The sequence below is a fragment of the Streptomyces sp. NPDC020747 genome (assembly GCF_044334695.1).
Classification (GTDB): domain Bacteria; phylum Actinomycetota; class Actinomycetes; order Streptomycetales; family Streptomycetaceae; genus Streptomyces.
Genome location: NZ_JBIRTJ010000001.1, coordinates 311,452 through 369,122, shown reverse-complemented (window position 1 = coordinate 369,122; position 57,671 = coordinate 311,452). Strand labels below are relative to the sequence as shown.

At 68.3% G+C, this 57,671-nt stretch carries 33 protein-coding genes and 3 pseudogenes (2 of these 36 only partly in view); 22 read left to right on the top strand and 14 right to left on the bottom strand.

Annotation, left to right across the window (positions count from 1 at the left end; translation table 11 throughout):
• Positions 1–119, bottom strand: partial view of a hypothetical protein gene (locus ACH4YP_RS01510; RefSeq protein WP_398488824.1) — the 5' portion only. Its footprint begins 421 nt before the window's first position; only the first 119 of its 540 coding nucleotides appear in the window; it begins with the start codon at positions 117–119; its stop codon lies off the left edge, out of view.
• 361 nt (positions 120–480) lie between these two features.
• On the opposite strand from ACH4YP_RS01510, the pseudogene ACH4YP_RS01505 reads away from it, so the two are divergent.
• Positions 481–768 (top strand): annotated as a pseudogene (locus ACH4YP_RS01505) (MEKHLA domain-containing protein); the annotation flags it as partial.
• Between the two features lie 68 nt (positions 769–836).
• Here the strand turns inward: ACH4YP_RS01505 and ACH4YP_RS01500 are convergent.
• Genes ACH4YP_RS01500 through ACH4YP_RS01490 form a run of 3 tightly spaced genes read right to left on the bottom strand, consistent with a single transcriptional unit; the run spans position 837 to position 4,446 of the window.
• Complete coding sequence (locus ACH4YP_RS01500; protein WP_398488822.1) at positions 837–3,242, bottom strand: FtsX-like permease family protein; 2,406 nt, start codon at positions 3,240–3,242, stop codon at positions 837–839.
• Positions 3,239–3,925, bottom strand: coding sequence for an ABC transporter ATP-binding protein (locus ACH4YP_RS01495; RefSeq protein ID WP_398488821.1), 687 nt, complete (start codon positions 3,923–3,925; stop codon positions 3,239–3,241). The genes ACH4YP_RS01500 and ACH4YP_RS01495 overlap by 4 nt, the downstream gene beginning before the upstream one ends.
• On the bottom strand, positions 3,922–4,446 hold the full coding sequence (locus ACH4YP_RS01490; protein WP_398488820.1) for a PadR family transcriptional regulator: 525 nt from the start codon (positions 4,444–4,446) through the stop codon (positions 3,922–3,924). Before ACH4YP_RS01490 ends, ACH4YP_RS01495 begins: the two co-directional genes overlap by 4 nt.
• Positions 4,447–4,912: 466 nt before the next feature.
• On the opposite strand from ACH4YP_RS01490, the gene ACH4YP_RS01485 reads away from it, so the two are divergent.
• The 4 genes from ACH4YP_RS01485 to ACH4YP_RS01470 all read left to right on the top strand — a co-directional run bounded on the left by ACH4YP_RS01485 (position 4,913) and on the right by ACH4YP_RS01470 (position 10,519).
• Entirely contained in the window at positions 4,913–5,179 is a 267-nt protein-coding gene (locus tag ACH4YP_RS01485) for a WhiB family transcriptional regulator (protein WP_361067939.1), read from the top strand.
• Positions 5,180–5,257: 78 nt separating this feature from the next.
• Positions 5,258–5,920, top strand: coding sequence for an RraA family protein (locus ACH4YP_RS01480; RefSeq protein WP_361067931.1), 663 nt, complete (start codon positions 5,258–5,260; stop codon positions 5,918–5,920).
• 100 nt (positions 5,921–6,020) lie between these two features.
• A complete protein-coding gene (locus tag ACH4YP_RS01475) occupies positions 6,021–7,646 on the top strand; it encodes a cytochrome bc complex cytochrome b subunit (protein WP_398489437.1) in 1,626 nt (541 codons plus the stop codon).
• Positions 7,647–7,753: 107 nt separating this feature from the next.
• A complete protein-coding gene (locus ACH4YP_RS01470) occupies positions 7,754–10,519 on the top strand; it encodes an AAA family ATPase (protein ID WP_398489436.1) in 2,766 nt (921 codons plus the stop codon).
• Here the strand turns inward: ACH4YP_RS01470 and ACH4YP_RS01465 are convergent.
• On the bottom strand, positions 10,516–13,287 hold the full coding sequence (locus tag ACH4YP_RS01465; RefSeq protein WP_398488819.1) for an AAA family ATPase: 2,772 nt from the start codon (positions 13,285–13,287) through the stop codon (positions 10,516–10,518). The two genes, ACH4YP_RS01470 and ACH4YP_RS01465, sit on opposite strands and share 4 nt — an antisense overlap.
• A 494-nt stretch (positions 13,288–13,781) precedes the next feature.
• Between ACH4YP_RS01465 and ACH4YP_RS01460 the strand changes: the two genes are divergently transcribed.
• Complete coding sequence (locus tag ACH4YP_RS01460; protein WP_361067923.1) at positions 13,782–14,495, top strand: sigma-70 family RNA polymerase sigma factor; 714 nt, start codon at positions 13,782–13,784, stop codon at positions 14,493–14,495.
• Between the two features lie 540 nt (positions 14,496–15,035).
• Here the strand turns inward: ACH4YP_RS01460 and ACH4YP_RS01455 are convergent.
• From ACH4YP_RS01455 to aceE, 5 genes and pseudogenes are all read right to left on the bottom strand, one after another.
• Positions 15,036–15,428, bottom strand: coding sequence for a hypothetical protein (locus ACH4YP_RS01455; RefSeq protein WP_398488818.1), 393 nt, complete (start codon positions 15,426–15,428; stop codon positions 15,036–15,038).
• A 273-nt stretch (positions 15,429–15,701) separates the two neighbouring features.
• Complete coding sequence (locus tag ACH4YP_RS01450) at positions 15,702–16,448, bottom strand: SDR family oxidoreductase (RefSeq protein WP_398488817.1); 747 nt, start codon at positions 16,446–16,448, stop codon at positions 15,702–15,704.
• 162 nt (positions 16,449–16,610) lie between these two features.
• Positions 16,611–16,927, bottom strand: a pseudogene (locus ACH4YP_RS01445) (FAD-binding protein); the annotation flags it as partial.
• 284 nt (positions 16,928–17,211) lie between these two features.
• On the bottom strand, positions 17,212–17,982 hold the full coding sequence (locus ACH4YP_RS01440) for a class I SAM-dependent methyltransferase (protein ID WP_361067915.1): 771 nt from the start codon (positions 17,980–17,982) through the stop codon (positions 17,212–17,214).
• 227 nt (positions 17,983–18,209) lie between these two features.
• On the bottom strand, positions 18,210–20,936 hold the full coding sequence (gene aceE, locus ACH4YP_RS01435; protein ID WP_398488815.1) for a pyruvate dehydrogenase (acetyl-transferring), homodimeric type: 2,727 nt from the start codon (positions 20,934–20,936) through the stop codon (positions 18,210–18,212).
• Between the two features lie 405 nt (positions 20,937–21,341).
• On the opposite strand from aceE, the gene ACH4YP_RS01430 reads away from it, so the two are divergent.
• Positions 21,342–21,713, top strand: coding sequence for a cupin domain-containing protein (locus tag ACH4YP_RS01430; RefSeq protein WP_361067934.1), 372 nt, complete (start codon positions 21,342–21,344; stop codon positions 21,711–21,713).
• Between the two features lie 675 nt (positions 21,714–22,388).
• Here the strand turns inward: ACH4YP_RS01430 and ACH4YP_RS01425 are convergent.
• Positions 22,389–22,856, bottom strand: a complete 468-nt coding sequence (locus tag ACH4YP_RS01425) for an RrF2 family transcriptional regulator (RefSeq protein WP_398488814.1) — start codon at positions 22,854–22,856, stop codon at positions 22,389–22,391.
• A gap of 251 nt (positions 22,857–23,107) precedes the next feature.
• Here ACH4YP_RS01425 and ACH4YP_RS01420 point away from each other — a divergent pair, with 251 nt between their 5' ends.
• From ACH4YP_RS01420 to ACH4YP_RS01400, 5 genes are all read left to right on the top strand, one after another.
• On the top strand, positions 23,108–24,313 hold the full coding sequence (locus ACH4YP_RS01420; protein WP_361067906.1) for an FAD-dependent oxidoreductase: 1,206 nt from the start codon (positions 23,108–23,110) through the stop codon (positions 24,311–24,313).
• A gap of 455 nt (positions 24,314–24,768) precedes the next feature.
• A complete protein-coding gene (locus ACH4YP_RS01415; protein WP_398488813.1) occupies positions 24,769–25,647 on the top strand; it encodes a patatin-like phospholipase family protein in 879 nt (292 codons plus the stop codon).
• Positions 25,644–26,867, top strand: coding sequence for a macrolide family glycosyltransferase (locus ACH4YP_RS01410; RefSeq protein WP_361067900.1), 1,224 nt, complete (start codon positions 25,644–25,646; stop codon positions 26,865–26,867). Before ACH4YP_RS01415 ends, ACH4YP_RS01410 begins: the two co-directional genes overlap by 4 nt.
• Positions 26,868–26,870: 3 nt before the next feature.
• Positions 26,871–27,359, top strand: coding sequence for a hypothetical protein (locus ACH4YP_RS01405; RefSeq protein ID WP_361067897.1), 489 nt, complete (start codon positions 26,871–26,873; stop codon positions 27,357–27,359).
• The gene (locus ACH4YP_RS01400; protein WP_361067894.1) at positions 27,356–28,294 is read left to right on the top strand and encodes a hypothetical protein; all 939 of its coding nucleotides are present in this window, start codon (positions 27,356–27,358) and stop codon (positions 28,292–28,294) included. Before ACH4YP_RS01405 ends, ACH4YP_RS01400 begins: the two co-directional genes overlap by 4 nt.
• A 28-nt stretch (positions 28,295–28,322) precedes the next feature.
• Here the strand turns inward: ACH4YP_RS01400 and ACH4YP_RS01395 are convergent, their stop codons facing one another.
• The gene (locus ACH4YP_RS01395) at positions 28,323–29,252 is read right to left on the bottom strand and encodes a UTP--glucose-1-phosphate uridylyltransferase (RefSeq protein ID WP_361067891.1); all 930 of its coding nucleotides are present in this window, start codon (positions 29,250–29,252) and stop codon (positions 28,323–28,325) included.
• Positions 29,253–29,844: 592 nt separating this feature from the next.
• Here ACH4YP_RS01395 and ACH4YP_RS01390 point away from each other — a divergent pair.
• The 5 genes and pseudogenes from ACH4YP_RS01390 to ACH4YP_RS01370 all read left to right on the top strand — a co-directional run bounded on the left by ACH4YP_RS01390 (position 29,845) and on the right by ACH4YP_RS01370 (position 48,664).
• Positions 29,845–46,737, top strand: coding sequence for an amino acid adenylation domain-containing protein (locus tag ACH4YP_RS01390; RefSeq protein ID WP_398488812.1), 16,893 nt, complete (start codon positions 29,845–29,847; stop codon positions 46,735–46,737).
• A gap of 83 nt (positions 46,738–46,820) precedes the next feature.
• Entirely contained in the window at positions 46,821–47,033 is a 213-nt protein-coding gene (locus tag ACH4YP_RS01385) for an MbtH family protein (protein WP_361060061.1), read from the top strand.
• A gap of 155 nt (positions 47,034–47,188) precedes the next feature.
• Positions 47,189–47,608 (top strand): aspartate 1-decarboxylase, encoded by a 420-nt coding sequence (gene panD / locus ACH4YP_RS01380; RefSeq protein ID WP_361060057.1) that lies wholly within the window; start codon positions 47,189–47,191, stop codon positions 47,606–47,608.
• A gap of 1 nt (position 47,609) precedes the next feature.
• Positions 47,610–47,999 (top strand): annotated as a pseudogene (locus ACH4YP_RS01375) (GNAT family N-acetyltransferase); the annotation flags it as partial.
• Positions 47,969–48,664 (top strand): aspartate/glutamate racemase family protein, encoded by a 696-nt coding sequence (locus ACH4YP_RS01370; protein ID WP_398488811.1) that lies wholly within the window; start codon positions 47,969–47,971, stop codon positions 48,662–48,664. The pseudogene ACH4YP_RS01375 and the gene ACH4YP_RS01370, both read left to right, overlap by 31 nt.
• Positions 48,665–49,115: 451 nt before the next feature.
• Here ACH4YP_RS01370 and gndA read toward each other — a convergent pair whose 3' ends face one another.
• A complete protein-coding gene (gndA, locus tag ACH4YP_RS01365; RefSeq protein WP_361060052.1) occupies positions 49,116–50,555 on the bottom strand; it encodes an NADP-dependent phosphogluconate dehydrogenase in 1,440 nt (479 codons plus the stop codon).
• Between the two features lie 316 nt (positions 50,556–50,871).
• Between gndA and ACH4YP_RS01360 the strand changes: the two genes are divergently transcribed.
• Positions 50,872–52,056: a transglycosylase family protein gene (locus tag ACH4YP_RS01360; RefSeq protein ID WP_398488810.1), complete on the top strand. Its 1,185-nt coding sequence runs from the start codon at positions 50,872–50,874 to the stop codon at positions 52,054–52,056.
• On the opposite strand, the gene ACH4YP_RS01355 is transcribed toward ACH4YP_RS01360, so the two are convergent.
• Positions 52,046–53,374: a DMT family transporter gene (locus ACH4YP_RS01355; protein ID WP_398488808.1), complete on the bottom strand. Its 1,329-nt coding sequence runs from the start codon at positions 53,372–53,374 to the stop codon at positions 52,046–52,048. The genes ACH4YP_RS01360 and ACH4YP_RS01355 overlap by 11 nt on opposite strands.
• 243 nt (positions 53,375–53,617) lie before the next feature.
• Here ACH4YP_RS01355 and ACH4YP_RS01350 point away from each other — a divergent pair, with 243 nt between their 5' ends.
• From ACH4YP_RS01350 to ACH4YP_RS01335, 4 genes are all read left to right on the top strand, one after another.
• On the top strand, positions 53,618–54,328 hold the full coding sequence (locus ACH4YP_RS01350) for a (2Fe-2S)-binding protein (protein WP_361060043.1): 711 nt from the start codon (positions 53,618–53,620) through the stop codon (positions 54,326–54,328).
• A 129-nt stretch (positions 54,329–54,457) separates the two neighbouring features.
• Complete coding sequence (gene glgA / locus ACH4YP_RS01345) at positions 54,458–55,609, top strand: glycogen synthase (protein ID WP_361060041.1); 1,152 nt, start codon at positions 54,458–54,460, stop codon at positions 55,607–55,609.
• 93 nt (positions 55,610–55,702) lie between these two features.
• On the top strand, positions 55,703–56,923 hold the full coding sequence (gene glgC, locus ACH4YP_RS01340; RefSeq protein ID WP_361060038.1) for a glucose-1-phosphate adenylyltransferase: 1,221 nt from the start codon (positions 55,703–55,705) through the stop codon (positions 56,921–56,923).
• A 130-nt stretch (positions 56,924–57,053) separates the two neighbouring features.
• Positions 57,054–57,671: the start of a GH92 family glycosyl hydrolase gene (locus ACH4YP_RS01335; RefSeq protein ID WP_398489435.1), read on the top strand. It continues 1,731 nt past the right edge of the window; only the first 618 of its 2,349 coding nucleotides appear in the window; its start codon is at positions 57,054–57,056; its stop codon lies off the right edge, out of view.

Below are 57,671 nucleotides of genomic sequence, written 5' to 3'. Positions count from 1 at the left end.
GCGACCGCGGCCAGTTCCCTTTCCAGCGCCTGCTTCTGGACCTCCAGGCGGGCCAGTTCCTCCTGAAGGCTCTCAGCGGTGTTCTCAACGTTGCGCGTCGTCCGGGTTACAGAGACCATGTGTTCCTCTCATCCTCAACCCTTGTGCCGCGCCCCGGCTCAGGTGTGGTGCTGCTCCGTGTGAACGCGTGAATGGTTCCCGCAACATCATATGCAGCTTGGGCCTTGATCTGAGGCGGGGGAAGTGCGGTGCAGCAGGCGCAGTGTGTCGGACACGGCCTCGATACGTGTGTCGACAGTGTCAATTGCCTCCTGAAGCAGGCGGAGGCGGCCCTCCAGCAAGGCGGCCTCGGCCGCCAGAGAAACACTGGCGGCGGCATGGGCGGAGTGCTGGTCGGGATCTTGTGGCATCAGACGTCTTTCTACGGCTCAAGCTGACGGTCGTATGGAACTGACCGGACAGCCGGGGTAGATGTGACAGCTGGGGGACCGATGCGCACGTCGGTCCCATGGTCTGCTGGAGACCACGGGCAAGGATCTGCGCGAGTTCGTGTCGTGGGTTGACGAGGCGGCACACTGGCTCCGCACCGACGCGCCTTTCGGACTGCTGGCCCACGGCACGGCCCACGACCCGGCGTTCGTCTACGCCAATCGCACGGTCAGCGGTGCTTCGGGCTACTCGTGGGACGAGGTCACCCGCATGCCGTCCCGCTTGTCTGCCGCCTCCCACCGCCAGAAGAACCGGGACGCCTTCGTGCGCTCCGTGCACAGCCGTGGCCGGCGGAGACCGCGAGCGGGATCCGTCGTTCTGCCCAGGAGAACGGCGGGGACTCGGTGTCACTCCGTGCGTAGTCCCTCCGGCCGCATCATTCTCCACAGTGGCGGCAGGCTCAGCAGTGTGACGAGCAGAACCAGCATCCCGGCCACTCCGGCGTACGGCAGGAACACCCACCAGTCCTTGGCCGGCTTCTGCACCATGCGGAGCATCACATGGCCCAGGGCCAGTCCTCCGGCCGCAGCGAGCAGCGTGCCGACGAAGACCGGGACGGCCGTCTGCCACAGCACCGACCAGGCCAGCGTGGAACGTCGGGTGCCGAACGCCACCAGGACCGACAACAGGCGTCTGCGCTCCCGCAGTTGCTCGATCTGGGACACCAGCATGCTCGCGGCGATCAGCACCATCATCAGCGTGCCCCCGACGAGCAGGCCGGTCTGGACCGTGTCGTACTCCTTGTCGCGCTGCTCGTTCTGGCGTACCCACACGTGTATCGCCGGGTCCAGCCTGTCCGCCGCGTTGCGGATCTCGTCCACCGCATCGCTCACGCGGGGGTCCGCGTGAACACTCGCCGAGTTGTGGGCTCCTGGCAGCGGACCGGTCGGCAACGCACCTGGAGTGGCCAGGATCCCACTGTGCCTCGCACCCATCGGATCGGGCACGGTCATGACCACCGGGCTGTCGGTCGGCAGCGTCCACCGGAGTTCCGGAGTCGAGCCGTCCGGATCGTAGTCGTCAAGGGTGACGGCCCTGCCGGGCCTGGCCGTCCGGTCCACATGGCGATTGCCCGCCGTATCACCTGGGTTGTGCGCGACGAAGGTGTCGCCGTCGCGGCACGAGGGCAGGCGGGCCATCTTCCGCAGATGGGCGCAGTCGCCGACGGTCAGGCCCGTCACCGATCCCTCGGGTCCGGACACGTACCCCTCGGTCAGGGCGAACGCCGATGCCACGCCCGGTGTCCGGCGCAGGCTGTCCTCCAGCAGTGCGGCGGTGACGGCTTTCCGGTCCTGTGACGTGAGCGTGAGGTCCGGTGTCCGAGTGATGCCGCCACCGCCGGCGGAGGAGGTGATGAAGCCCTGCTGCATCGCACCGAACATGAGCTGCAGCACGATCGCTCCCGCGGAGGCCACCATGATGCCGCTGACGGCGCGCGCAGCCGACCCGCTGGACAGCTGGAGGCGGCGAACGGCGAGCTGCCACGGCACGGGGCCGCCCCGCAGCCGGGCGACGGACCCTTCCACCAGCCAGGGCAGGAGCCCGGCCAGGCCGATCAGCACCAGCGTCACCCCTGCGGCGACAGGGACCGGGTCGACGTCCTGGGACCGAGGGGTGATCCGGTCGGAGAACAGGAGAATCGCCAGGCCCAGGGCCGGCAGAACCAGCCGCCACCACAGTCGCCTTCGGCGCAGGCGGCCACCGCGAACGACACCGAGCGGTTCGACGGCCACCGAGCGCATCGCGGACAGGGTCACCACGACCGAGGCCAGCGGGACCGCCACGGCGATGAGTACGGCCAGGGGAAGCCGAGGGACGATGTCGCCCGGGTAGGCACTGACGCCCCACAGCCGAACGTACTCCGCCGCCTGACGCCCCACCAGGAAGAACGCGGCTCCGAGGACGACACCGACGGCCGAGCCGAAGAGGGCCTCGCCGGCTGCGATCCGGGCGACCGTGCGACGGTCCGCGCCGACCAGCCGCAGCGCGGCCAGCCTGCGGTCCCTTCGGTCGCCGCCGAAGCGCACCGCGGTGGCGATGAAGATGCCGACAGGCACCAGGAGTACGACGCAGATCATCACCACCAGCAGGTACAACAGCGCGTTGAGGGGTTCGTGCCGGGGGGAGTACCCGTAGTGCGCCGCGCGTACGGCCCCGCCGTCGAGCCCGATGCGATCGCTGCCCGCGTAGTAGTGAAGCTCGGTCGCGTCGAGCAGACCGGAAGGCGCGATGGTGCCCACGATCCGGTAGTTCAGACGCTCTTTCAGCAAGGCACCCGCGGGTGTGTCGAGCAGCTTCCTCAGGGCGGGGGAGACGACCATCTCGCCGGGTGCGGGGATCTTCGCGACGCCGGGCGGGGCAGATGCACGCGGACCGTCGGCACGCAGCAGCATCCCGCCCACGTGGTCGGACCGGAAGTCGGTGTCGCCCGCGAGCCACAGGAAGGAGGACTCCGACCGCGATACCGAGGACGACGACATGGCATTGGACGGCTTACGGGCGTCGCCGCGCTCGGTGCGGACGGACAGGATGTTCGGTGTGGACGCGGCGAGCAGGAGCAGTGCCACGCCGAGTGCCACCCCGGCGGCGGTGAGGAAGGTCCTTGCCCAGCCGCCACCACCCCCGGCCGCGGCGAAGCGTATGCCCAGGCCGAGTTCACGGATCCACGCTCCTGGCCCGCCGGGCCCCTCGGCGGAGTGGTTCGTGGCGAAGGTATGGGCATCGGTACTGCGCGCAGGGTCGTCGACGGTCATACGACGCGCTCCATGTCCCGGGACTTGCCGTCGCGTACGACGATCTCGCGGTCGGAGTAGGCGGCGACGCGGGCTTCGTGGGTGACGAGGACGACGGCGGCGTTGGCGGTGCGGGCTGCTTCGGTGAGCAGTTCCATGACGCGTTCGCCGTTGAGGGAGTCGAGGGCGCCGGTGGGCTCGTCGGCGAAGAGGACGCGGGGGTCGGTGACCAGGGCGCGGGCGACGGCGACGCGCTGGCCCTGGCCGCCGGAGACCTCGCCGGGCCGCTTGGCCTTGAGGTCGTCGACCTCCAGCTGCTCCATGCGGGCCAGGGCGGTGCGTTCGGCGTCCTTGCGGGAGGCGCCGTTCAGCCGCAGCGGCAGTGCCACGTTCTCGACGCAGGTCAGTTCGGGTACGAGCTGGCCGAACTGGAAGACGAAGCCGAACTGGGAGCGGCGCAGGGCGCTGCGCCGGGCGTCGTTCATGGTGGCCATTTCCTGGCCGCTGTACATGATCGAGCCGGAGTCGGGGGTGACGATGCCGGCGAGGCAGTGCAGGAGGGTCGACTTGCCGGAGCCCGAGGGGCCCATGACGGCGACGACCTCGCCGGGGTGGATGGAGAACTCGGCGCCGTCCAGGGCGTTGGTGGGGCCGTAGGTCTTGCGCAGGTCGTGGGCCACGAGCAGGGAGCCTGCGGGGGTCATCGGGTCACCGCCTCTGCGAGTTTGCCGAGGCGCGCGGCGGTGAGTTCCAGCCAGCGCAGGTCGGCTTCGAGATGGAAGAGTGCGTGGTCGCAGATCAGCTGGTCGGCGAGATCGCCCTTGCGTTTGCGGTCGGTGAGCATCCGCATCATGCGCAGGTGCTCCGCGCGCTGGGTGTCGAGGATCCCGGAGGCGTCGCGGTGGGTGAGGAGGGCGAGGACGACCTTCGTGTAGAGGGTCGACTGGAGGTAGGGCTCGGGCTTCTCGGGTGTGGCGAGCCACCGCCGGACGTCGGTGACGCCGGCCTCGGTGATCGCGTACCGCTTGCGCTCGGGGCCTTCGCCGGCCTCGATGCCGTCGACCTCCACGAGGCCGTTCTTCAGCAGCCGGGACATCGTGGAATAGACCTGGCCGTAGTGGAGCGGCCGGTCCTGACCGAACTTCTCGTCGAAGGCCCGCTTCAGGTCGTAACCGTGGCGGGGCCCGGACTCAAGGAGCCCTAGGAGCGTGTTGCCGATTGACATGGTGTGACTATACATGCGGTGTATACGTCGAGCGCGTGCAGCAGAAAGTGTGTTTTCCGACCGTCTACCGTGGGCCGGCCTCGGCGCCGCAAGCCTGACGCACTGTGCGGGGCCAGGGCGTCGTGTTCCTGGGGTGCGGCGCTCAAGGCCGGCGAGTTCGGCGGTCTCCGGCTCACTGCGTCCCACGGTGACGGCCGACCGCGCCGGGAGTGAGCCCGATCGCGTCCTCGCTGTGCCCGCCCGTGTCCGGGTTGGACCCGACATGCGTTCGCACTCCTGATCGGCGCCATGCGGGCGCCCGCATGTCACACATGCGCCCGTTGCGCGGTCTCAGGTAACAGCCCCAGAGAACTTTTCGCACAAATGAAAGGCCGTGATCGATTTCCGGGGCCTCCTGCGGAGTTGTAGATCACCCAGAACCCGGGAGGTTTCCCTTCCCATGCTTGCTGAACGAGGAGAGGACGCCATGTATTGGCGTGAACGGGCAGCCTGCCTGCATGAAGAAGACCCTGATCTCTTCTTCCCCATAGGAAACTCCGGTCTGACCCATAGGCAGATCGACGAGGCGAAGGCCGTGTGCGGCCGCTGCCCTGTCGTGGAGCAGTGCCTCGATTGGGCTGTTCACGTGGTGCAGGTGGAAGGCATCTGGGGCGGCACGACGGAGAGCGAACGCCGCGCGATGAAGCGACGCGAAGCCCGCCAGGCCAAGGACACGGTCACCCCGGCTGCGTGACGGCACCCGGCACCCCATCACGCCGACCTCGAAACGGGACAGCCCGCATCGGGCGCCCGCCGACTCAAGGGAGCAGACGTGACCGAGAACGATCTGGAGGGCGCGACCGGCGACAAGGATCTCGCAGCCAGGCTCTCCGAACTGGGCTGCGCAGCACTCGTGGACGCGATGGGGCGGATCCACGATCACCGTGCGCACATCTTGCCCATGGTCAGTCCCGACCCCGTTCGCCCTTTGTTCGGTCCGGCGGCCACGATTGCGTACATGCCCCGCCGTGACGACGTGAAGAAGTCATCAGAAGGTTTCGCTGATCTCTTCTACCAGGCAGTTGGGGAATTCCCGGCCGGACGGGTCCTCGTGCTGTCCAGCGGGGGCTACCCGGACGCATCACACGGAGGAGGTACGAAACTTTCTCGGGTTGCCCACCGCGGCCTTTCCGGGGTTCTCGCCGACGGACGTCTGAGAGATTTCGCGCAGCTTCGAGAGCAGGGCTTTTCCACCTGGTGCAGAGGGGAGTCGAACCGGTGGGGTGGCGATATTGTCATGCCCTATGCGGCGAATGTCGCAATCGAATTCGCTGGTGTCTGCATCACACCCGGGGACTACATGTACGCCGACTCTTCGGGTGCGGTGGTCATACCTTCCCAGAGCCTGCACCGGGTACTTGAGATCGCCCAAATGGTCGAAGACGAAGATTCCTACTTCCTCAAAGAGATCCAGGCAGAAGGAATGCCGTCCTGAACCGCGCCGGACGGACCGTGTCACATCCACGCCTCATCCCCGGTCGTATGGATGGAAGCAGTCCATGAGCCTGGAACGGTTTGAGAATGGTGGTTTGGGCATGGGTGACGGGAGCCAGGGAAACGAAGTGAAGCAAGGCGGCAGGGGAGAAAAGGTCGCCGAATGGGCCGATGGGCGCCTGGGTGCTTACAGTCTGGTCAGAGGGAAAGCACGAAAAGCCTTCCCCGACCACTGGTCGTTCATGCTGGGCGAGATCTGCCTGTACAGCTTCATCGTCATCATCGTCACGGGTGTTTATCTGACACTGTACTTCCATCCGTCGATGAACCAAGTGGAGTACAACGGCAGCTATGCACCGCTGCAGGGCCAGCTGGTGTCGGAGGCGTTCAATTCGACTATGGACATCTCCTTCGACGTCCGTGGCGGCCTGCTGATCCGGCAGGCCCATCATTGGGCGGCCCTGATCTTTGTCGCGGCCATCCTCGTCCACATGATGCGCGTATTCTTCACGGGCGCGTTCCGCAAGCCGCGCGAACTCAACTGGCTGTTCGGATTCCTACTGCTGGTCCTGGCGATGTTCGGAGGGCTGACGGGGTACGACCTTCCGGACGACCTTCTCTCCGGAACCGGACTCGCGGTCGTGAACGGGACAATTCTTTCCATCCCGATCGTCGGAACGTATCTCTCGATGTTCCTCTTCGGGGGCGAGTTCCCCGGAGACGAGCTGGTAGCGCGCTTCAACACGATCCACGTTCTGATCATCCCCGCCCTCATGGTGGGGCTGCTAGCCGCCCATCTGATTCTGGTCCTGTTCCACAAGCACACCCAGTATCCGGGGCCGGGACGCAGCGACACGAATATCGTGGGCCTGCCACTCAAGGTGCGCCTAGTGAAGTCCGCAGGATTCTTCTTCCTCGTCGCCGGCGGTATCTTCGTCATCGCGTCGGTCGCTCAGATCAATCCCATCTGGCTGTACGGCCCTTACCGTGCCGACCAGGTCTCGGCAGGCTCGCAGCCCGACTGGTACATGGGCGTGGCCGATGGACTGCTGCGCGTCATGCCCGGGTGGGAAATCAACTTCTGGGGCCACACCCTGGCTCTGGACAACCTGATACCGCTGTCGGTGGGCGTGGGTCTCTTCCTCGCGATGGCCGCATATCCGTTCATCGAGGCCTGGGTGACCGGCGACGACCGTGATCATCACCTCCTCGACAGACCGCGCAACCGGCCGGTGCGAACGGCGATCGGTGCCGCATGGATCAGTTTCTATCTGGTGGCCCTGATCGGTGCTGCGAACGACATTATCGCCATTCGCTTCCATATCTCTGTCGAATCCGTGACGTGGGCCGTTCGAATCGGTCTCTTCTTCGTTCCTTTCGCGATCTATTCCATAGCGAAGCGGTGGGCACTCGGCCTTCAGCGCCAAGATCGCGACAAGGTGCTGCACGGCCGTGAGACCGGCATCATCAAGCGTTTGCCGTACGGCGAGTTCATCGAGGTGCACGAGCAGCTCAGCCGAGAACAACTCCACCTTCTAACACAACATGAACAACACAAGGCGATCGGATCCGTCCCCGCAGAGAACGCGGAAGGCTCGAATTCCGGACTCCGTCTTGTGGAGCGCCTGCGCGTCAGGCTCAGCCGGAGCTTCTACGGCGAAGGCGCGCAAATCACCAAACCGACGGAGCAGGAGTACCAGGAGATCACCGCCAAACATCGCCGATGATCGCACCCAACGGAGGACACGTGGATCACAGTGCTTGCCGCGAGGAGAAGCGTACGTTCCTTCAGCGGCGTACGCTCGTCGCAGGCGGCGGAGACGGTGGTGTGGGGATGCTTGGCCGGAGCAGTGAGCGTCGTGCGCTTGATCAGCTCGCGCTGGGTGTACGAGCCGGCCAGAGCGCCGCTCTCGTGTTGCGCGGCGAGGCAGGCATCGGCAAGACCGCTCTGCTCGATCATCTCTCGGAAGGCGCGGTCGGTTGCCGGGTGGCCAGAGCCGGCGGAACCGAGGCTGAGATGGAGCTTCCGTTCGCCGGGTTGCACCAGCTCTGTGGACCTTTGATCGAGGACTTGGATCACCTTCCGGGCCCGCAACGCGACGCGCTCGGCGTCGCATTCGGTCTTTCCAGAGGCGGGCCGCCGAACAGGTTTCTGCTTGGCCTGGCGCTACTCAACCATTTGGCCGTCGTGGCCGAGGAACGGCCGTTGATCTGCCTGGTCGACGATGCGCAATGGCTCGATCGCGCGTCGGCGCAGGTTCTTGGTTTTGTGGCGCGACGTCTCATGGCGGAGTCGATCGGTTTTGTTTTCGCGGTGCGGGAATCGGCGGCGGGGGAGCGTGCGTTCGAAGGGCTTCCCGAACTGAGTGTGCGCGGCTTGAATGAGCATGACGCTCGTTCGCTGTTGGACTCGGTGGTCCCCGGGGGGATCGACGAACGCATCCGGAGCAGGGTGCTCGCCGAAGCGCGAGGGAACCCTCTCGCCCTTCTGGAGTTGCCGCGCGGGTCGACGGTGGCCGACCTGGCCGGTGGGTTCGCCCGGCCGGACGCGCAGCCACTGGCGAGCCAGATCGAGCAGAGCTTCCTCAGCCGGGTTCAGTCACTTCCGCCGGCGACGCAGCGGCTGCTGCTGATCGCCGCTGCCGAGCCGGTCGGGGACGTCACCTTGCTCAGACGTGCGGCGGAGAGACTCGGGATCGGAGCGGACGCGGCGTCCCCCGCCCTGGCAGCGGGACTGATCGAGCTGGGCACGCGCGTGCGTTTTCGCCATCCGCTGGTGCGCTCGGCGTCCTACCGCGCCGCGACCTCGTCCGCCCGGAAAGAGGTTCATGGCGCGCTGGCCGAGGTCACTGACGCGCACTCTGATCCTGATCGTCGAGCGTGGCACCGTGCCCACGCGACGGTGGTCTTTGATGAGGCGGTGGCCGTTGAGTTGGTGCGCTCGGCGGACCGGGCGCGGGCGCGCGGCGGCGTCGCGGCCGCGGCAGCCTTCCTGGAGCGTGCGATGGAGCTGACACCCGACCCTTCGCTCCGTTGCACACGATCGCTGGCGGCTGCCCAGGCGAAGTTCGAGGCAGCCGCCCCCGAGGCGGCCTATCAGCTTGCGATGGCTGCGGAGATGGGGCCGCTCGACGAGCTCGATCGCGCCCGGCTGGCGCGGCTGCACGCGCACATCGTCTTCACCCACAGCCGAAGCGGTGAGGCCACGCCCCTCTTCCTCGAAGCAGCCAAACACCTGGAGCCACATGACGCGGCGCTGGCACGTGAGACGTATCTCGAGGCGCTCGCCGCGGCGATCTTCGCCGGCCGACTCGACGACGGACAGACGATCTGGCATGCCGCTGAGGCTGCCCACTCGGCGCCCCGAGGACCCAGCCCGCCACGGGAGATGGATCTCCTGCTGGACGGGGTGTCGACCCGCTTCACGGCGGGCTACGCGGCGAGTGTGAAACCGCTCCGGAAGGCCCTCCGGGCATACCAGGCCGACACTTGGGACAATCCGAACGACGTCACGCGACGACTCTGGTTGGCGTGCCCGGTGGCACCGGCACTCGTCGCACCGGAGCTGTGGGACGACGGGGCATGGCACGAGCTGACAAGCCGGGCGGTCCAACTGGCCCGAAACACCGGCGCGCTCGCCGTCCTCCCCCTCGCGCTTTCCCACCGCGCGGCTGTACACCTGCTGGCCGGCGAGTTCGCTACGGCGTCGGCCCTGATCGATGAAGCGGAGGCGATCGCCAGGGCGACGGGCAACGCCCCGCAAGGCTGCACATCACTCATGCTCGTGGCCTGGCGTGACGATGAACGCCAGGCAACGAAGTTGATCGACGCCGGTATCCGGACCGCGACTGCCAAGGGCGAGGGACGGGCCCTGGGACAGGCCGGCTACTTCAGCGCTGTGCTTCACAACGGCCTGGCCCGGTATGACGTCGCCCTCGCCCATGCCCAACGGGCGTGCGAGTACGAAGACATGGGCTGTTTCGGCTGGTATCTCGCCGAGTCGGTGGAGGCGGGGGTTCGTAGTGACAACCGTGATGCGGCCGTCGCTGCGCTGGCCCGGCTGGTTGAGACAACCGACGCCGCCGGCACGGACTGGGCGCTGGGTATCCAGGCGCGCTCGCGGGCTCTGCTCAGCGAGGGCGATTCCGCGGAGCAGTTCTACCGCGAGGCGATCGAGCGGCTCGCCCGCACCCGAATCCGCGTGGAACTCGCCCGCGCGCACCTGCTGTACGGGGAATGGCTGCGCCGGGAGAACCGTCGCGTCGACGCGCGCGACCAACTGCGGACCGCCTACGAGATGTTCACCCGGTTCGGCGCCGGCGCGTTCACCGAACGCACAAGCCGAGAACTGCGGGCCACCGGCGAAACGGTGGCCAAGCGCACGACCGCCACGCCGACCGCGCTCACCGCCCAGGAAGCGCAGATCGGCCGCCTCGCCCGGGACGGACTGACGAACCCCGAGATCGGTGCGCAACTGTTCATCAGCCCTCACACCGTCGAGTGGCACCTGCGGAAAGTGTTCACCAAACTCGGCATCACCTCCCGCAAACAACTCCGCGGCGCACTCTCCGACCCACCATCCACCACAGCCCCGGCCTAGGCCGACGTCGCCTCGCCGCCCCCGAGTTGCATGGTGCGGATCTCCTTGCGGGAGGCAATGCCGAGCTTCGAGAACACCTTGCGGAGGTGCCACTCGACGGTGTGCCGGCTGATGAACAACTGGGCGCCGATCTCGGGGTTCGTAAGCCCTTCCCCGGCGAGACGAGCGATCTGCGCTTCCTGGGAGGTGAGGGCCGTGTGCGTCGCGACGGTGAGGCTGCGCACCTTTGCTCCCGTGGCCTCCAGCTCGCGTCGAGCGCGTTCCGCGAATGCCTCGGCCCCGATCTGGCTGAACATCTCGTGCGCGACGCCCAGTTGGGCACGGGCGTCGACGCGACGGTTCTCCCGGCGAAGCCATTCCCCGTACAGCAGGTGCGCGCGGGCGAGTTCCACGCGGACCCGGGTGCGGTCGAGCCGCTCGATCGCCTCGCGGTAGAACTGCTCCGCGGAATCGCCCTCGCTCAGGAGCGCCCGCGAGCGAGCTTCCACACCCAGTGCCCAGTCGGTGCCACTGGCTCGTGTCGTCTCCGAGAGCTGGTCGAGGGCGTCGGTCGCCGGCTCGGGTGCGCCGCTACGTGAGGCCGCCTCGATCAGTTCGACCAAGCCCCATCGAGGTGAGGCGAACTCCTGCCCGTGGGTGGCTGCCTCTTTGGCCGCGGCCAGCGCTTCCGCGTACTGGCCGAGGCCGTTGCAGAGCACAGCGTGGTAGCAGTGTGTGACGGTGATCGCGGCCCCCTGGCCGAGCCGCACGGCCTCGCTCATTATCCCGTCGATCAGCGTGCGGGCCTCGCGCTCGTGACCACGCCAGGCAGCCAGACCGAGGGGCTGGAGACGCGCCGGGTTGTTCCCGGTCGCGGCACACACCGTTCTAACCTCTTCGACCAGCGACGCGGCCGCCGTCAGCTCCCCGGCGAAGAGATGCATGGCTGCGCGGGAGTCGAGCGCATCGGGGAGCGCGCTGAGCATGCCGGCATCGCGGGTGATCGTGACCAGACGGGTTGCGACCAGGTGCCAGCGCTCGTCGTCCCACAGATCCGCGGCAACGACCGATGCGAGCCAGAGCCGGCGCAGCGCCTCCTGGACGGGGATCTCCTCGGCACAGATCGCTTCGACGACTCGCTTCATCAACGGCGCCGCGGCCGAGTAGCCGTCGGTGAGGCGCACGGCAAGGGCATCCAGCAGCATGTCGGGCACCCGCGGCAGCTGCGACGGCGGCGCGCCGCGGGCAGCCTCGCCCACCTCCCGCAGGCCTGGGCCGCGCGCCAGACGGCCGGCGAAGACTGCCGCCGCGATGGCGTCCAGGTAGGTCTCACGGGCGAGCGCAACGTCGAGCCGCCCGAACCGGCGAGCGGCGGCGAGCAGCAGTGAAGGAGCCTCACCGCCACGGTTCTGGGCGAACGCGATCTCGGCATGCAGCACATCGATCCGAGCGCGCCCGAGCTCGTCGAGGGGTCCGGCCTCCGCCGTGTCGAGAAGAGCTGCCGCCGGCTCGAACGCCCCGGCGTGGAGCTTCGCCTGTGCGGCATCCACAGCGCGCTGCGCACGTCGGGCAGGATCTTGCGTCAGCGCGGTCGCACGCTGGAGGAACGCGGCCGCCGCCGCGATGCCGCCGCGAGCCTGCGCCCGGTCCGCGGAGCGCTCCAGCTCGGCCGCCACCGTCTCGTCGGGCCCCGAGGCCGCGCCCGCCAGATGCCAGGCCCGACGATCGGGATCGAGCTGGGCATCGGTCGCGTCGGCCAGCGCTTTGTGCACCTCGCGCCGGTCGCTGGGGCCGGCCGCGCGATAGACCGCCGAGCGCACCAGCGGGTGCCGGAAGCGCACCCGCGTACCGAGTGTGATCAGCTCAGCTGCGTCGGCGTGCGACGCAGCTGCGTCGACGTCGATCCCCAGCCGCTCGGCCGCACGCCTCAACAACGTCACGTCGCCGACCGGCTCGGCGGCGGCGGTGAACAGCAGGCGTTGCGTCTCGGCCGGAAGCAACTGGACCCGGCGGAGGAAGCCTTGCTCGATCTGGCTCGACAACGGCCATGCGTCCGGATACCCGAAGCCGCCGGCCAACTCCGCCGCGGTCAACCCGCGAGGCAGCTCGAGCAGGGCCAGCGGGTTGCCGCGCGACTCGGCGACGATGCGGTCGAGCACCCGCTGGTCGAGCGGACCGGTGACGACCGAGTCGAGAAGCGTTCGGGAGTCGCGCTCGGTCAGCCCCGTCACGGTCAGCTCGGGAAGGCTGCCAAGAGCCTCGCCGGCGCTGGGCTCACGGACGGCGAAGACGAGCACGACCGATTCCGCGAGCAGCCGGCGGGCGACGAACTCCAAGGTCTGTGCCGATGCGCGATCCAGCCACTGTGCGTCGTCGATGAGGCAGACCAGCGGCTGCTTCCCTCCGGCGTCCGCCAAGAGGCTCAGAGTGGCCAGACCTACGAGGAATCGGTCGGGCGCGTCGCCGGTGCGCAGCCCGAACGCCGTGCCGAGTGCGTCGCGCTGAGGCGCTGGAAGATCGTCAAGACCGGCCAGCAGCGGGGCGCAGAGCTGGTGCATGCCGGCGTACGAGAGCTCCATCTCGGACTGGACACCGGCAACCCTGACGATGCGGCAACCGGTGGCGCGCTCGAGAAGGTATCTCAGCAGCTCGGTCTTCCCGATCCCCGCCGCACCGCGCAGGACCAGGACCGCACTTCGTCCGACTCTGGCGCCTGCCAAGAGGTCGTCGAGGACCCGGCACTCGTTGCGCCGCCCGAGGAGTTCGGCTCTTGAACCGCTGATGGCCATCGCGGCCTCTCTCCCCTGGTCAGGACAGTCCGACCCGCGTTTCTGGGTGAGGGTCCGGACCACTGCGGCCGTTGTTCGACCGAGGCGAGCCGGATCCATCGCAGGGCCGTACAAGAATACCTAAGGTCCGGATTTCAAGCATCAGGATGCTGGGTGAGCGCCGCCACCGATCATCGGATCCGCGTTCACGGCCGCGAGCCTGGCCGACGTGCTCCGCCCGGCTCGCGACCTCATTCCCCTCCCCGGGGCCTTCCTCTCGTGGCCTCTCTGCGGCGCCGAAGCGGAACTGCACCCATCGGATGTGAACGAGGCGGCTTCGACCCACCTTCTGCGCTGCCGGACGGGCCGCCTCCGGAGGGCCTGGCCACGGACCTGCCACGGCACGACCACGAAGCCACCTACGGATTCCACGGGCGCGATCGGCCGCCCTTGAGCGCGACGTTGGTTGTCGGCCGCCTTTCAAGCCGTTGACCTACGGAGCAGAGGAGCGGGTCGTGGACACACATCTGGCCGAAGCCGGACAAGGTCGGGAGATGGCGGGCGTGACGGCCAGCCCGACGATCGATGAACTGGATGACGCGACATCGGTCTTCGTCCGTGCGAGGCCCGGACTGCTCAAGATCGCCAACCGAATCGTCGGAAACGCGAGCGAGGCCGAAGACGTCATCCAAGAGGCATGGCTTCGGTGGCAGGGCACAGATCGCACGATCGTCCTGAACCCGTCGGCACTGCTCAGGACGACAACCGTCCGCCTGGCCATCAACGTCGTCCAGTCCGCCTGGAGACGTCGAGAATCCTGCGCCAGCACTTGGCTCCCGGAGATGATGGACACCCACGCCACCCCGGAAGCGGAGGCCGAGCAGCAGGACGCCGTTGAGAGAGCGGTCCTCCTGCTGATGGAGAGACTGACGCCGAGGCAACGTGCTGCGTACGTCCTACGGGAGGGTTTCGGTTACCCGTACAGCCAGATCTCCGAGATCCTGCGTCTCAGCGTCGCCAATGCGAGACAGCAGGTCACACGCGCCCAGAAGTGTCTCGCCGCGAACCATCGCAGGCAGCCTGTGGACTCGGTCGCACATCGGCGACTCGTCCAGGCGTTCTTCACGGCAGCCCAGTCCGGTGACCTCGCACCCCTGGAAAGGGTCCTGTCCATGGACGCCGGCCAGCAACCGACCTGCGGGCCGGTGTCGCGAGGGGCGAGCGAGTAGTCGTCGCCACGCGGTGTGTTGCCGGAGGCCGGCGGGACACGAGGTGCGACAGCAGGTGCAGGTGGGGCTCGTCGGGAGCCCGCACCAGTGCGCCGACCGGCACCTGCCGTAGTCGGGGCGGTCACGATCGCCTCCGCCGCGGGCTCGATCGACGCTCGGGATCGGCTTGGGCCACCGCCGGATGGTCACCTGCCGAACCTGCCGGCCCAGCGTGGGGCGATGGAGGCGGCCCCACCCCCACCGGCAGGGAAGCGGCCGACTCAGTGGCACACCGTGGCCTGGCCGCACGCCCCGTGGACTGTGACGCCCCGCGCCACGAACGGCCCAGTCTCCTGCCACGCGCAGAACCTCTGCAAGCGGAAGCCGTGTCCCGCTGGCGCCAACTCCCCGCTGCTTGAGAGACGGGGAGACGGTGAGCGGATGGCAGGGCCGCCGTCGTGTATCTCGGTGCCCGCGTGCGGACTGCTTGTCGCTGGGACTCACGCGGCTGGGTACGGCGTCTACTGCCTGTGCAGATGTCTAGTACCTCGCTTGAACGGATCAGCGGGAACGGGTGAGCCTGAATCGGCCGAGAGTATCCCGGAGAACCTGCTGGACCTCGACTTGATCAGCCTCGGCCTGGATCCTTACCTGGGCGATGCGTTCCGGGTCGCTGTCGGCACGTTGGATGGCCCTGCGCAGCGCGTCAGTCGTGTCGAAGGCCTTGTCCACGACGTAGTACAGCCAAACGGTCTGGCAGTTGGCGGTGTGGAACTGCAGACCCACCAACCATTTGACGGGACTCAAGAGGCGTGAGTCAGTGGGAATTCGCTCACCTTCTGAAGGATCGCGCCCGCAGCGATCGGAGAAACTGGGCTCCGGGTCTGCCGTGGCCAAAGGAGCGCTGACCGTGGATGTGCCCTGCGTGAGATACCTGTCCGTCTGGAGCAACATGCTGTTTCGTCTCCATTCCGACTCGGGCGATCACGTCAGCAGTGCGGCGAATCGTCCACGAAATTCAGGATTGGGAAGGGCGATTCCCTTCTACATGTTTGACTGGATGGCACCCGTTTTTGTGACACCTGAAGCCTGGCATTTACGGCACCCTTTCGGAATACGGAGCGAGGTGCCGCATGGCGCAACTCCGCGGCTGCGCATGCGATGGAGCGAACCTGCGGGTGGAGTGCAAACGGTGGCCCCCGCCTGACGCGGGGGCCACCGCAGGATCTACTGCTGCTGCGCGACCCAGTCGGCGAACCGGGTCTCGGCGATGTTCGCGCCTGGGCCCGGCAGGAGCGTGGCCTCCTGCAGCTCGGCACCGAAGTACGTGGCGTGCTCATCCGTGACCACCGTGCGGGGGTCGTTCTTGGCGGCGAGCCCCTTACGGACGAGTTGGTCGAGCTGGAACTCGTTGGGCCCGGCGACCTCCACCACGCCGTTGACCGGGGTGCCGACCGCAGTGCGGCCGACGGCGGCGGCGACGTCGTCGGAGTAGATGGGCTGGATCTTGACGGGTGCCAGGCGCACGATGTCGCCCTCGGTGGCCGCGGCCGCGATCGCCTTCATGAACTCGAAGAACTGGGTGGCGTGGACGATGGAGTAGGGGACTCCGGAGTCCTTGATCAGCTCTTCCTGGGCCTGCTTGGCGCGGAAGTATCCGCTCTCCTGGAGGCGTTCGGTGCCGACCACGGACAGCGCGACGTGGTGCGTCACGCCGGCCTCGGCCTCCGCCTTCAGGAGGTTGCTCGTGGAGGTGCGGAAGAACTCCATGACGGCCTCGTCCTCGAACGACGGGGAGTTGGACACGTCCACCACGACGGACGCGCCCTCCAGGACCTCGGCCAGGCCTTCGCCCGTCAGCGTGTTCACGCCCGTGTTGGGTGCGGCCGCTACCGCCTCGTGCCCGTGCTCGTTCAGCTTGCCGACCAGCTTCGAGCCGATGAGCCCGGTCCCACCGATCACTACGACCTTCATAACGCATTCCTTTCGGAGGATTTCATGGTGCGGCACTCATCCCGCGATGAGCTGCTCACCGGCACCGAACAAATTGGTCTGCGATAGAAGAGACAGGACAGCGGATCTACTTGTGACAAGAGTTCGCAAGAACTGATGGATTTCTCGACCCGGTCCTCGGCGGCCGCCCATCGAGTAGTGGGCAGTCGCGGCGATCTCGATCGGTTCGCGGGTGATGTCCGGCAACCGCAGGTCCGGAAGCGCCTGGCAGACGCGAGGAAGTCGCGACAGATCGTCTGTCGTGGCTGGTGGGAGACGTCGAGCCGTACGCCCCCCTTGGGGCCCCGCCCTTCGTTGATCTCCGTGTCGTAGCGGGCTCTGAACAGTTCCCCGAGCGCGTTGCGCAGGATCCTGCCTTCACCCCCAGCGGCCTCGCTGACCAGCGTGCCGGCCGCGTTCCCCGGTTCGATGATCCCGGAAGGATGGAACTGGACGAGCTGGCACCAAAGACGGCGCCTTGGTGACGATCTTGGCGGTACGAGGGTCGGCGAGCAGACAACTCTCCTGCCCTGGTCAGGAGACGTTGCACAGGGCAGCGCCCGGCAGCTGCCAACAGCTGCGCTATATGGGCAGGCTGCAGATCGCCGGTCAACCGGACGTTTTTGACGATCTGCCCTTGTCGATCGAACCGCACCGCCACGTCCACTTGGTCGAGCGGCCAACCGTGCCTGTCCTGCCAGTTCGCACCCCCTGGCCCAGGCCGCCGAATCCAAGGCCGACGCAGTTATCGCGGCCTGAGCCGTACGGCCAGTACGGCGGGATCGGCCCGCTCGGGGAGCGGGGCGAAGCCGGACTTCACCAGTTCTCCGATCACCTTGGTCCGGGAGGCCGGCCACATCCAGAACGTTTCGTTGTGCTCTCGCAGCACACCGCCCTCGTTTCGTACCCAGTAGTCGAAGCGTGTCCGGATGCGGTTCATGTCGGCCGACGCCACCATGCGTCCTCCGTACTCGTGCTGCCCGACCCTCTGGGTCGGAAGATCATGAGTGGTCTCGTGACGCGGAAGGCGGGCAGGCGGAAGCTGGACGAGCAGCACACCTCCGGGTACGAGTGCCGTGGCGATGGCCGGCCACAGGGCACGCCGCGAAGCCGGGTGCAGACAGGCGATCGTGTTGTGGCACACGGCTACGTCGGCCACCCCGTGCAGTCCAGCCTCACCGAGCATGTGGGGGTGCACGGTGACCCGCGTTCTCAGGCCGGCGGGCATGGACGCGAGGTGTGTCATCAGCGCGGATCGCATGGAACGCGCGGGCTCGACAGCGTGCACGGGGACCCGCGACTCCATGAGGCTCATCAGCGTGACACGTCCGGTTCCGGCGCCGACATCCAGCACACCGAGACGGGCGTTGCCGACATCGCCGCTGTACAACTGGTGCACGAGTGCCCCGTCCCGTTCGGCCTGCAGAACGTCGTAGAACTCGGCACTGATCGCATAGGCGTCCGGCCGCTCCCGGTCGAGAGGACCGACGGACACATCCGCTGTGGAAGGGTGCATATCCAGCAAGACAAACCATGCGGCTCATGTGTGACAGTGACCTCGAGACCGGGCACGCTCTCACCGCCCCGTCCGAGTTCGCAGGATCAATCCTGCGACTGAGGGCGCACCGCCGCCATGACGTGGGTTCCTCCTCCCACATCCGCAGGGCGCCCGGGCCCCACTGGCCTTGCCGCGCCCTGCCGTCCACAGGTCAATTCCGGGTCGCCATGCCATGGACAAGGTGCTCACGCCTGCCAGCCGTGGCGGACGCGTGCCCGGACAACCGTGTCGGGGTCGATCGCACCGGCCCGCGCCAACCGGTCCAGGGCAGCGACGACGATCGACTCGGCGTCCACTCGGAAAAAGCGGCGTACGGCATCTCGGGTGTCCGACAGGCCGAAGCCGTCCGTGCCCAGCGACGAGTAGTCCTGCTCCACCCACTGGCTGATCTGATCGGGCACCTGCCGCATCCAGTCGCTGACCGCCAGGACGGGCCCCCGCGCACCGGACAGCGCCGCCGTCACATACGGGACGCGCTCCTCACCCTGCGTCAGCCGCGCCCTGTCGGCGTTCAACGCATCGCGGCGCAGCTCCGTCCAAGACGTCACCGACCAGACGTCAGCATGGACTCCCCACTGGGACATCAGAAGCTCCTGGGCCTCCAACGCCCAGTGGATAGCCGTGCCGGAGGCCATCAACTGGATCCGCGGTCCCGCGTCGTGGCGTTCCGCCTGCCGGAAGAGGTACAGGCCCCGCAGGATCCCCTCCTCGACCGATGGCTCGGTGGGCATGGGCGGCTGCTGTTTGGGCTCGTTGTAGACCGTCAGGTAGTAGAAGACGTCCTCGGGCTGGTCGCCGTACATGCGGCGCAGCCCTTCCCTGACTATCACCGCGATCTCGTACGCGAAGGCCGGGTCGTAGCTCACCGCGGCCGGATTCGTGGAAGCCAGCAGGTGGGAATGCCCGTCGGCGTGCTGCAGACCTTCGCCGGTCATCGTCGTACGGCCGGCCGTCGCCCCGATGACGAAGCCGCGGCCCATCTGGTCCGCCAGGGCCCAGAACTGGTCGCCGGTGCGCTGGAACCCGAACATCGCGTAGAAGATGTAGAAGGGGATCATGGGTTCGCCGTGTGTGGCGTACGAGGTCGCCGCGGCCGTGAACTCGGCCATGGAACCGGCCTCGGTGATGCCCTCGTCGATGAGCTGGCCGTTCCTGGCCTCCCGGTAGTAGAGCAACTGATCGGCGTCGACCGGTTCATAGGTCTGGCCCTCCGGCGAGTAGATACCGGCCGTCGGGAACAGGGACTCCATTCCGAACGTACGGGCTTCGTCGGGGATGATCGGCACCCAGCGCTGCCCTGTCTCCTCGCCGCGCATCAGGTCCTTGACCAGGCGGACGAGCGCCATGGTCGTGGCCACCTCCTGCTTGCCGAAGCCCTTCTCCAGGGTTTCGAAGGGGCCGGACGGCGGCTGGGCCAGCGGCTTGGCAACCACCCTCCGTACAGGTGCGGGCCCTCCGAGAGCGGTGCGCCGGTCACGCAGATACCGCACTTCGTCGGAATCCGCACCCGGGTGCCAGTAGGGGACCAGGTCCCCGCTCAGGGCGCTGTCCGGGATGGGAAGCTCCAGCGCGTCACGCATCCGACGGAACTGCGCCATGGTCAGCTTCTTCATCTGGTGGTTGGCGTTGCGGGACTCGAAGGCCGACCCCAGTGTGTGGCCCTTCACGGTCTGGGCGAGGACGACGGTCGGCTGCCCCCGGTGCTCCACCGCCGCCCGGTAGGCGGCGTAGACCTTGAGAGGCTCGTGTCCTCCCCGGGAGTTCTCGAACAGATCGGTGAGCTGGGAGTCACCGAGCCCTGCGGCGATGCCGGACAGCGCGTCGCCGGTGAAGAAGTGCTTCCGAATGTACGCGGCGTCCCGTGCGGCGTACGTCTGCAACTGTGCGTCGGGCACCTCGCCGAGGCGGCGGACGAGGGCCCCCTCGGTGTCCTGCCGCAGCACAGGGTCCCAGGCCTCGCCCCAGAGGGACTTCACCACGTGCCAGCCCGCGCCGCGGAACCGGGCCTCGAGTTCCTGAACGATTTTGGAGTTCGACCGTACGGGACCGTCCAGCCGCTGCAGATTGCAGTTGATGACGAAGGTGAGGTTGTCGAGACCCTCGCGGGCGGCGAGCGCCAGCGCGGCCGTCGACTCGGGCTCGTCCGTTTCCCCGTCCCCGAGAAAGGCCCAAACACGTGACCCGGACGTGTCCTTGATGCCCCTGTCGCGCAGATACCGGTTGAATCTGGCCTGATAGACGGCGGCGAGAGGGCCGAGCCCCATGGACACGGTCGGAAACTCCCACAGCCACGGCAGGCGCCGAGGGTGCGGGTACGACGGCAGGCCATGACCGTCGGCCTCGCGCCGGAAACCGTCCAACTGCTCCTCACGCAGACGGCCTTCCAGGAAGACCCGCGCGTAGATGCCGGGTGAAGCATGCCCCTGCAGAAACAGCTGGTCCCCGGAACCTCCCCCACTCTCGGCTCCGCTCAAGCGGGAAGTGCCCCCACCCTCCTTGCCCTTGAAGAAGTGGTTGAACCCGATCTCGTAGAGCCAAGCCGCCGAGGCGTAGGTCGAGATGTGACCGCCGAGCCCAAGCCGTGAGCCGCGGGTCACCATCGCGGCCGCGTTCCACCTGTTCAGCGCGGTGATACGGGATTCCATGGCGATGTCGCCCGGGAAGACCGGCTGGGACGACGCCGGGATCGTGTTGATGTAGTCCGAGTAGAGCAGGCCCGGCAGGGCCACGCCTGACCTCGCCGCGAACTCGTGCGCGCGCCGCAGCAGGTACACGGCGCGTTCGGGTCCGGCATGTCTGATGACGGCGTCGAGTGAGTCCTGCCATTCCTTCGTCTCCTCGGCGTCACGGTCGGGCAGCTGGTCGAGCTCACTTGTCGCGGAGGACTCTGTGGGCCGAGTCGGATCACTCATCGTGGCCTTCCTGCCATCGCGTGTCTGTCTGAGTGACGGTGAAGTCAGCACGTGCACTACATACGACAGAACTCCCACTGTTGTTGTGACAGCGCGGGAGAGCAGTGCAACTGGAGTGCCGGCTCTGTCACACAAGTGGGGTGTACTCGGTCTCACCTTCTGAACAGCCATGTGAGCAGCCATGTGAGCAGCCATGTGAACAGCCGTGTGAGCAGCCGAAATGTGCGGACGTCCGGAGAGCCGGTGCGAATCGTTCGTCCCTTGTCCCTCGCCGCGCGGCGCGGTGCACACGGTCCCTGCCCATGCAGGCAACCACCACGGAGGTGCAACACAGTGTCAACCAAGGACTCAGTGGGCGAGATCGACGACAGGCCACGCTCCGGGGCGTGGAAGACCGCGGCGACGATGTTGCAGGACACCGACCCGCTCAAGGTCCCCGAAGACGCGTCGGGCATGACCATCGTGGTCGAGTGGCCGCCCGGCGACCCCGGGACTCCTCCGCACCGCCACTCGGGGCCGGCCTTCGGATACGTGATGGAGGGCGAGGTGCGCTTCGAGCTGGAAGGCGAGCCGGAACGTGTGGTCAAAGCCGGTGAGACTTTCTGGGAGCCCGGCGGCGATGTGATCCATTACCAGGATGGCAACGCCCGAACGGATGTGACCTGCCGGTTCGTCGTGACCATGCTGTGCGCGCCGGGCCGGCCGATGCTCACGCTGGTCGACGAGGAGGAACTGGCGCAGCGGGCCCACCTCCGTGCGCCGCGCCCCGTGAACTGACTCCGGATCCTCGCTTCCGACAGGTCGTCACCGACCGAGGCGGGACCCGCTCCGTTGGGAGGGCACGAGAACAATGGGCGGCATCGGCGGCTTGGACGGCACGTCCGACGACGGGTGCGGGACACGAGACCCTGACCGCACACGCAGGTCATTCGATGGGGACAGGAGGACCGGCGACCCATGGCACAGGCATCGGGATACTGGCGCTGTATCTCTTCGTCTGTGCCCTCCGGTCGCTCACGCGCCACACCGGGGCTGGGCGGAACCACGGGCCACCGGCGTTTGCCAGCTTGAACCGGGTCCTGCCCGCTCGGCCCGGCGGGGACGGGAAGCTGCGACCGGGCGTCAGGAGGGGATGACCTTCGGGCGGGCAAGCTGAACCGCCCGCCATTGATGTCGGCCTGTCCGGCCTCGCGCGGCAGGTCCATGTTGTGTGTGACAAGGTGTTGTCTCACACTGTATGTTCGTTGTGCCCCCGCTGATGTGGGGGCTCGGGGCCTGCCCGGATTCGGTGCGGCGTTGCCGCCGGGCGTCGGCTCCGCCAAGGAGGTGCGCTGGAATCAGCCCAAGTAGGCACGCTGTCCGGCGAGTTGTCCGAACGGATGCCTGCCGCGTCGGCGGTGCTCCGTGCCGCGGCCCCGTGACAGCGGTCGCCCGTCGCATCGTTGCGTTCGCTCAGTTCAGCGCCGAACGCACCACCTGCCGTACCAGCGGGGTGCTGTCCACCTCCGCTCTGATGTCCGCGAGGGTCTGGGCGGCCAGCGACTGATGCCACGCCTGTTCCGCCCGGCGCATGGCCGCGTTGACAGCGCATGTGCCGGTCGGCGGTGGTGACAGCTCGCCGATCTTGCCGGAGCAGCGGATCTCCGTGCAGTGGAAGACCTGGGTGCTTCCCTCGATGGCCTCCACCACATCGAGGAGGGTGATGTTCTCGAGGGGCCTGGCCAGACGGAAGCCGCCGCGCGGCCCCGGCACGGAGACCACGAGCTCGGCTCGGGCGAGTTGCTGCAGTTGCTTGTTGAGGTAGGAGGCCGAGAGGCCGTGGGCCTCGGCAAGTTGACCGCTGCCCACCGGACCGCCGCCGATCATGTCCAGGTTCAGCAGCGTGTGAAGAGCCCACTCGACACCTTTAGCCATTCGCATATTACGGACATTACATGTCCAGGATCGACGCGCGCCAAGGGTTCTGGCCTGCCTGCCGGCGGGCTTGGCCTGTGAGTCCTGTCCGTCGAGTCCTGTCCGTCAGGAGCCCGAAGAAATCTTGACACTGAATATCCAGGATATGTAATGTCCAGAATCAGTGGTGCGGGCCCTGCGGGAGGCCACCGCGGCAGGGGCAGCCCCTGCTCGCGGAGCACCGGCTCATCACTTCGGCTTCGAAAACGGAGAAGTTCATGAAGGATGTTCTGATCATCGGCGGCGGCTTCGCGGGTGTGTGGTGCGCGGCAGGAGTCGTGCGCGCCGCCCGGGAAGCGGGCGGCGCCGGCGACGAACTACGAGTGACGCTGGTCAGCGGCGGCGATGACATGGTCATCCGCCCCCGGTTGTACGAGAACGCCCCGGACGGCATGCGGGTCGCTCTGGACAGCGTTCTCGGCCCGATCGGCGTACGCCGGATATCGGCGACCGTCACGGGGATCGACACCGAGGCGCACACCGCACGTGCCGTCGGGCGGGGTGGTGAGCAACTGGACCTGGCTTACGACAAGCTGGTGCTGGCCACGGGCAGTCAGCTCGTGCGGCCCGACTTCCCCGGATCGCGGGACGTCTTCGACGTCGACACGCTCTCTGCGGCCGCCGCACTCGATCACCACCTGCGGCGGCTGCCCGGCCGGACCCCGTCCCTCGGCCAGTACACGGCCGTCGTGGTCGGTGCCGGCTTCACCGGTCTGGAACTCGCCACCTCGCTGGGCGAGCGACTGCGCGCGATCGCTGACGGCAACGGCACGGCCGACGACGTCCGGATCGTTCTGGTCGACCGCGCCGATGCCGTGGGTCCGGAGCTCGGCCCCGGCCCGCGTCCCACCATCGACGACGCGCTCGACGAGCTCAAGATCGAACGGCGTCTCGGGCGCACGGTGACATCGGCGACTCGCCGGGACGTCACCCTCTCGGACGGCGAGGTGATCCCCGCCGCAACCGTCGTATGGACGGCCGGTATGGCCGCCAGTCCCCTCACGACCCGGATTCCCGGAGAACGCGACCGGCTGGGACGGCTGAGCGTGGACGAACACCTGCGGGTGATCGGGGTGCCCGACGTCTACGCGGCCGGTGACACCGCCCTCGCCCCGGCGGAAGACGGGCACACCACCACGCAGTCCTGCCAGCACGCCCTGCCGATGGGGAAGTTCGCCGGTCACAACGTGGCGGCCGACCTCCTCGGCCACGCTCCGCTGCCCTTCACGCCCGACCCCTACGTCACCTGCCTGGACCTCGGTGCCGCCGGCGCCGTCTACACGGAGGGCTGGGACCGCAGGATCGCGATGACCGGGCCGGAGGCCAAGACCCTGAAGGAGAACATCAACACCCTCTGGATCTACCCGCCGACCGACGACGCGGAAGAACTCCTCGCCCAGGCGGGCCGGTTCTCCAACGGCTGACGGCCGGCCGGCGGTCCCGACGGCTCTCCCGGAGTCACCGTCGGGGCCGCCCGGGTGCCTCGGGCGACGTCGAACCCGGTCGCCGCACACAGTGTGATGTCACTGGTCTCGGTGTCGCTTCCCCGACGCCGCCGGCCGGAGGTGTCACAGATCGGATGGCCGCCCGGTCTAGCTTGCTGAACCCATTCGATGCGGTGCCGTGGTGGGAAAGGCGGATCATGAGGGTCACTTACGGCCGGAGACCGGTCTCATGGGCGCGCTTCGGTTTCGGCAGGGGCGGTTCGGCGAGTGGCCGTGGCCGCGCGTGGTGTCGAACCAAGGCGCGTGACAAGGAGACGCGTCCCCTGTCGTCGAGCCGGTCGGCCGGGAACTCATCGAGCCGTGGGCCCGGGGACTCACCGAGCCCGCCGCCCGAGGATCCGGCACCGGCGGGATTGCACGCCCTTCCCCGTCCGGTGGCCGTGGTGGTGGGCGCCGGTGGCGTACTCGGAGCGGCGCATGTCGGTGCCGGGTACGCGCTGGAAGAGCGCGGCTTCGTCCCGGACCTGATTGTCGGAACCTCGGTGGGCGCCCTCATCGGGGCCATCGCGGCCGCCCACCCCGACGGATCCGCGCCGTGGCTCGACCGCGTGTGGACCCGGTTGCGTCGCCGTGAGGTGTATCCGCTCGGGTACCTGTCCTCACGGGTCAGCGTCTTCACCGATCGTGGCCTGCGTCGACTCATCGCCCGGGCCGGGCTGCCGTCGCGGATCGAGCAGTTGCCGATCCCCTTCACCGCGGTCGCCATGGACCTGGGCACCGGCGCTCCGGCCCTGCTCGACCACGGCGACCTCGAGTCCGCCCTGCTGGCCAGCGCGGCCGTTCCCGGGATTCTGCCTCCGGTGGACCGTGAGGGCCGGACGCTCGTGGACGGCGGAGTCATCGCCTACGTCCCGGTGCTGGCGGCACTGCAGGCCGGGGCGGCCAGCGTGGTCGTACTCTCGACCGGACCGGAGAGCTCGCCGTTGCCCCCGGCCGTACCGCGCAGACGCGCCAGTGCGATCGCGGCCAGGGCCGGTCTGCTGCTGATACACCATCAGATCGAGCGTGACCTGCACGAGGTGTCCCAGCGCGTCCCGACCGTCGTGCTGCCGACCGGCATCGACACCTGGCCCGCCCCGTGGGACTTCGGCCATGCTCAGCGGCTGATCAGCACCGCGTCCCGCACCGCGGGGGACTTTCTCGACGGGCTGCACATCAGCGGACCGGGCCTGTACCGGGCCGACGACGATCCGGCGGCATCGACCCGTCCGGACGAGGCATCCACTTCGTCAGTACTGGAGGTCGGTCTGTGAGCACCATCGCGTTCCTCAACATCGCCATGCACGGGCGCGTCAATCCGACACTGCCGCTCGTGGCCGAACTGGCCCGACGCGGCCACTCCGTCACGTACCACACCTCGCCCGTGTTCCGTGAGGAGATCGAGGCCGTCGGCGCGACCGTGCACCTCTACCCCGGGGGCGATCAGCCGCTCCCGGATCCACCGATGCCGCTCACTCTGATCGAAGGGCTCGCGCGCACGGCCGTCGGCCTGATGCCCGCCGTCCTCACCGACCTGCGCCGCGTCCGGCCCGACCTGATCGTCCACGACAACGCCTGTCTGTGGGGTGCGGTCGCCGCCCGCGAACTCGATGTGCCGGCGGTGTCCTCCTGCACCACGTTCGCGTACAACCGGCGGGTGCCCAGCCCCACCGGCGGCTCGTGGGACCTGCTGGCCGCGGCCGTGGCTCGGCCCCGTAACGTCCAGGGCTACCTGCGGTCGCGCTGGGAGCTGCGCCGCCGCTTCGACACGCGTGGACTGCCACTGCTCGACCTGGGGAACATCCGCCAGCCGCTCAATCTGGTCTACACCTCACGGGAGTTCCAGCCCGCCGTCGAGGACTTCGACCAGTCCTACCGGTTCGTCGGCCCCAGCATCGGAGCCCGGCCGGCCGACCCGTCGTTCCCGGCCGACCGGCTGAAGGACCCGGTGCTTTACGCCTCGCTGGGCACGGTGTTCAACGCCGACCCGCAGCTGCTGCGTACCTTCGCCACCGCGCTCGCCCCGCTGGGCGGCACCGTGATCATCTCCACCGGGCAGACCGACCCCGCCGCGCTGGGCCCGCTGCCGGCCAACGTCCTCGTCCGCCGCTCCGTGCCGCAACCGGAGGTGCTGGCCCGAGCGGCGCTGTTCGTCACCCACGGCGGGATGAACAGCGCCAACGAGGCCATGTACGCCGGGGTTCCCATGCTGGTGGTCCCGCAGGGCGCCGACCAGCCCCTGGTGGCCGCTCGCGTCGTCGAGCTCGGCGCCGGTCTGTCGATCCGCACCCAGGACGTCGCCAAGGGCTCTGTGCGTGCCCTCGCCCGGCGTCTGCTCGACGACCTCCGGTTCCGGGAAGCCGCGACCACTCTGCAGGCTGCCCAGCACAAGGCGGGCGGATACCGGTATGCCGCCGACGAACTCGAGGGGTACCTGCGGGCGAGCGCCCCGGTCCCCCGCCCGGCTCCCGTCGATCCGTCCCGGCGAGGCTGAGCGATGTCGTCCGTCGTCGTCGTTCTGCTGCTGCTCGCCGGGGTGTCGGAGGCCGCCGGGCGCATCCTGCCCCTGGCGGCGGGCAGACCGGGCATGTCGCGGCCCACCATGGCCGGCTTGATGGTGGCCGGTGGCCTCGTCGAGGGTGCCGTGTTCGCGCTGTGGCCGCTGACCACGTGGACCCTGGCCGAGCTGGTGGTGTCCCCGACACCATCAGGCGCCGCACTGGAGTGGACACCAGGCCTGGTCACCCCGCTGCTGCTCTCCGCCGTCCTTGCGTTCCCGCTGCTCGGTCCCCTGCTTCACCTGCTGCTGTTCGTGGGCGTCGGAGCCGGTCTGGCCGGCCCGCTCGCGGCGGGGACCGGGCTCGACTGGTGGGGCGCCGCCGGTTGCGTGGCCGTCGCCGGCGCCGGGCTCGGTGTCGCCGTGGAGGCCATTCGGCGTCTGGTCGTGAGGACCGGCGCCGTCAGTACACCGGAGGCGGTCGTATGAACGACTTCCTGATCTGGGTCTGCGCTCTGGGGCCCGCTCTGCTCGCCGAAGCCCTGCTGGCCCGCTACGAGGTACTGGCCTACAGCGCCGGCTGGCGGGTGCCCAACAACGAACTCCCCGACGGCGTGCCCTACGCCCGAGGCGCGGCGCCCGACGGCCCCCCGGATGCCTACCTGGTCTACCTGGACGGCATCGGCAAACGTCGAGTCCGCGACACCCGGGACGGCGGCCAGCTGGTCAAGGCCGTGCTCGCCGGAGCGCCGGAGTTGCGGGTTCTGGGGCAGGTGCAGCCCTACTCGCCGCTGGCCGACCCGCTTGCCGACCGACCGGTGTGGGCCTGGTTGCGCCGTCGCATCGGGCTGCTGCTGTTCCTGCACAACGTCATGCAGATCTTCGTGGCCGCCGACCACCGCTACCGCCCGCTGTACAACCGGGCCGTCGGCTCCCAGATCGCCACTCAGCTCACGCTCGCCGGCTACCGGCCCGACAGCGGTGTCCCCGTGGTGCTGCTCAGCTACAGCGGCGGCGCCCAGGTCGCCACCGGAGCGGTCGAGGAACTGCACGACCAGTTGCGCTGCCCACTCCTGGTGATCACGCTCGGTGGGTTCCACAACGGCGCCAACGACCTCACCCACGTCGAGCAGGTGCATCAACTCACCAGCGCGCGGGACCGGATCGAGCGAGTCGGCGCCTGGATCTTCCCGCAGCGTTGGCGGCTGTTCCGCCGCAGCGGCTGGAACCGTGCCGACCGCGCCGGGAAGATCACCGTTCATCGGCTCGACCCGGCCACCCACCTCGGGCCGACCAGTTACATCAGCCCGGACGTCCTGCTGCCCGACGGCCGCAGTTACCTGGACCGCACCACCGACACCGTGATCGAGATCGTCCGCGCCCGCCACGGCACGCCCGCCGCGACGGACGGTCCGCTGCCGTAAGGGCGTCAACCAGAGCGAAAACAGCAGGTCAGATCCCGGTTTCGGGCACGTTCTCGGCAGCGGGGGCGGAGTCGAGTCCGGCGACCAGTCCGCGCAGGACGGGGCCGTACTCGGGGTGGGCGAGGGCGAACGCCATCTGGGCCACCAGGTAGTCGGCCGGGTTTCCGGTGTCGTACCAGCGGCCCTCGATGACCTGCCCGTACACCGCACGGGTGGAGGCGTAGGCGTTGATCGCGTCCGTCAGGTAGACCTCGCCGGTCCGGTGCTCGTACCAGCGGCGGGTCTGCTCGCGCAGTTCGTCGACGATGCCGGGGGTGACGACGTAACCGCCGATGGCCGCGTACGACGACGGGGCGGCAGCGGGCTCGGGCTTCTCGACCAGGCCGGTGATGCGCAGTTGGCCGCCGCCGAGGTCTTCCTTGACGACCGGTACGCCGTAGCGCTGCGATTCGGCGGGGTTCATCGGCAGCAGGGCCAGCACCGGGCAGCCGGTCTGCTCGTACGCGCGGATCAGTTGTTGAGCGCGGGGCACCTCGGCCACGAAGACGTCGTCGGGCCACAGCACCAGCACCGGCTCGTCGCCGAAGGCGCGGGCGGCGTTCAGCACCGGAGTGCCGTTTCCGTACGGGCCGTACTGGTCCAGGTAGGTGATGTGGCCCTGGCGGGCGAGCTCGGCGACCTCCTCCACCGCGTCCGCGTAGGACGTCTTGCCGTCCTCGCGGAGTTGTTCGACGAGGGCGGGGTTGGGGCGGAAGTGGTCCTGGATGAGGCTCTTGCCGCCCGAGACGACGATGGTGATGTCGGTGATGCCGGAGTCCACCAGCTCGCGCACGGTGTGCTCGATGACCGGCTTGTCGCCGACCGGGAGCATCTCCTTGGGCGTCGCCTTCGTGAGCGGCAGCAGACGGGAGCCGAGTCCGGCGGCGGGGATCACGGCCCTGCGAATCGTCGGGGACATCAGGTCTCTCTCGGTCGAGCGACGCACCGAACCGGCCGGCCCGGGACACACCGACGCTACCAACGCCCACAGCTGCCCCGCGTCCAGAAGCCCAACAGATCTCGCGTGCGTACGGACCGGCAAGTGTCCACCGATCCAGGTCTCTCCGAGACCGAGCCCCATGACTCGTTGGCTGTCCTCCACGCGGTAGGGGGTGGCTTCGGCTCGCTGCTTTCCGATTCGACGGGGAGACAGCGACACGCACTGGGCCAAGTCGACGCAATCATGTGTCTGCCAGATCGAGGGCTTATGCATGTCGGTACACAGCGGCATGTACGGATAGGCAAAAAAGTCGCGCCAGTGTGGAGATTGCTGCCGTTTCAATATATGAGTAGTGGTCGCAGAAGGGGCAAAGTGGTCCGATTTGGCCGTTGCAAAACAGCATCAAGCGCCTGTTGGTCACCCAATTCGCCCAGAAGGTTGACAGTGTTCAGTTCGGCTTGAGAAGGTCAAGCAGATCAGCGGTATTTGTCAAATTGCTTAATTTAGTTTCTCTTGTTGCTTAATTTAGTTGCTCCTGCTGTGCAGCGCGAGCGTTGACCGAGGTGTGGGAATGTCTGAATTGCATGGTGGCCGTCGTGAACTGATGGCCGGACAGCTTGGTCTATGGCATGCGCAGCAGCTGAATCCGGATAACCCGATCTACAACATGGGTGAATACATTGAGATTCATGGAGCGGTGGACACGGACTTGTTCGAGGCTGCTGCGCGAAGAGCCGTCCTAGAATTCGACTCCTTCTGTCTGCGCTTCGAGGGAGCCGCGGACGAAATTCCGCGGCAGTATTTTGACCTGCGGAACGATTGGCTGTTTCATGTGATCGACGTGAGCCGTGACGGAGATCCCCGTTCCAGCGCGGAGAGCTGGATGCGCGCGGACATGCGACGTCCAGTGGATCTCCGGGACGGCGCACTCTTCACCCAGGTCATGTTCAAGTTGGAGGAAGATCTCTTCCTCTGGTATCAGCGAGTTCACCACATCATCGCAGACGGACTCGCGGGATCCCTGATGGCCTCTCGAGTGGCTGCGATCTACACGGCACTGTTGGCCGGAGAATCCCTCACGGACAGTGGGCCGCCATCGAGTTCCGTACTGATGGATGCCGACGCCGAATACCGGGCGTCCGAGGAATTCGAACTGGACCGGCAGTACTGGACGGAGCGTCTTTCGGATCGCCCGCAACCGGTCAGCCTGAGTGGCCAGGAACCTTCCACCACACCCCATGAACTGATACGGCATACGCTCCATATCCCTGCCGAAGCCGCTGTGGAACTCAGAGGTTCCGCACGTCGGCTGGGAACGAGCCTCTCAGGTCTGGCCGTAGCCGCGAGCGCCGCCTACCTGCATCGCGCGACCGGGCAGGAGGACATCGTTCTCGGGATCCCCGTAATAGGCAGAAAAACAGCACTGCGGGACGTCCCCGGAATGACGGCGAATATCATTCCTCTGCGCCTCACGGTGCAGCCGAAGGCCACAGCGAGGGAACTCGTGAAGCAGGTGTCTCGCGGAGTGCGAGATGCCTTGCGGCATCAGCGATACCGCTACGAGGACATCCTCAGAGACCTGAAACTCGTAGGGCGCAGTGGACTCTACCCTCTACTGGTCAATATCGTCTCATTTGACTACGATCTGAGATTTGGTGACGCCTCCAGCAATGTGTACGGGCTCGGTGGCATAAATTTCAATGATCTGTCGATTTCGGTGTACGACAGGTCGTCCGACGGACGTATATCCGTGGTTGTGGAGGCCAATCCGGATCTTTACAGCCGGGGAGCCGTGCATGAGCATGCTGCGCAATTCCTTGACGTGATGAACTGGATGGCGCGTTCCACCGCCGAGGAACGTGTACACCGGATCACGTTGATGAGCGGCTCCGAGGAGCGTCTGGTCGTCGAGGAGTGGAACGACACCGCCCGGGAGGTGCCCGCGGCGACCCTGCCGGAACTGTTCCAGGCCCAGGCCGCCCGCACCCCCGACGCGGTCGCCGTGGTCTTCGAGGGCGTCGAGGTGTCCTATGCGGACCTCAACGCGCGGGCCAACCGCCTCGCCCGGTTCCTGATCGACCGGGGTGTGGGACCCGAGTCGCCGGTCGCGGTGATGATGCACCGCTCCGTCGACCTGGTGGTCGCCCTCCTCGCGGTGGTCAAGGCCGGTGGTGCGTATGTACCCATCGACCCCGACTACCCCGCCGAGCGGATCACCTACCTGCTCAGCGACGCCCGGCCCCTCCTGGTGCTCACGAGTACGGACCTGACCTGCCGTCTCACCGGCGGAGAGGTGTCGCACCTGGCCCTCGACGACCCCCGGACCATGACCGCACTCGAAGACTTCGAGGACACCGACCCCACCGACACCGAGCGCGGTACCACCCTCCTGCCCGCCCACCCCGCCTACGTCATCTACACCTCCGGGTCCACCGGACGGCCGAAGGGCGTGGCCGTACCCCATGCGGGTATCGTCAACTGGCTGACCTGGCTGCAGGGCACCTACAACTTGACTGCCTTGGACCGGGTGTTGCAGAAAACCCCGTTCGGTTTCGATGTGTCGGTACGGGAGTTCTTCTGGCCGCTGCTCCAGGGTGCGACGATGGTGGTCGCCAAGCCCTCGGGCCACCGGGACCCCGGGTATCTGGCCGAGTTGATCCAACGCGAACGTGTCACGATCGCGCACTTCGTTCCGTCCCTGCTGCAGGTCTTCCTCCGCGAACCGGCCGCCGCCTGTACCGGCCTGCGAGCTGTGTTCTGCAGCGGCGAAGCGCTCTCCAGCGACATCGTCGGGCAGTTCCGGAACGTAATGGGCGTTCCGCTTCACAATCTCTACGGCCCAACCGAGGCGTCGGTCGAGGTCACCGCATGGACGTGTGACAGCGACACCAGCAGAAGCAGTGTCCCCATCGGACGCCCGGTCTGGAACACCCAGGTGTATGTGCTGGATTCGGCTCTGCGGCCGGTTCCGGTGGGTGTCGCGGGTGAGTTGTACCTCGCCGGTGTCCAGCTGGCCCGTGGCTATCTCGACCGGCCGGGGTTGACGGCGGAGCGGTTCGTCGCGAATCCGTTCACCCCGGGCGAGCGGATGTACCGTACCGGCGACCTGGCGAAGTGGCGGCCGGACGGTGTCCTGGACTTCCTGGGCCGTGCGGATGACCAGGTGAAGGTTCGGGGTTTCCGGATCGAGTTGGGTGAGGTCGAGGCCGCGCTGAGCGCGCATCCGTCGGTGGTCCAGTCGGCGGTGGTGGTGCGTGAGGATCGTCCCGGTGACAGGCGTCTGGTCGGTTACCTCGTTCCGGCGGGCGGTCCGGAGGGTGCGGACATCGCTGTCGTACGTGGGCAGCTGCAGGGTGTGTTGCCGGAGTACATGGTGCCGTCCGCGTTGGTGGTGCTGGATGTGCTGCCGTTGACGGTGAACGGCAAGTTGGACCGTAGGGCTCTGCCCGCTCCGGATTACCAGGCGGCGGATCGTGGCCGGGGGCCGGTCACGGTGCAGGAGGAGCTTCTGTGTTCGGTGTTCGCCGAGGTGCTGGGCCTGCCCCAGGTCGGGGTGGACGACAACTTCTTCGAGCTGGGTGGTCATTCGCTGCTGGCGACGCGGTTGGTGAGTCGTTTGCGGTCGGTTTTTGGGGCGGAGGTGGCGATCCGGACGTTGTTCGAGGCGCCGTCTGTTGCTGCTCTGGCGGGCCGTTTGGGGTCTTCTGGTGTGAGGCGGCAGGCGCTGGTTCGGGTGGAGCGGGCGGAGCGTGTGCCGGTCTCGTTCGCGCAGCAACGGTTGTGGTTCCTGGGCGAGTTGGAGGGTCCGTCGGCGACCTACAACATTCCGGTGGCTCTGCGGTTGAGCGGTGACCTGGACGTCGAGGCGTTGCGTATGGCGCTGGGTGATGTGGTGGGCCGGCACGAGGTGTTGCGGACGGTGTTCGCCGCGGTGGAGGGTCAGCCGTATCAGCATATCGTTGCGGCTGAAGAGGCTTTGGTGCCTCTTGTGGTCGAGCGGGTGGCTGATCTTGAGTCGGCGGTCAGTGAGGTCGCGGGTCATCGTTTCGATCTCGCCGCCGAGATTCCGTTGCGGGCCTGGTTGTTCGAGGCCGGTCCTGACGAACATGTCCTGGTGATCGTCGTGCACCACATCGCCGGCGACGGATGGTCGATGGCCCCGCTGGCGCGCGATCTGTCAGCTGCCTACACGGCTCGGTCCACCGGCCGGACGCCGGAGTGGGCAACGTTGTCAGTGCAGTATGCCGACTACAGCCTGTGGCAACGTCAACTGCTGGGCGAGGAGGCCGACGCGGCCAGTGTGCTGGCCCAGCAACTCGGTTACTGGCGCGAGGCACTGGCCGACCTGCCCCAGGAACTGACGCTGCCGTTCGACCGGCCACGCCCGACGATCTCCTCCCACCAGGGCGGAAGCGTCGAACTGACCGTCGGCGCCCACATCCACAGCGCCCTGACGGAGCTGGCCAGAGCACAGGGTGTGACGGTGTTCATGGTGGTGCAGGCGGCACTGGCCGTCCTGCTGCACCGGCTCGGGGCCGGAGACGACATTCCGGTCGGCACTCCTGTCGCCGGGCGGACCGACGAGGCGCTGGACGACCTGGTCGGGTTCTTCGTCAACACCCTCGTTCTGCGCTCGGACCTGTCCGGCGATCCGACCTTCCTGCAACTGCTGGCCAGAACAAGGGAAGCGGACCTCGGCGCCTACGCGCACCAGGATGTGCCGTTCGAGCGGCTGGTGGAGGACCTGGCTCCGGTCCGGTCGATGGCCCGCCATCCGCTTTTCCAGGTCATGCTCACCCTGCAGAACACCGCCGAGGTCCGTCTCGACCTGCCCGGGTTGAACATCGAGGCACTGCCTGCGGGCGTCCTTCCCGCCAAGTTCGACCTGGACTTCCAGATCGCCGAGCGGATCACCGACGGCACCCCAGCGGGCCTGACCGGGCTGATCACCTACGCCACCGACCTGTTCGATCCCGCGAGTGCCGAGGCGATCGTACGGCGCTTCCTCATGGTCCTGGAGACAGTGACCGCGGATCCGTCGCTGCCGGTCAGCCGCATCGATGTCCTGGACACCGCGGAGCGGGAGCGGATCCTGTCCGGGTGGAACGACACCACCCACGAAGTGCCGCAGGCCACGCTGGTCGAACTGTTCGAAGCCCAGGTCACCCGTACTCCTGACGCGACCGCGGTTGTATTCGACGGCACCGAGGTGACTTATGCGGAGTTGAACGCGCGGGTCAACCGGCTGGCCCGCGTCCTCGTGGACAGGGGCGCCCGGGCGGAAGCACGGGTGGCGGTGATGATGGACCGCTCAGCCGACCTCGTCGTCGCACTCCTCGCCGTGGTCAAGACCGGAGCGGCGTACGTTCCGATCGACCCGGCCTACCCCGCCGACCGCATCACCTACATGCTCAACGACGCCCAGGCCACCGTACTGGTTACACACCAGGCCGTGACAGGCGCAGCGGATGACGGTGTGACCCGCATCGTGACGGATGCCCCCGACACCACGGCGGCCCTGTCCACCATGGCCGGGGCCGACCTCACGCACCACGAGCGAGGAGCGGCACTTCTGCCGGCCCACCCCGCCTACGTGATCTACACCTCGGGCTCCACGGGACGCCCCAAGGGCGTCGTGGTGAGCCACGCAGCGGTCTCCTACTACCTCAACTGGGCAGTCAGCGCGTATCCCGGGTTGAGCGGCCGGACCGTGCTGCACTCGTCGGCTGCGTTCGACCTGACCGTCACACCGTTGTTCGGCACGCTGATCTCGGGCGGCGCCCTGCACATCGCAGCTATCCAGGATGGGCTTCCCGCCGGACTGACGCCCACCTTCCTGAAGGTGACGCCGAGCCACCTGGGCCTTCTGTCCGAAGAGCCCGTCGGATCCTTCGCCCGGGGAGACCTCGTCGTCGGCGGCGAAAGCCTTACAGGCGAGCAGCTCACACGGTGGAGGTCCGCACACCACGACGTCCTGATCACGAATGAGTACGGTCCGACCGAGGCGGCCGTCGGATGTGTCACCTTCACCGTCCGTCCCGGGGACCCGGATGTACCGGGTGGCGTCCCCATCGGCACACCCGTCCCCAACACCCGGGTCTACGTACTGGATTCGGCTCTGCGGCCGGTTCCGGTGGGTGTCGCGGGTGAGTTGTACCTCGCCGGTGTCCAGCTGGCCCGTGGCTATCTCGACCGGCCGGGCTTGACGGCGGAGCGGTTCGTCGCGAATCCGTTCACCCCGGGCGAGCGGATGTACCGTACCGGCGACCTGGCGAAGTGGCGGCCGGACGGTGTCCTGGACTTCCTGGGCCGTGCGGATGACCAGGTGAAGGTTCGGGGTTTCCGGATCGAGTTGGGTGAGGTCGAGGCCGCGCTGAGCGCGCATTCGTCCGTGGCCCAGTCGGCGGTGGTGGTGCGTGAGGATCGTCCCGGTGACAGGCGTCTGGTCGGCTACCTCGTTCCGGCCACCGGTCACACGGGCGGTGTCGACTCCGCTGCCCTGCGCGCCCATCTCGGCGCGATGTTGCCGGAGTACATGGTGCCGTCCGCGTTGGTGGTGCTGGATGTGCTGCCGTTGACGGTGAACGGCAAGTTGGACCGCAGGGCTCTGCCCGCTCCGGATTACCAGGCGGCGGATCGTGGCCGGGGGCCGGTCACGGTGCAGGAGGAGCTTCTGTGTTCGGTGTTCGCCGAGGTGCTGGGCCTGCCCCAGGTCGGGGTGGACGACAACTTCTTCGAGCTGGGTGGTCATTCGCTGCTGGCGACGCGGTTGGTGAGTCGTTTGCGGTCGGTTTTTGGGGCGGAGGTGGCGATCCGGACGTTGTTCGAGGCGCCGTCTGTTGCTGCTCTGGCGGGCCGTTTGGGGTCTTCTGGTGTGAGGCGGCAGGCGCTGGTTCGGGTGGAGCGGGCGGAGCGTGTGCCGGTCTCGTTCGCGCAGCAACGGTTGTGGTTCCTGGGCGAGTTGGAGGGTCCGTCGGCGACCTACAACATTCCTGTGGCTCTGCGGTTGAGCGGTGACCTGGACGTCGAGGCGTTGCGGATGGCGCTGGGTGATGTGGTGGGTCGGCACGAGGTGTTGCGGACGGTGTTCGCCGCGGTGGAGGGTCAGCCGTATCAGCAGATCGTTGCGGCTGAAGAGGCTTTGGTGCCTCTTGTGGTCGAGCGGGTGGCCGATCTTGGGTCGGCGATCAGTGAGGTTGCGGGTCATCGTTTCGATCTCGCCGCCGAGATTCCGTTGCGGGCCTGGCTGTTCGAGGCCGGTCCTGACGAACATGTCCTGGTGATCGTCGTGCATCACATCGCTGGTGACGGGTGGTCGATGGGGCCGTTGGCGCGTGATGTGTCGGTCGCGTATGCGGCTCGTTCCGGCGGGCGGGTGCCTGGCTGGGAGCCGTTGGCGGTGCAGTATGCGGACTACTCGTTGTGGCAGCGGGAGTTGCTCGGTGGGGAGGCTGATCCGGGCAGTGTGCTGAGCGGGCAACTGGGTTACTGGCGTGAGGTGTTGGCGGGGGTGCCGCAGGAGTTGGTGCTGCCGTTCGACCGGCCGCGGCCGGCGGTGGCCTCGTACCGTGGTGGCCGGGTGGAGGTGTGTGTGCCGGCGGAGGTGCATGCCCGGGTGGCCGAGCTGGCCCGCGTCCGGGGCGTGACGGTGTTCATGGTGCTTCAGGCGGCACTGGCGGTGCTGTTGTCCCGGGTGGGTGCGGGCAGTGACATTCCGGTCGGCACTCCTGTCGCCGGGCGGACCGACGAGGCGCTGGATGACCTGGTCGGGTTCTTCGTCAACACCTTGGTGATGCGTACTGATCTGTCGGGTGATCCCACGTTCGTGAGTCTGCTGGAGCAGGTGCGGGAGAACGGACTGGGTGCGTTCGCGCATCAGGACGTGCCCTTCGAGCGGCTGGTCGAAGACCTCGCTCCGACCCGCTCGATGGCCCGCCACCCGCTGTTCCAGGTCATGCTCGCCCTGCAGAACAACGCCCCGGCCGTCCTCGACCTGCCCGGCATTGACGCCGAACCCCTGCCCGCCGGCGAACCGGTGGCCAAGTTCGACCTGTCCTTCGCCCTGGCTGAGACCTTCCACACCGGCACCGGCACCGACACCGACACCGACACCGACACCGACACCGACACCGACACCGACACCGGTGCCGGTGCCGGTGCCGAGACGGGTGCGGGTACGGGCAGCGGTGACCGCCCGGCCGGTCTGTACGGCGGTATCGATTACGCCCTCGACCTGTTCGACGCCGGAACGGTGGAGACACTGGCCGAACGGTTCGTCCGCGTCCTGGACACCGTCACCGCCAACCCCCACCAGCACATCGACGCCATCGAGGTACTGGCCCCGGCGGAGCGGAAGCGGATTCTGGTCGAGTGGAACGACACCTCCCGGGAGGTGCCCGCGGCGACGCTGCCGGAGCTGTTCCAGGCCCAGGCCGCCCGCACCCCCGACGCGACCGCCGTGGTCTTCGAGGGCGACGAGGTGACCTACGCCGAGCTCAACGAGCGTGCCAACCGCCTCGCCCGGCTGCTGATCGATCGCGGGGTGGGGTCCGAGTCGCCGGTCGCGGTCATGGTGCACCGCTCGGTCGACCTCGTCGTCGCCTTCCTCGCGGTGACGAAGGCAGGCGGCGCCTACCTGCCCATCGACCCCGACTATCCCGCCGAGCGGATCACCTACCTGCTCACCGACGCCCGGCCCCACCTGGTGCTCACCAGCGCGGACTTGGCCTCCCGTCTCACCGACAGCCACCCGCCCTACGTGGCCGTCGACGACCTTCGGACCATCGCCGCACTCAAGGATTTCGAGGGCACGGACCCCACTGACGCCGAGCGCCGTACCGCCCTGCTGCCCGCCCACTCCGCGTATGTCATCTACACCTCGGGGTCCACCGGGCGGCCGAAGGGTGTGGCCGTCACTCATCAAGGGCTGCCGAGTCTGGTCGGCGCGCAGGCGGAGGAGTTCGGGGTCTCGGCAGGGAGTCGGGTGTTGCAGTTCGCCTCGGCGAGTTTCGACGCGGCGGTCTGGGAGATGGTGATGGCCTTGTGCAACGGGGCCTGCCTCGTGTCGGCCGCGTCGCACGACGTGCTGCCGGGCCAGGCGCTCGTCCGCCTGGTCGCGGAACAGTCGGTCACGCACGCACTCCTGCCTCCCGCCGCGCTGGCTCTCATGGAACCGGACAGCCTGCCGTCGCTCACGACCCTCATCACCGGCGGCGAAGCCCTCGGCCAGAACCTGGTGGCCCGCTGGGCCGAGGGCCGTCGGCTCGTCAACGCCTACGGACCGACGGAATCCACCGTCTGCGCGACCACCACCGCCCCCCTGTCCGCCGACGAACCCACCACCCCGCCCATCGGCACGCCCGTCGCCAACACCCGGGTCTACGTGCTGGATTCGGCTCTGCGGCCGGTTCCAGTGGGTGTCGCGGGTGAGCTGTACGTCTCCGGCGCGGGCCTGGCCCGCGGCTACCTCGACCGGCCGGGGCTGACCGCGCAGCGGTTCGTCGCGAATCCGTTCACCCCGGGTGAGCGGATGTACCGTACCGGCGACCTGGCCCGGTGGAACGCCGATGGACAGGTGGAATACCTCGGGCGTACCGACGACCAGGTGAAGGTCCGGGGTTTCCGGATCGAGCTGGGTGAGGTCGAGGCCGCGCTGACTGCGCACCCGTCCGTGGCCCAGGCAGTGGTGGTGGTGCGTGAGGATCGTCCCGGTGACAGGCGTCTGGTCGGCTACCTCGTTTCGGCCACCGGTCACACGGGCGGTGTCGACTCCGCTGTCCTGCGCGCCCACCTCGGCGCCATGTTGCCGGAGTACATGGTGCCGTCCGCGTTGGTGGTGCTGGATGAGTTGCCGTTGACGGTGAACGGCAAGTTGGACCGTAAGGCCCTGCCCGCTCCGGACTACCAGGCGGCCGACCGTGGCCGGGGGCCGGCCACGGTGCAGGAAGAGATCCTTTGTTCGGTGTTCGCCGAGGTGTTGGGCCTGCCTACGGTCGGGGTGGACGACAACTTCTTCGAACTGGGCGGCCACTCACTGCTGGCGGTACGGGTGGTCGAGCTGCTGCGGGCCCGGGGGATACCGGTTGATGTGCGGTCGTTGTTCGCAGCGCCCACGGCTGCCGGACTGGCCGCGTCGGATGGTCCGGCCGAGGTGGCGGTGCCGGAGAACCGGATTCCGGACAACGCCCTGACTATTTCTCCCGACATGCTCTCCCTGGTGGATCTGCCCCAAGGGGAGATCGACCGGATCGTGGCCCGGGTTCCCGGCGGAGCGGCCAACGTGGCGGATGTGTACCCGCTGGCTCCGCTGCAGGAGGGGATCCTCTTCCACCACCTGATGGGTGACTCCGGGGACGGGACCGATGTGTATGTGCTGCCGGTGCTGTTGGGGTTCGACTCCCGGCAGCGGCTCGACCGGTTTGTTGACGCACTGCAGAAGGTCGTCGACCGGCATGACATCCTGCGGACCGCCGTCCAGTGGGAAGGACTGCGCGAACCGGTCCAGGTGGTGGTGCGCCGTGCTGCGATCCCGGTGGAAAGCGTCGACCTGCCCGAGGGGCCTGACGACGAGGTGACCGGCCGAATGCTGGCCGCGTGCCCTGGATCGATGGACATCGGCCAGGCACCGCTGATCCGCGTCTACACGGCGACCGACCCGGTGAACGGTCAGTGGCTCGCACTCGTTCAGGCCCATCACCTCATCGCGGACCACACCACTCTGGACGTACTGCTGCAGGAGGTGCGCTCGTTCGTCACGGGCCGTGAGGAAACCCTGCCCGCGCCTCTGCCGTTCCGGAACTTCGTCGCCCAGGCCCGCCTGCGGGTGGCGGAGGAGGAACACCAGAGGTACTTCTCCACCCTGCTGGGGGACGTGACCGAGCCGACCGCGCCGTTCGGTCTGCTCGACGTCCGCGGCGACGGCACCGGCGTGGCGGAGTCCCGTCGCGTGATGGATCCGGAACTCGCGCGACGGCTGCGGGACCAGTCACGCCGGCTTGGCGTGAGCCCGGCCACGGTCCTGCATGTGGTGTGGGCGCGGGTGTTGGCGGCCACCTCGGGCAAGGACGACGTCGTCTTCGGTACCGTCCTGTTCGGCCGTATGGCAGCGGGAAGCGGCGCGGACCGCGTTCTGGGCCTGTTCATCAACTCCCTGCCGGTACGGGTGCGGACGCACGGCGCTCAGGTGGTAAACACGGTCCGGTCGGTGCAGAACCAGCTGGCGGACCTGCTCGTCCACGAACACGCTCCCTTGAAACTCGCCCGGCAGGCCAGCGGCATCAAGGCTGACACTCCACTGTTCACCTCCCTGTTCAACTACCGGCACTCCAGGAGCACCGAGCCAGGAACGGACAACAGCCTTGACGGCGTCGAGTTGCTGTACGACCAGGAGCGGACGAACTACCCGATCGGGCTGAGTGTCGACGACACCGGTGACGGTTTCACTCTCACCGTGCAGGTCGCCGAACCCGTCTCGGGCGCATCACTGTGCGCCATGGTCCACACCGCCGCCGAAGGCGTCGTCACCGCCCTGGAGACAGCACCACACCAGCGGATCAGCATGGTGGACGTCCTCGACCCCGCGGAGCGGCACCGGGTCCTGGTCGAGTGGAACGACACCTCCCGGGAGGTGTCCGCGGCGACGCTGCCGGAGCTGTTCCAGGCCCAGGCCGCCCGCACCCCCGACGCGCCCGCCCTCGTCTTCGAGGACGTGGAACTGAGTTATACGGAACTCAACGCCCGCGCCAACCGCCTCGCCCGGCTGCTGATCGACCGCGGTGTGGGGTCCGAGTCGTTGGTCGCAGTCATGTTGGTGCGTTCCATCGACCTGATCGTCGCTCTCCTCGCGGTGACCAAGGCCGGCGGCACGTACGTACCCATCGACCCCGACTATCCCGCCGAGCGGATCACCTACCTCCTTACCGACGCCCAACCCCTCCTGGTGCTCACCAGCACGGACCTGGCTTCCCGTCTCACCGGCGGAGAGGTGTCGCACCTGGCCCTCGACGACCCCCGGACCATCACCGCACTCGAAGACTTCGGGGACAGCGACCCCACCGATGCCGAGCGTCGTTCCACCCTGCTGCCCGCCCACTCCGCGTATGTGATCTACACCTCCGGGTCCACCGGGCGGCCGAAGGGCGTGGCCGTCACCCATCAGGGACTGCCGAGCCTGGCTGCCACGCAGGCGGAGGAGTTCGGGATCTCGGCGGGGAGCCGGGTGTTGCAGTTCGCCTCGGCGAGTTTCGACGCGGCGGTCTGGGAGATGGTGATGGCCTTGTGCAACGGGGCCTGCCTCGTGTCGGCCGCGCCGGACGACGTGCTGCCGGGCCAGGCGCTCGTCCGCCTCGTCGCGGAACAGTCGGTCACACACGCCACCTTGCCCCCCGCCGCACTGGCTCTCATGGCACCGGACAGCCTGCCGTCGATCACGACCCTCATCACCGCCGGCGAGGCTCTCAGTCAGAGCCTGGTGGCCCGCTGGGCGGACGGCCGTCGGCTCGTCAACGCCTACGGACCGACGGAATCCACCGTCTGCGCGACCACCACCGCCCCTCTGTCCGCCGACGAACCCACCACCCCGCCCATCGGTACGCCGGTCGCCAACACCCGGGTCTACGTGCTGGATTCGGCTCTGCGGCCGGTTCCGGTGGGTGTCGCGGGTGAGCTGTATCTCGCCGGCGCGAGCTTGGCCCGTGGCTATCTCGACCGGCCGGGGCTGACTGCGGAGCGCTTCGTCGCGAATCCGTTCACCCCGGGTGAGCGGATGTACCGTACCGGCGACCTGGCGAAGTGGCGGCCGGACGGTGTCCTGGACTTCCTGGGCCGTGCGGATGACCAGGTGAAGGTCCGGGGTTTCCGGATCGAGTTGGGTGAGGTGGAGGCCGCGCTGAGCGCGCATCCGTCGGTGGTCCAGGCGGCGGTGGTGGTGCGTGAGGATCGTCCCGGTGACAGGCGTCTGGTCGGTTACCTCGTTCCGGCGGGCGGTCCGGAGGGTGCGGACATCGCTGTCGTACGTGGGCAGCTGCAGGGTGTGTTGCCGGAGCACATGGTGCCGTCCGCGTTGGTGGTGCTGGATGTGCTGCCGTTGACGGTGAACGGCAAGTTGGACCGTAGGGCTCTGCCCGCTCCGGATTACGTGGCGGCGGATCGTGGTCGGGGGCCGGTCACGGTGCAGGAGGAGCTTCTGTGTTCGGTGTTCGCCGAGGTGCTGGGCCTGCCCCAGGTCGGGGTGGACGACAACTTCTTCGAACTGGGCGGCCACTCACTGCTCGCGGTGCAGCTGACCAACAGGATCCGGACGGCTCTGGGGGCGGAAGTCGCGATGCGGGCGCTGTTCGAGGCGCCGACCGTGGCCGGACTCGCGCAGCGGCTGACGGATTCGGATGGGACACGTCCGGCGCTGGTGGCGATGACACGGCCCGAGGCGCTACCGCTCTCGTTCGCGCAGCAACGGTTGTGGTTCCTGGGCGAGTTGGAGGGTCCGTCGGCGACCTACAACATTCCTGTGGCTCTGCGGTTGAGCGGTGACCTGGACGTCGAGGCGTTGCGGATGGCGCTGGGTGATGTGGTGGGCCGACACGAGGTGTTGCGGACGGTCTTCGCTGCCGACGAGGGCAGGCCGTATCAGCAGATCCTTGCCCCGCCTGTCTCTTTTGACCTACCGGTGGTCGAGGTGGGACCGGAGGGTCTGGCGGAGGCGGTTGCCGGGCCGGCGGGTCACATGTTCGACCTGAGCGCTGAGTTTCCCTTGCGGGCATGGCTGCTCCGGGTGGGCCCGGGTGAGTGCGTGCTGGTGATGGTGGTGCACCACATCGCTGGTGACGGGTGGTCGATGGGGCCGTTGGCGCGTGATGTGTCGGTCGCGTATGCGGCTCGTTCCGGCGGGCGGGTGCCTGGCTGGGAGCCGTTGGCGGTGCAGTATGCGGACTACTCGTTGTGGCAGCGGGAGTTGCTCGGTGAGGAGGCTGATCCGGGCAGTGTGCTGAGCGGGCAACTGGGTTACTGGCGTGAGGTGTTGGCGGGGGTGCCGCAGGAGTTGGTGCTGCCGTTCGACCGGCCGCGGCCGGCGGTGGCGTCGTATCGCGGTGGCCGGGTGGAGGTGTGTGTGCCGGCCGAGGTGCATGCCCGGGTGGCGGAGCTGGCCCGTGTCCAGGGCGTGACGGTGTTCATGGTGCTTCAGGCGGCGCTGGCGGTGCTGTTGTCCCGGGTGGGTGCGGGCAGTGACATTCCGGTCGGCACTCCTGTCGCCGGGCGGACCGACGAGGCGCTGGATGACCTGGTCGGGTTCTTCGTCAACACCTTGGTGATGCGCACGGACCTGTCGGGTGATCCCACGTTCGTGAGTCTGCTGGAGCAGGTGCGGGAGAACGGACTGGGTGCGTTCGCGCATCAGGACGTGCCCTTCGAGCGGCTGGTCGAAGACCTCGCTCCGACCCGCTCGATGGCCCGCCACCCGCTGTTCCAGGTCATGCTCGCCTTGCAGAACAACGCCCCGGCCGTCCTCGACCTGCCCGGCATTGACGCCGAACCCCTGCCCGCCGGCGAACCGGCGGCAAAATTCGACCTCTTCTTCACCCTGAGTGAAAGCTTCCACACCAACGACAACATGGGTGCGGGTGCCGGTACTGGCACAGGTAGTCGCCCGGCGGGCCTGTACGGCGGTATCGACTACGCCCTTGACCTGTTCGACGCCGGAACGGTGGAGACACTGGCCGAACGGTTCGTCCGCGTCCTGGAGTCGGTCACCAGGGAACCGCACCAGCGGGTGAGCGTTGTGGAGGTGCTGTCGGAGGAGGAGCGGCACCGGCTTGTGGCGGAGTGGAACGACACCGTCCAGGAGGTGCCCGCGGCGACTCTGCCGGAACTGTTCCAAGGCCGGGTCGCGGAACATCCTGACGCGGTCGCGGTGGTTGTCGACGGGGCCGAGGTGACCTTCGCGGAACTCGACGAGCGCGCGAACCGGCTTGCCCGGCTGCTGATCCGTCGCGGTATCGGTCCCGAGCGTATCGTCGGGCTGGCCCTGCCTCGCTCGGTGGACCTGATCGTCGGTCTGCTGGCGGTACTGAAGTCGGGCGCCGGTTACCTGCCGATCGATCCGGAGTACCCGGCCGAGCGGATCGCCTTCATGCTGACCGACGCCGTCCCCTCGCTCACGCTGACCATCACAGAGGTCGCCGGGCGCATAACCACCGGCCCCGCGCTGCTGCTGGACGACCCTGCGGTCGTCGCCGAACTCGGCGCACTGCCGGCCGACGTTCCGGGTGATGCGGAGCGGACCCGTCCGCTGCTGCCGCAGCATCCCGCGTACCTGATCTACACCTCCGGCTCGACCGGGCGTCCCAAGGGTGTGGTGATGTCCTGTGGCGCGCTGGTCAACCTGTTGTCCTGGCACGCTTCCGTCATCCCCGCCGAGGCCGGTTCGCGGGTCGCTCAGTTCACCGCGATCAGCTTCGATGTCTCGGCCCAGGAAGTACTCTCGGCCCTCTTGGACGGCAAGACCCTTGTGGTACCGGACGAAGGGATCAGGCGTGACCCTGAAGAGTTCGTCGCATGGCTGAGGGAGCAGAAGGCCACCGAGCTGTATGCCCCCAACCTGATGGTGGACGCGCTCGGTGAGGCTGTGGCGGAACACGGCACGGAGCTGCCGTCGCTGCGTCATGTTTCCCAGGCCGGCGAAGCCCTTGTGCTCAGTGATCGGGTCCGTGACCTTTGCGGCGCGGGCGGAACAGCGCTGCACAACCACTACGGTCCGACCGAGACACACGTGGTCACCGCCCACACCCTGCCGGCGGACCGGGCCGAATGGCCCGGGGGCACCGCGCCGATCGGCCGTCCGGTGTGGAACATCCGCGTCTACGTCCTGGACCCGGCGCTACGGCCGATGCCGGTGGGTGTCGCGGGCGAGCTGTACGTCTCCGGAGCCCAACTGGCCCGCGGCTACCACGCCCGGCCGGGACTGACCGCGCAGCGGTTCGTCGCGAGCCCCTTCACCCCGGGTGAGCGGATGTACCGCACCGGCGACCTCGCCCGCTGGAACGCCGAGGGACAACTGGAGTATCTGGGCCGTACGGACGACCAGGTGAAGGTCCGGGGTTTCCGGATCGAGTTGGGTGAGGTCGAGGCCGCGCTGAGCGCGCATCCGTCCGTGGCCCGGGCAGCGGTGATGGTGCGTGAGGACCGCCCCGGGGACAAACGCCTGGTCGGCTACCTCGTCCCCGACGGCGGCCACGCCATCGGTGACGGCGACACCGCCGGGGTCGACCTGGCCGCCCTGCGCGCCCATCTCGGCGCGATGCTGCCGGAGTACATGGTGCCGTCCGCGTGGGTGGTCCTGGAGAGTCTGCCGCTGACGGCGAACGGGAAGCTGGATCGACGGCAACTTTCGGCGCCGGACCACACCTGGTCCACGCCGAGCCGGGAACCCGAATCGGTCCAGGAGGAAATCCTGTGCAGAATTTTCGCCGAAGAACTGAATGTGCCTCACATCGGCGTCGAGGAAAACTTCTTCGAACGCGGTGGACATTCACTTCTGGCCGTCAAGCTGGTGAATCGGATTCGTTCGATCATGAGTGTCGATGTCTCCCTCCGCATGCTGATGGAGACGCCCAGCGTCGCAGGACTCGCACACCGGCTCAGCCTTCCCGCGACGAATGACTCGCTTCGCGTTCTCCTTCCCATCAGGACGCACGGGAACCGGCTGCCCCTCTTCTGTGTTCATCCGCGATCCGGGCTGAGCTGGTGCTTCGCGCCTCTGGCCGGATTCGTACCTCCTGGTATTCCGTTGTACGGCCTACAGGCGCGGGATGTCGACGGTGCGGGTGAGCTGCCGGGATCCATCCGGGAAATGGCGGAGGAATACGTCAAAGAATTGCGCACCGTGCAGCCGTCCGGTCCGTACCGTCTGCTGGGATGGTCGATGGGAGGCCGCGTGGCGCAGGAGATGGCTGTGCAACTGCAGGAAGACGGCCAGCAAGTGGCACTCATCATCATGGGAGGCTATGCGCCGGCCCCACTCGACAGGCCCAACGCGGACGAGGTCGACCGGAAATCTGCAGAACTTGTCCGTCAGAGGATTCAAGAACGTGATGGCGACGGTCACGGCGATCATGTGGACGCATCGGAAACAATCGACGAGGCGCCTTCTCTCCGTGATCTCGCCGGACTTCCGGACTACTTCCGAAGCGAGATCTCAGAAGAGGAGGCTGAAGTAAGGGCGAGAATCATTGCGAACAACACCCGTATCTATGTGAAGCATTATCCTCGCAGGTTCGATGGCGATCTCCTCTTCATTTCGTCGGACGAGCTGGAGGATGGTTGGGGTCGTGCCATGTGGCAACCCTATGCTTCCGGTCACATAAGCGAGTCACGGTTGCCTTGTTCTCACGACGACATGGCCAATCCCCCCATGCTCTCTCTGCTTTGGGAGGCAATTTCGGATTGGCTGTCCACGACGAAGGACGGATAGTCGTCGACTGAGCTGGTGTAACCCATTGGCCGCGGTTGGCCACCCCGATATTTCTACCCTTGAGTGGCAGATAGGACTGAATGATGACGAACCCTTTTGAGGACCAGGACGCCAACTACCTTGTTCTGAAGAACGAGGAGGGTCAGTTCTCGCTCTGGCCCACATTCGTCGACGTGCCGGACGGGTGGGAGCCGGTCTTCGGAGAGGCAGCCCGTCAGGCATGCCTCGACTTCATCGAGCAGACCTGGACCGACATGCGCCCCCAGAGCCTGATAGACGCCATGAACGCCGGCTGAGCAGGGGCGGGGACCGGCGGCGGCTGATACTCCGCCTCCCGTCCCCGCCGCTTCATCGGCGTAAGTCTTCGATTCGAAGGTGTGTCGATGTACAGTGGACGACGCCCTTGACCTGCAATAACGCAGGCAGGGAGCCTAGGTCCGGGAGTATCTCCATGCTGCGTACCATGTTCAAGTCCAAGATCCACCGTGCCACGGTCACCCAGGCCGACCTGCACTACGTCGGGTCCGTGACCATCGACGCCGATCTCCTCGACGCGGCTGATCTGCTCCCGGGAGAGCTGGTCCATATCGTCGACATCGACAACGGCGCCCGCCTGGAGACGTACGTCATCGAGGGGGAGCGCGGGTCCGGCGTCGTCGGTATCAACGGGGCGGCGGCGCACCTCGTGCACCCCGGGGACCTGGTGATCATCATCAGCTACGCGCAGGTCTCCGACGCCGAGGCCCGGTCGTTGAGGCCGCGGGTCGTGCACGTGGACGCCGCGAACCGGATCGTGGCCCTCGGCGCGGATCCGTCCGAGCCGGTGCCGGGCTCGGACCAGGAGCGCAGTCCGCAGGCCGTCTCGGCCTGACCGCCGGCCGCGTCGGCATCCGTATCCGTATCCGCGAGGAGAGACCATGAGCGAGATCGCGATCCGCGACGACCGGGCGGCCGGACGTCTGGAGGCGTACGCCGGTGACGAAGTCGTCGGCCGCATCGAGTACTTCGTCCTCGACAGCCCGGGTCGCGCGCTCGTCCCGGTCCACACGATCGTGGAGCCCGCCCATGAGGGCAAGGGCATCGCGGGCTCCCTCGCCCGTGAGCTGTACGCCGTGTCGGCCCGCGAGGGAGTTCCGGTCGCCCCGCTCTGTCCGTACGTCGTCAAGTGGGCCGCACGCCACCCCGACGAGGCACCGGTGGCCGACCCCGAGTTGCTGAGCGCGGCGACGGCATGGCTGACGGCCCACCCGGGCCGGTTCTGATGGGACCGCTCGCCCTGCTGCACACCTCGCCCGTCCACGTCCCCGTGTTCGAAGCGCTCCGCGACGAGGACCACCCGGCCCTGGAACTACGGCACTTCGTGTCGGAGGAGCTTCTGGAACGGGCCCGGGCGGAAGGTCCGGAGGCGGTCGCCGACGAGGTGCGCGCGATGCTGGACCGGGCCGTCGCCGACGGGGCGGTGGCGGTCCTCTGCACCTGCTCCACCATCGGCGCGGTCGCCGAGGCCGCCCGCCCCGGGGTGCCCGTGCTCCGGGTGGACCGTCCGATGGCGGCCGCCGCGGTGGCGGCGGGCCCGCGCGTCGTCGTGCTCGCCACGGTGGAGAGCACCCTGGGCCCGACGGTGGCCCTCGTCGAGGAGGAGGCCGCCCGCGCGGGATCCCCGACCGCCGTACGCTCCCTGCTGGCGGCCGACGCCTGGGACCACTTCGCGGCGGGCGACGTGGACGCGTACGCCCGTGCCGTCGCGTCCGCCGCCGACAGCGTCACGGCCGCCGACGTGATCGTCCTCGCCCAGGCCTCGATGACCCCGGCCCAGCGGCTGACCACGACCGCCGTGCCGGTGCTGTCCAGCCCGCGCCCCGGCCTCGCGGCGGGAGCGGCCGCGGCGGGTGTCGGCGGCGCGGTGGGCATGGCGGGCGTGGCGTAGGCCCACCTGGTCCCCGTTCGTCCCGCGACGGGGTGAGTGGGCGCGCGGGGCACGGGTACGCGTGGGAGAAGTCCAGGGCCGACGTACCGACTGGCTGGAGGACGCCATGACGCACCCGTACCCCGACCCCGTGAAGCCGGACCCCACACCGGGCCCGGGCCCCGACCACCCCCAACCCTTCCCGGAACCGGACCCGGTCCCGTCGCCCAAACCCCACCCGGTCCCGGAACCGTCCCCGTCCCCGCTCCCTCAGCCCCCCGACCCGGCCCCGGCCCCGCCTCCGGAGCCCCAGCCGGGCCCCCTGGGCTGAGGGCGCACAAAAGCCGGCGGGCCGGCGTGGACATGGTCCACGCCGGCCCGCCGGCTTTCAGGGGCGCGGGGCTGTGACATCGTGCGGCTCCGCCGCGTGGGCGCGACAAGCCCCCACGCACCCGCAGCCCGAAACCGAACCTCAGCCCGCGACCTCGGACCGGTCGCCGCCCCACAGCGTGTGGAACGACCCCTCCCGGTCGGTCCGCCGATAGGTGTGCGCACCGAAGAAGTCCCGCTGCCCCTGAGTGAGCGCCGCGGGCAACCGCTCCGCACGCAACGCGTCGTAGTACGCCAGCGCCGCCGCGAACCCGGGCGTGGGCACCCCCTGCTGGACGGCGGAGACGAGCACGGCCCGCCAGTCGTCCTGCGCCGCCGCGATCTCCTGGGCGAAGGTCTCGTCGGCCAGCAGGCTCGGCAGATCGGCGCGCGTGTCGTACGCGGCGCGGATCCGGTCGAGGAAGGCCGCCCGGATGATGCACCCGCCGCGCCAGATCGCGGAGACCGCGCCCAGGTCGACGTTCCAGTCGTACTCGGCGCTGCCGGCCGCGATCTCGTGGAAGCCCTGCGTGTAGGACACGATCTTCGACGCGTACAGCGCCTGCTCCACCTGGTCGGCGAAGGCCGCGGCCTCTGCCTCGCTCAGCGCCGTGGCCTTGGGCCCGGCCAGCCCGCGCGAGGCCTCACGCAGCTCGGTGTGACCCGACAGGGACCGCGCGAAGACGGCCTCGGCGATGCCCGACACGGGAACGCCCAGGTCGAGGGCGATCTGCACGGTCCACCGCCCCGTGCCCTTCTGCTCCGCCTGGTCCTGCACCACGTCCACGAAGGCCTTGCCCGTCGCCGCGTCCACGTGCGACAGGACCTCGGCGGTGATCTCGATCAGGTAGGAGTCGAGCCGCCCGGTGTTCCAGGTGCGGAAGATGTCCGCGATCTGCGCGGGGGAGTAGCCCGCCACGTCACGCAGCAGCTGGTACGCCTCGCCGATCAGCTGCATGTCGGCGTACTCGATGCCGTTGTGCACCATCTTCACGAAGTGTCCGGCGCCGTCGGGACCGACGTGCGTGACACACGGGGCGCCGTCGGCGGCCTTCGCGGAGATCTTCTCCAGCATCGGGCCGAGCGACTCGTACGACTCCACCGGGCCGCCGGGCATGATGCTCGGGCCGAGCAGCGCGCCCTCCTCGCCGCCGGAGATGCCCGCGCCGACGAAGTGGATGCCCTGCTCGCGCAGTTCGCGCTCCCGGCGCCGGGTGTCCGCGAAGTGGGCGTTGCCACCGTCGATGATCATGTCGCCCGGCTCCAGGAGCGGGGCGAACTCCTGGATCACCGCGTCGGTCGGCTCGCCGGCCTTCACCATGATCACAAGGCGGCGCGGGCGCTCCAGCGCGGCGACGAACTCCTTGGCGGTCTCCGTCGCGACGAAGGTGCCCTCGCCGCCGAACTCCTCCACCAACGCGTGCGTACGCGCGGCCGTGCGGTTGTGCAGGGCGACCGCGTATCCGTTGCGCGCGAAGTTACGGGCGAGATTGCGCCCCATGACCGCGAGTCCCGTGACGCCGATCTGGGCTGTAGTGCTCATACGGTTGGCTCCTAGAGGTACTGAATCGGTAGTGCCGGTCATGCCTGCCAGTTTGCCCCACCGACCATCCTGACTTGCAGGTTCGCCGAACGCACATCCTGACTTTCCGACGGTGTGTACGCAGCGGAGCCGCCCCCGCCTCAGTGCCCCGCCGAACTTCGCCGTCACATCTGCCCCGGGCATACGTGCCGACAGCCGTGAACGAAGGTCGATTCCTGGTCACTTGGCGGGATAGGGAGGCCGATTGCCCCCTTGTCATGGCCTGTTAGCAGCGTTTACTTTTGCCGCTCCTGACGCTTGTCGAGGGGGCACCTTCATGGCCGTACGCGGCCGGCACCGCCGGTATCAGCCGAACAGGATCAACCGCGCCTCACTCACCGTCACGGTAGGCGGCGCCGGGATGGCGATACCGCTCATCGGTACCGGCGTCGCGAACGCGGCAGACGTGGACACCTGGAACAAGGTCGCCGCCTGCGAGTCCACCAACGACTGGCAGATCAACACCGGCAACGGCTACTACGGCGGGCTGCAGTTCACCCAGTCCACCTGGGAGGCGTACGGCGGCGGGGCCTACGCGGCACGCGCCGACCTCGCCTCCAAGGACCAGCAGATCGCCGTCGCCGAGAAGGTCCTCAAGGGCCAGGGGCCCGGCGCCTGGCCGGCCTGCTCGGTACGGGCGGGCCTGACCCGGGGCGGCGACACCCCCGACATCAACCCCTCGGGGACGTCCGCCCAGAAGTCCAAGCGCACCGTCCGCGACGTACAGCCGCAGACCACGCCCCAGTCGCGGGCCGGCACCGCCGAGATGTACACCGTCGTCCGCGGCGACACGCTCTCGGGCATCGCGGGCGCACGCGAGGTCCCGGGCGGCTGGCGGCAGTTGTACGACGCCAACCGCAGGACGGTCGGCGCCGACCCGGACATGATCGTTCCCGGTCAGCGGCTGGACCTGAAGTCGAAGGCGTCGCCGGGCACAGGGTCGACGTCCACCTCCGACACGTCGGAGAAGACGGAGAAGAAGCCGAAGGAAAAGGCGAAGGCCAAGGCGAAGGAAAAGGTCGAGGAGAAGTCAGAGAAGAGGACCCAATCGACCACGCGCGGCCTCACCGCCCCGGTGAGCGCGGGTACGGGAACGCCGTACCACGCCTCGGGTTCCTCCTGGTCGAAGGGCTATCACACGGGCGTCGACTTCCCGGTGCCGACCGGTACGTCCGTCAAGTCGGTCGGCGCGGGCAGCATCGTGACCGCGGGCTGGGGTGGTTCCTTCGGGTACCAGGTGGTGATCCGTCACGGCGACGGCCGCTACACCCAGTACGCCCATCTGTCGGCGATCTCCGTGAAGGCCGGGCAGAGCGTGGTGAGCGGCCAGCGCATCGGCCGCTCCGGTTCCACGGGCAACAGCTCGGGCCCGCATCTGCACTTCGAGGTGCGGACGGGGCCCGGTTTCGGCAGCGACGTCGATCCGGTCGCCTATCTGCGCGCCGGTGGCGTCACGATTTGACGCGGGAGCGGATCACCGCCGGGGCGGGGAGCAACGGCAGGAACGGAAGGCCGTAGTAGCCGCCGTTGGGCCAGGACGGTTCGTCGATGCCCTCGATGCCCTCGATGCCCTCGATGTCGTCCGGCGTGTCGCCGGGCGGCGGGGGTCCGTTGGACCCGGGCGGCGGCAGCAGGGCGTCCTGCCGCGCGGTGGCGGAGGCGAACAGTCCGGCGGCGTGCGCGAGAGCGTCCTCCCGCGCACGCTCCTGGTCCCGTACCCCCGTGTCCCGTACTCCCGCGGAGACGGCCAGCCGCTCCGCCGGGACGAGTCGCTCGGGCAGGGCGCGGCCGGGCGGAACGGTGGCGGGCTCCTTGATCTCGATGCGGCTCGACTCGGCAACCGGGCCCGGCTCGGTCCTGGCGGCCATGTCGGCCATCGTTCCGGTCACAGCGGGCACAGGCACAGGCACGGATGCGGGTACGGGTACGGGCACCGGCGCCGTACGCTCCGAACCACTGATGCGCTCCGTCGTGAGCAGGATCAGACCACCCGCGGCGACGACCCCGCAGCCGAGCGCGAGGGCGGTGCCCGTCTCGCCGTAGCGGAACGTCTCGCCGAACATCGTGATGCCGACCGCGGCGGCCACTATGGGGTTGATGACCGTCAGCGTGGCCAGCGGCGCGGCGAGGCCGGCGCCCCGGTAGGAAGCCTGCGACAGGAGCATTCCGGCGGTCGCCAGGACACCGATCACGGCGAGGCTCGGCACATCGGCGAGCGAGACGCCGCCCGTCCAGTCAACCGCGACCGTCTTCGTGAACACCGACGACATACCGAAGGCGACACCCGCGGCGGCCGCGAGCAGCACGCTGCGCACGGCAGGGTGCCGGTGCACGGCGCGGGCGGCCGTCATCAGGGCCACCACGGCGCCGCCGGTGACCAGGGCGACCACCACGCGCTGGGTGCTGTTCAGGGACTGCGAGTCCGCCGTGCCCACCAGGGCGAGCAGACCGGCCAGGCCGACCGTCGCCATGATCGCGCCGCGCCAAGCGGTCGCCCCGGCCTTGCGGCGTACAAAGATGGCAGCCATGGGAAGCGCGAAGACGATGGTCAGCGCGCCCAGCGGCTGGACCAGGCTGAGCGGTCCGTAGGCGAGCGCCACGACGTGCAGGAGCCCGCCGAGGGCGTTGAGGCCGACCGCGATCCACCAGGCGAGCTGGCGCATGGGTGCGTAGGTCGTGCCGGGCGTGTTCGCCGCGACCCGTTCCTGCACGATCGCCCCGCCGGCGTACGCGACGGCGGAGACGAGAGAGAGCAGCACAGACAGCACGAGTGCGTTCATGTGTCGCTCCTCCTCTGCATGTGACGGACGTTCTCCCGAAGGCGGGGAGTCCGGTGCGGCGATCGGTCGGCTTCCATGGTTAATACGATCCCTTTTGAAAGCGCCTGTGTCGTCGTACCTGAGCAGTCATTGGGTCATACTGCCGATGGAGTACGTCTTGGGCCTAGTCCTCCCCAGGTCGGGTGACACCGGGTACAACCCCCCTAGTGGCTCCGTTATGCCCCCTTGGTCTACTTGGTCTCCGTGAACCTCGATCCGGATCTCAATCGACTCGCCTCCCTCGAAGGTTTCTTCGCTCTGCGCACGGGACGGCCGTCGCTGCCGACCCTCGCGGAGGTGTATGAGGCACGGAGCGTCACCGCCGAGTCGGATCCGCTCACTTTCCGTGTCCGCAAGGTCGTACGGCTGCTGGGCGCCCCCGAGACGCGTATCGGGGTCTCGGTGGCACAGCAGGGACTCGCCGCCCGGCTGTGGTCGGTGGCCCTGGGCGCGGCGGCGCTCTACGGACAGATCCCCGACCTCGATCCCCGGTTGCTGCGCTGGGACGCGGACGGCAGCGCGCCCGACGACCTGTGGCTGGCCGAGACACGCGCCCTGCCCGGTGACGCGGCCACCGTCCGGCGGGTCGTACAGGACGGGCATCTCGAACCCCTCGCGGCGGTGCTGCGGGCCCGGCAGCCCGTCTCCGCGGGGCTGTTGCGGGGCAACGCGGCCTCCGCGCTCGCGGGTGCCGCACGTGAACTCGACCGCTGGGCCCGCGCCAACGGCCGCCCGGAGGTCGGCGAGAGGGCCCGCTCACTCGCCGCCGAGCTCTTCGACCACCCCGGCCTGCGGGACACCGGCACTCTGAACGGCACGGCGTTCCGGCGGCGCAGCTGCTGCCTCTACTACCGGGTACCCGGTGGCGGAGTGTGCGGCGACTGCTGTTTCGTACGTCCCCCGCGCCGCCTCTGAGCGCGGTGGTGCCGCGACTCCGGGCATCGTGGTGCCGAGCCGTGGGGGCGTGCCGTCCCTCGCGCTCTTCCCCAAGGGCCACTTCTGGGTGACCATGTGGGAACCAGCCGCTGAGACAGGGGGTTCCGGGTGCGTGTGGGACTGCTTTCCCGGGAGTACCCGCCTGATGTGTACGGCGGTGCGGGGGTTCATGTCGAGTTCCTCGCCCGGGAGTTGAGGCCCCTCACCGAGCTGGACGTGCACTGCTGGGGCGAGGGCGCCGCGGGCGGAGTCGTACGCCACCGGCCCTGGCCCACGCTCGACGGCGCGAACGACGCACTGCGCACCTTCTCCGTGGACCTCGCCATCACCGCCGCCCTCGAAGGCCGCGAGCTCGTCCACTCGCACACCTGGTACGCCAACCTCGCGGGCCACATGGCGAAGCTGCTGTACGGCATTCCGCATGTCATGACCGCACACTCCCTGGAGCCCCTGCGCCCCTGGAAGGCCGAGCAGCTCGGCGGCGGCTACGCCCTCTCCAGCTGGGCCGAGCGCACCGCCATCGAGGCCGCCGACGCCGTGATCGCCGTCTCCACGGCCATGCGCGAGGACATCCTGGGCTGCTACCCCTCCCTGGACCCGGCGAAGGTGCGCGTCCTGCACAACGGCATCGACACCTCTCTCTACCGGCCGGACCACGGCACGGACGTGATCGACCGCATCGGCCTCGACCCCGGTCGACCGTACGTCCTGTTCGTCGGCCGCATCACCCGCCAGAAGGGTGTCCCCCAGCTGCTGCGCGCGGTACGGGACATCGACCCGGCCGCCCAGGTCGTCCTGTGCGCGGGAGCCCCCGACACACCGGAGATCGACCAGGAGTTCCGCGACCTGTTCCAGGAGCTCAGCAGCGTCCGTGAGGACGTGCACTGGATCCCGCAGATGCTGCCGCGTCCGGACGTGATCCAACTCCTCACGCACGCCGCCGTGTTCGTCTGCCCCTCGGTGTACGAGCCCCTGGGCATCGTCAACCTGGAGGCGATGGCCTGCGGCACGGCCGTCGTGGCCTCGCGGGTGGGTGGGATTCCCGAGGTCGTCGCGGACGGCGAGACCGGGCTGCTGGTGTCCGTCGAGGACGATTTCGAGGCGCAGCTCGCGCGTGCCCTGGACTCGCTGCTCGCCGATCCGCAGGCCGCCCGGCGCATGGGCGAGGCGGGACGGGAGCGGGCGGTGCGGGAGTTCGGCTGGGACGCGGTGGCTCGGCGCACCGTCCAGCTGTACGAGGAAATCCTCAAACCGGGGTAGTCCGCGGGCGCGGATCGCCCTCCCACGGGGGTAGTCCTCTGGCAGGTGTAGTTCGAGAACGTGGCCCGAACCGGGCGGTAGAGGGGCGGCGGCATGCGACGCGGTGGACCTTCGGTGCTGGGAATCGTGTTGGCGGGCGGTGAGGGCAAGAGGCTGATGCCCCTGACCGCCGACCGGGCGAAACCCGCTGTGACTTTCGGCGGAACGTACCGCCTCGTGGACTTCGTACTCTCCAACCTCGTCAACGCCGACATCCTGCGCATCTGCGTCCTGACGCAGTACAAGTCGCACTCGCTCGACCGGCACATCACCACGACGTGGCGGATGTCGAGCCTGCTCGGCAACTACGTGACGCCGGTCCCGGCCCAGCAGCGGCTCGGCCCGCGCTGGTACTTGGGCAGCGCCGACGCGATCCTGCAGTCGCTGAACCTCGTGCACGACGAACAGCCCGACTACATCGCGGTGTTCGGCGCCGACCACGTCTACCGCATGGACCCGCGGCAGATGCTGACCCAGCACATCGACAGCGGCGCGGGAGTGACCGTCGCCGGGATCCGCGTGCCCCGGGCCGAGTCGTCGGCCTTCGGCGTCATCTCTCCCGGGACGGACGGTCAGAGCGTCCGGGGCTTCCTGGAGAAGCCCGCCGACCCGCCGGGTCTCCCGGACGACCCGGAGTGCGTCTTCGCGTCCATGGGCAACTACGTCTTCACCACGAAGACCCTGGTGGAGGCGCTGCACCGGGACGCCGAGGACGAGAACTCCGTGCACGACATGGGCGGTTCGATCCTGCCCACGCTCACCGACCGCGGCGAGGCCCAGCTGTACGACTTCAGCGAGAACCACGTGCCCGGCGAGACGGTCCGCGACCAGGGCTACTGGCGGGACGTGGGGACCCTCGACGCGTACTACGACGCGCACATGGACCTGATCGCCGAGCGGCCCGCCTTCAACCTCTACAACCGCAGCTGGCCCGTCTACACCCACTCCGGCCAGCTGTCGCCGGCCCGTTTCAACGCCGGCGGTATGGCGAGCGAGTCCATCATCAGCGCGGGCTGCCTGATCCGCGGCCAGGTCACCCGTTCGGTCCTCTCGCCGGGTGTCGTCGTCGACCCGGGCGCGGTCGTCCAGGGCTCGGTGCTGCACGACAACGTGCACATCGGGCGGGGCGCGGTCGTGCGTGGCGCGGTCCTCGACAAGAACGTACAGGTGCCCCCGGGAGCGACGATCGGCGTCAACCCGGAGCGGGACCAGGAGCTCTACACCGTCTCCAAGGGCGGCGTGATCGGGCTCGGCAAGGGGCAGCACGTGTCGTAGCGGCCGGGCACGTTGGGCTGCCGGGGTGGCAATGCGCGGCCCACCCCGGCAGGTCCGAGGTGACGGGCACGCCGAGCGGTCTCATAAGTACGACCGCACGGTGATCGAGCCCGACACGGAGGACCTGCGTATGAGATGGACCGGACACCCGCGCCCGCGTACGGCCGCGGTGATCGCCGCCGCCCTGCTCGGGCTGGGCGGCGGGCTCGCCGCTCCCGCCGTGGGTGCCGCCGAGCCGGGGGAGGGGCGGCTCACCGAGCTGGTGAACCCGTTCATCGGCACCCAGAACGAGGGCAACACCTTCCCGGGCGCCGCCGTGCCCTTCGGCATGGTGCAGCTGTCCCCGGACACCGGGCACAACACCGGCTACGACTACTCGCAGCGCCACATCCGCGGCTTCTCCCTGGTCCACCTGTCCGGGGTCGGCTGCCGCCTCGGCGGGGATCTGCCGGTCCTGCCGACCACGGGTGACGTCACACAGACCGACTACGCGAAGTACGCCGCCGAGTTCGGCCACGACTCGGAGGAGGCGAGCCCCGGCCACTACAAGGTCGGCCTGAAGAACGGCATCGACGCCGAGCTGACCGCCACCGCGCGCACCGGTGTGCAGCGCTACACCTTTCCGGCCACGGACAAGGCGAACGTCCTCCTGAACGCCGGCCAGTCGCTGCACAAGACGGTCTCCACGACGATCGAGATCCTCGACGACCGCACCGTACGCAGCACGATCACGGGCAGCGGCTTCTGC

Excerpts from the sequence above, each read along its gene's own strand:
- ACH4YP_RS01495 (WP_398488821.1), bottom strand. The coding sequence starts at position 3,925 with ATGACCCCCGCAGGCTCCCTGCTCGTGGCCCACGACCTGCGCAAGACC.
- ACH4YP_RS01355 (WP_398488808.1), bottom strand. The coding sequence starts at position 53,374 with ATGAACGCACTCGTGCTGTCTGTGCTGCTCTCTCTCGTCTCCGCCGTC.
- ACH4YP_RS01470 (WP_398489436.1), top strand. The coding sequence starts at position 7,754 with ATGCTTGGCCGGAGCAGTGAGCGTCGTGCGCTTGATCAGCTCGCGCTG.
- ACH4YP_RS01400 (WP_361067894.1), top strand. The coding sequence starts at position 27,356 with ATGAACGACTTCCTGATCTGGGTCTGCGCTCTGGGGCCCGCTCTGCTC.
- ACH4YP_RS01390 (WP_398488812.1), top strand. The coding sequence starts at position 29,845 with ATGTCTGAATTGCATGGTGGCCGTCGTGAACTGATGGCCGGACAGCTT.
- panD (WP_361060057.1), top strand. The coding sequence starts at position 47,189 with ATGCTGCGTACCATGTTCAAGTCCAAGATCCACCGTGCCACGGTCACC.
- ACH4YP_RS01360 (WP_398488810.1), top strand. The coding sequence starts at position 50,872 with ATGGCCGTACGCGGCCGGCACCGCCGGTATCAGCCGAACAGGATCAAC.
- ACH4YP_RS01395 (WP_361067891.1), bottom strand. The coding sequence starts at position 29,252 with ATGTCCCCGACGATTCGCAGGGCCGTGATCCCCGCCGCCGGACTCGGC.
- ACH4YP_RS01425 (WP_398488814.1), bottom strand. The coding sequence starts at position 22,856 with ATGCGAATGGCTAAAGGTGTCGAGTGGGCTCTTCACACGCTGCTGAAC.
- ACH4YP_RS01450 (WP_398488817.1), bottom strand. The coding sequence starts at position 16,448 with ATGAAGGTCGTAGTGATCGGTGGGACCGGGCTCATCGGCTCGAAGCTG.
- ACH4YP_RS01405 (WP_361067897.1), top strand. The coding sequence starts at position 26,871 with ATGTCGTCCGTCGTCGTCGTTCTGCTGCTGCTCGCCGGGGTGTCGGAG.
- ACH4YP_RS01385 (WP_361060061.1), top strand. The coding sequence starts at position 46,821 with ATGACGAACCCTTTTGAGGACCAGGACGCCAACTACCTTGTTCTGAAG.
- ACH4YP_RS01420 (WP_361067906.1), top strand. The coding sequence starts at position 23,108 with ATGAAGGATGTTCTGATCATCGGCGGCGGCTTCGCGGGTGTGTGGTGC.
- ACH4YP_RS01475 (WP_398489437.1), top strand. The coding sequence starts at position 6,021 with ATGGGTGACGGGAGCCAGGGAAACGAAGTGAAGCAAGGCGGCAGGGGA.
- gndA (WP_361060052.1), bottom strand. The coding sequence starts at position 50,555 with ATGAGCACTACAGCCCAGATCGGCGTCACGGGACTCGCGGTCATGGGG.
- ACH4YP_RS01455 (WP_398488818.1), bottom strand. The coding sequence starts at position 15,428 with ATGTTGCTCCAGACGGACAGGTATCTCACGCAGGGCACATCCACGGTC.
- ACH4YP_RS01465 (WP_398488819.1), bottom strand. The coding sequence starts at position 13,287 with ATGGCCATCAGCGGTTCAAGAGCCGAACTCCTCGGGCGGCGCAACGAG.
- ACH4YP_RS01490 (WP_398488820.1), bottom strand. The coding sequence starts at position 4,446 with ATGTCAATCGGCAACACGCTCCTAGGGCTCCTTGAGTCCGGGCCCCGC.
- ACH4YP_RS01440 (WP_361067915.1), bottom strand. The coding sequence starts at position 17,982 with ATGCACCCTTCCACAGCGGATGTGTCCGTCGGTCCTCTCGACCGGGAG.
- aceE (WP_398488815.1), bottom strand. The coding sequence starts at position 20,936 with ATGAGTGATCCGACTCGGCCCACAGAGTCCTCCGCGACAAGTGAGCTC.
- glgC (WP_361060038.1), top strand. The coding sequence starts at position 55,703 with ATGCGACGCGGTGGACCTTCGGTGCTGGGAATCGTGTTGGCGGGCGGT.
- ACH4YP_RS01485 (WP_361067939.1), top strand. The coding sequence starts at position 4,913 with ATGTATTGGCGTGAACGGGCAGCCTGCCTGCATGAAGAAGACCCTGAT.
- ACH4YP_RS01370 (WP_398488811.1), top strand. The coding sequence starts at position 47,969 with ATGGCTGACGGCCCACCCGGGCCGGTTCTGATGGGACCGCTCGCCCTG.
- ACH4YP_RS01430 (WP_361067934.1), top strand. The coding sequence starts at position 21,342 with ATGTTGCAGGACACCGACCCGCTCAAGGTCCCCGAAGACGCGTCGGGC.
- ACH4YP_RS01500 (WP_398488822.1), bottom strand. The coding sequence starts at position 3,242 with ATGACCGTCGACGACCCTGCGCGCAGTACCGATGCCCATACCTTCGCC.